Origin of the sequence: Corynebacterium sp. HMSC06C06 (assembly GCF_001807295.1) — a bacterium.
GTDB classification, from domain to species: Bacteria; Actinomycetota; Actinomycetes; order Mycobacteriales; family Mycobacteriaceae; genus Corynebacterium; species Corynebacterium striatum.
Genome location: NZ_KV788521.1, coordinates 1 through 55482 on the forward strand (window position 1 = coordinate 1; position 55482 = coordinate 55482).

Consider the following 55482-nt stretch of genomic DNA (forward strand, 5'->3'; position numbering starts at 1 on the left):
TCAATGCACCCTAAAACCGGAAGAGCCGATAAAATTGGGTGCTTTTAGCAAAATTTGAACGCTGTTCAAGTACGCTGCTCTCCATGAGCATTATCGATATCGCCCGTGATAAAGCCCTAGGCCAGGGTATTGGTCTCAGCCAAGAAGAATTGCTGGAAGTGCTGCAGGTTCCGGATGAGCAGCTGGAGGAAATCGCAGACATCGCCCACCAGACTCGTCTGAAGTGGTGCGGCCCAGACGTTTCGGTGGAGGGCATCATCTCCATCAAGACCGGCGGCTGCCCTGAGGACTGCCACTTCTGTTCGCAGTCAGGCCTCTTCGAGTCCCCAGTGCGCGCTGCCCGTCTCAATATCCCTGAGCTGGTGGAGGCCGCCAAGAAGACCGCCAAGACTGGTGCGACGGAGTTTTGCATCGTTGCCGCCGTAAAGTCGCCGGATGAGAACTTGCTTTCCCAGGTCGCGGAGGCAATCCCCGCCATCCTGGATGAGGTAGACATCGAGATTTCTTGCTCGCTCGGCACGCTCACGCGCGAGCAGGCGCAGCGCCTCAAGGACATGGGCGCCCAGCGCTACAACCACAACCTGGAGACCTCCCGTTCCTTCTTCCCCAACGTGGTGACTACGCATACCTGGGAAGAGCGCAAGGAGACCCTCGACAACGTGCGTGCCGTGGGCATGGAGGTCTGCTCCGGCGGCATCATCGGTATGGGCGAGTCTCTGGCGGATCGCGCGGAGTTCGCGTACCAGCTCGCGCAGATCGAGCCTTGCGAGGTCCCAATGAACTTCCTCGATCCTCGTCCTGGCACCCCGTTCGCGGATTATCCGCTGGTCCCGCTGGGTGAGGCGCTGCGTGCCGTTGCTGCTTTCCGCTTGGCGATGCCGTCTGTGACCCTGCGCTTTGCAGGCGGCCGCGAGCTTTCGCTTGGCGACGACGGCACGGAGAAGGGCCTGCTCGGTGGCATCAACGCCATCATCGCCGGCAACTACCTGACCACGCTTGGCCGCCAGATCGAGAAGGACGTCGACATGCTGGGCCGCATCGACCTGCCGATTAAGGCCCTCTAGTGGACGAGCTAGCGGCTGCCGTTCTGGCTGGCGAGGAGCCTATTTTCCACCCGAACACGGGTGAGCCTTTCCATGAGGCGCACCTGCACCCGGCGGCAGCGGCGGGATTGGATGTGCCGCGCTACTGCCAGATCTGTGGCCGCCGCATGGTGGCGCAGGTCCGCCCGGATGGTTGGAGCACGAAGTGTTCGCGCCACGGGGAGCTGGACTCGGATTGGCTCTACGAGGAGCACCTGCCCGCGTAAGCTGGCGGACATGGCTTTTCAGGATCCGGGCATTGCACTTGCCCACCGCTCCGCGCTGCGGTCTATCCAGCGGGTGGTGAGCGAGACAACTGAGCCGACCCCGCACGCGGCGGAGCGGGTCGCTGAGCAACTGCGTGCCGGCGGGGTCATGGTCCTCACGGGAGCGGGCGTGTCGACGGATTCCGGCGTCCCGGACTACCGCGGCCCTCAAGGGTCGCTATCGAGGCATACGCCGATGACGTATCAGGAATTTCGCTATGATTCCGCCGCGAGCCACCGCTATTGGGCGCGCTCGTTCGTGGGCTGGCGAGTCATGGATGCGGCGAGGCCGAACCGTACCCACTACGCACTCGTGGAGCTGGAGTGCGCCGGGCTGCTCTCCGGCATCGTGACGCAAAACGTGGACGGCCTGCATAAAGAAGCCGGAACTGAAACGCTTATCCCGCTCCACGGCGATATGGAGCATGCTGTTTGCCTGAACTGCGGGTATGCAGAAGACCGTAGGGCCTTTGATGCCCGGCTGGCTGCCGCGAATCCGGGCTATCTGGAGCGCTGGGTCGTGCGCGCGGATGAAGTTAACCCGGACGGCGACGTCGCGCTCTCGCAGCAGGCGGTGGACGAGTTCGTGATGGCTCCATGCATCCGCTGCGGATCGGAGTTGCTCAAGCCGGACGTCGTCTACTTCGGCGAGCCGGTTCCGGCGGAGCGGCGGGACGCAGCGCGGGATTTGCTGGCGCGGTCGAGTTCGCTGATCGTCGTTGGGTCGTCGCTCGCGGTGATGAGCGGATACCGCTTCATGCTCGACGCGCTCAAACAGGGCAAGGAAGTCTCTGTGATTAACGGCGGCCCCGGACGCGGCGACCCGAAGGCGACGACGCTGTGGCGCACGCAGGTCGCGCCAGCTTTTGATGAGCTACTGGATCTGCTTGATGTGTAAGGCTGGGGTGCGGCAAGCCTAAAGCTTCTCGAAGTACATGACTGCGGTGTCGGTGTCTTCCTCTGGTGCCGGGGGATCGGTCTGCTTGCCTCGCCACAGGGGGCTGATGCCTGGCATGAACCAGGCGAGCAGGGCAACGAGAACCGCGATGATGATGGCGGCGGGAGTTGCATATTCGGGCGGCACGAACCAGTATCCGGCCGCGCACAAGGCGATGATGATTCCGACCCACAAAGGGACCAGGACGCCGAGGTTGAACCGCCGCGTGGCGCGGTGTTCGGCCCAGTCTTCGCTGGGGAAGCGAGTGCGCGCTTCGGAGCGAATCCGACGCGCGGTCTTGTGCTGTTGCAGCACCGAGGCTATGAGGGTGAAGGCCATGCCGGCGCCTGCAATGAGCATGTCTGCGGTTACGGCTCCATAGGCTGCAATCGCGAGCGCGAGAGACAGCGCAAGGCGCTCGGAGACGCTGAGAGGTAACCCACGCGTGGGGTCTACGTCGGGATACAGATTTTTGAAGGAGCTGGTAGTCGACGATGTCATGACGGAATAAGAGTGTCCTTTGTTGGGGGTTGCTTACCTAACTTAGGTTAGTGTAGCCTATGCAAAACTGCATAGGTATGTGTAGCCTAACTTCTGATTCTTTTTGTTCGTCTCATCATTACTTCATGAGGACTATATCCGTGATTCTCCGTCGAATATTGGGCACTCTTGCTGCCAGTGCTCTCATCGCACTCCCTTCGGTCGCGCTCAACGCTCCTGTCGCCTCGGCTGCCGGAACCTGCTCCTGGAATTGGGGCATTAAGCAGTCCTACCGAAGCTATATCCAAGGCCAAGTCGCCAAAGGCAAGTGGCAAACGGACGGCATTGGTTTTACCGGTTCCGAAACCGGCGCAGACGGTGCTTTTACCTTCACTCCGGGTAAGGCCTCCGTACACGGCGATACTGTCACCGTCCCCTTTGGCGGCGTCATCCACTTCACTGGCCACAACTACGGCGGCGACAATCTGTTGGATATGACGCTGACGGACTGGAAGATTCAGGCCTCCGGCAACCGGGCGGCGATCGTGGTGGATTACGTCTCTTATGAATCTGACATGGTGAATAAGTCCGCACGCGGCCCGCGGATTACCGGAGATAACGTGGTCATCGCGGGGATTGATCTAGCGCAACCCGTCGACGCGTCCGCACGCACGCTCGACCTTTCCGGCGACGTCAGGCTCACCGACGAAGGGCACAAACTCTTTATCGCCTATGAGGCGGGACAGTCGATGGACCCCTCGTCAGGGACCGTGGCCACGGACGGCAGCTGCGGCGGGGCTTCTGGCGGTTCAGGCAGCGGTTCGAAGTCCTTGGGGACAATCTCGGGCACGTTTACCGGTCGCAATGCAGAAGCTATGGCGATTTTGAAGGAAACGAACGACACCATGAATGGCCTGACCACCTTCATGGGCAACACGGAGTCCTTCCTAGACCAGCTAAAATCCTTCCGTTCTCGCACGGATGCCGCCACGGGTACGACCACTAGCACCACCAGTGGTTCAGGCACGTCGGGCGCCAGCACTTCGGGCACCGCGAGCACTTCGGGCACCGCGAACCCTTCGGGTGCTTCGGGTAGTACTTCGGGTACTTCCGGCACTACTGGAACCACAAGAACCGCGCGGTCGCAAGACCCCGGGTCCGCGGCTAGTGGAGGGCAGTCAGAAACCTGCGTAGCCACGGGCGTGCAGGCTGCGACCGCCGAGTGGGGCGTCAAGAAGTCCTTCCAGTCGTATATCACCGGCTCCATCGCCAAGGGCGCCTGGACGCTCGACGGCGTAGGGTACGACAACTCGCGTTTCCAGTTCACGGGCAACGGCGGAGATGTGGATACAGCGGCGCGGTCAGGTTCCATCCGCTACGGCGGCTCCATGCATTTTACCGGCCACAACGGGGTCCTCGATCTCACTATCGCGAACCTAGAAGTCCGGTTCAACGGGACGAGCGGTCAACTCATCGCTGACGTGCGTTCCTCCAACATGGAGGGCGAGCGCAAGGACTTTGGACGCACGGTGCTCGGAGACATGTCGTTTAGCCAGCTCGACGTGAGTGACTCTGCCGTCGACGGCGAAGCCACCGTCACGCTGACTGCAGCGGGAAATGATGCGTTCGCGAATTTCTATGAGCCGGGCACGACCCTTGATCCGCTCTCGTTGCACGCGCAACTTGGTGGATCCGGGGACTGCGCCGGAGTGAGTGGAACTACGGCAAACACTGGTGCGGTGACGACTGCCGGCGGTCAGAGTGCTGCGGCGGCAAAGCGGGCGGCATCGGAAAGCTCTGCGGGAAACGGCCTGCAGGCCGCGGACGGCACGAGCACGTCTGGTTATGAAGACGGCAGCGGCAACTTCCAGATCAAGAAGGCCGCAGCCTCGGGCTCCTCGCCGGAGGCGACCACGTGGCTCCTGCTGCTTATCGCAGGCCTCGCCATCGCCGGCGGTTCCATGGGCTCCGTCGTCCTGCGCAACCCGGCGTAGCGCACCCCTTTTTACCCAAGACTTGAGAAAGGATTCGTTTCGCATGAAACGACTTTTGGTGGCGTTGGCGTGTGTCCTCGCCCTCACGGGGTGCGGCGTCCAAGGCGCCTATGAATCCCAAGACGCGCAGCTGCGCGAAGCCCTCCCAGACGCGCAGTCGGCCAAAGACCCGCGCTCGTTTACGGGCGTGTCGAATGTGACAGATTTCGAGGATGTCGTCGCGGTGACGGAGTCGCCTACTCCCGCTCTGCCGGTGGAGCTCACGGATGCTGACGGCTACGACGTCTCCGTTACGGATGTGTCCAGAATCGTGGCATTGGATCTCTACGGTACGTATACGAAAACCCTCGAGGGCCTGGGGCTTACGGACAATATCGTGGGTCGCACGGTGTCGTCGACGGAAAACGCTATCGCCGATCGCCCCGTCGTGACCCAGGGCGGACACAACATCAACGTGGAGGCCGTGCTCGAGCTCCGGCCCACGCTGTTCATCGTCGATCATTCGATCGGCCCGCGCGACGCCATCGACCAGATTCGCGCCGCAGGAGTGACCACCGTAGTCATGGAGCCGAAACGCACCATTGACTCGGTGGACGAGGACATCAAAAACCTGGCCGCGGTCGTGGGTCTGCCAGACGACGGCGAAACGCTGGCCAACCGCTCCGTCGAAGAAATCGAAAAAGATAAGGCGGCCATCGCAGACATCGTGCCGGAGAAGCCCATGCGCATGGCGTTCCTTTACGCGCGCGGCAACGGCGGCATCTTCTTCATCATGGGAGAAGGCACGGGCGCCAAGGACCTCATTGAGGGTGTGGGCGGCGTAGACCTCGGCACCGAATACCACCTCTCGTACGCCGAACCTGCCAACGCCGAATCTTTGGCAAAGATTAACCCTGAGGTCATCATCATGATGACGGGCGGCCTGGAGTCGACCGGCGGCGTCGAAGGCCTCCTCGAGCGCCCTGGCATTGCACAAACCACCGCGGGCCAAAAGCAGCGGATCGTGACCATCCCAGACGGGCAATCGCTCGCCTTCGGGCCCTTGACCGGACAGACTCTTCTCAAACTCGCGCAGGCAATCTATGACCCAGACAATGCTTAAACCGGCGGCCTCCACGGAGGTCTTCGCGCGACGCTCTCGCCTGCGGCGTGGTGTATTCGTATTGCTCGCGGCGCTGCTTGGTGTCGCCTTCGTCCTGTCGCTCGCGCTGGGGCAGTACTACGTCGCGCTGGGTGACCTGGTGCAGATTATGGTCGCGGGCCCTGATGGTGGCTTGACGGCCAATGTCGTGTGGCAGATCCGCCTGCCGCGCATTCTGCTCGGTTTCTTGGTCGGCGCGTGCCTGGGCGTGGCGGGCACGCTCATGCAGGCCGTGTTCGCCAACCCGCTGGCTGAGCCCTCCATCGTGGGCGTGACCTCCGGTGCCGGTGTGGGCGCGGCCGTGGTAATCGTCTTTAATATCTCCGTCCTGGGTACCTTCACGGTCCCGCTCGCGGCGTTTGCTACGGCGCTGCTGGTTACCGCGCTGATCTATCAGTTGGCGCGCTCACGAGGGCGTGTGGCGGTGGTCAATCTGATCCTGACCGGCATTGCCATCAACGCGGTGTGCAACGCCATCATCTCCTTCATGATGTACCTGGCGCCCACTTCGAACCGCGAGCAGATCATCTTTTGGCAAATGGGTTCGCTCAACGGCTCCCAGTGGAAACACGTGTGGGTGGTCCTCCCCATCGCCCTCGTCGGGATGGCCATCGCGCTGTGTCTTGGCCGCCAGCTCGATGTGCTCGCGCTGGGCGAGCGCGCCGCGGAACACACTGGCGTTGACGTCAAGCGACTGCGCATTATCGCCATCGCTGCCTCGGCTATTCTTACCGCCGGCGCAGTTGCCTTCGCTGGACTCATTGGGTTCGTCGGCCTTATCGTGCCGCACCTGCTGCGCACGATCATGGGCCCAGAAAACAGGGTCTTGCTGCCAGCCTCTGCGGTGGCGGGCGCCGTACTCATTGGCTTTGCCGACGTCGCTGCGCGCACGCTTATTCCTTTCGCCGACCTTCCCATCGGTATCTTTACCGCGCTCGTGGGTGGCCCCACCTTCTTCGTGCTGTTGCGCCGGATGATGAAGAAAGGAATGCACTGATGATTAACGTTGCGAATCTTTCCGTTTCGATCGGCGAGCGGAACCTGCTTTCGGATGTCTCCCTTGTCGCCCGCCCAGGGGAGGTCACCGGCCTCATCGGCCCGAATGGTGCGGGCAAGTCCACGCTGCTGGCGGCCATCGCCGGCGATATTGATTACACCGGTTCCGTTTCCCTCGTGGGGCAGGATCCGGCGGTGTCCTCCCCAGGGGCGTTGGCCCGTGCGCGTGCGGTGATGCTGCAGGACGTTACTGTGTCCTTCCAGTTTCTCGTGCGAGATGTAGTGGCCATGGGCCGGCGTCCTTGGGAGGGCACCGCCCGGCAGGCCGAGGACGACGCGATCATCGACGCAGCGCTTGCGGCGGTGGATGCGACGCACTTGGCCGGCCGCGATATTGCCACGCTCTCTGGCGGGGAGCGTGCGCGTGTGGCGTTGGCCCGTGTACTGGCACAGCAGACCCCGGTGATTCTCCTCGATGAGCCGACTGCGGCGCTGGATATCCGCCACCAAGAACAAGTTTTGGGATTGGTGCGCTCGATTGCGGCGCAGGCTGGAGTGGCGGTGCTCGTGGTACTCCACGATTTGGGTGCCGCTGCGGCCTATTGCGATCACATCGTGTGCTTAGCAGACGGGGCAGTTGCCGCCGCCGGCCCGGTGCGCGAGGTCTACACCGACGAGATTTTGTCGCAGGTCTATCGCTGGCCCATCCAGGTGAGGGAGGCGGACGGCCACATTTCAGTCCATCCGGCGCGGCGTCAGACCGCCGATCCCGAGCAGTCTTTTGTCTATCTACTAAAGGAGTCTTAACTCATGCGTATTGTCTCTTCTTCTCTCGCGCTGGCGCTGACTGCCTCGGCGCTGACCGTTCCGGCAGCGTTTGCTGCTGATGCCCCCACGTGTGCCGCTGGCCAGACCCTGGAGACCCGCGTTGTCTCCGGCACTGTGAATTGGGGCATCAAGCAATCTTTCCGCAGCTACATCACCGGCCCCATCGCGAAGGGTAAGTGGACCACGTCTGGCGCGGTGACGCAGGACGAGGGCAACAAAGGCGGAGCAGACTTCCAGTTCCACTTCGAGGTGGATCCTTCTGCGTCCTCGGTGAGCCTGGGCGAAGACGGCACCGTCACGAAAGCCGATATTCGAACCAAGGATTCGACGCTGGAGTTTGAGGGCCACCACGGCGCGTTGTACACCAAGATGCTCTCGCCTTATGTCCTCACGGAGGCAGCGCAGGCAAAGGCGGGCACGTCCTACGAGGGCTACTACGTGCCGGGCAAGGGCATGACGGAATACACCCCGCAGGACCGCACGGAAGAAAACAAGAAGTCGGGCAAGGATACCTTCGCTGAGGGTAATGCCGCATGGTCGAAGGACGGCGATACGCTCACGCTGAATGCGACCGACGTGACGTACAAGCCGAAGGCGGGTACCTACTACGATCGCGAGAAGAAGATCCAGCACATCGAGGGCATCGACGTGATCTTCATGGGCTTGTACAACAAGGAATACAAGCCGGAACTTGATGATGTGAAGGTGACCTTGAAGACCGCGTCCGAGTGTAAGGGTCCTGCCGATGAGGGCACCGAGACCACCCCGGGGGGGCAGACCGAGCCGGGCCGCGACGAGAAGGGCAAGGACCAGACAGACGACCAAGGAAAGATTCCTGGGAAGGACCCAGAGAAGAAGCCGGAAAAGGGGACAGACGACCAAGGAAAGATTCCTGGGAAGGACCCAGAAGGCTCTTCTTTTTCCAACGTGTGGAATATCGTGTTGGCGCTGACCGCTCTGGGCGGCATGTTTGCGGTCATCGGTGGTGCCATCGTGCAGTCCGGCGTCCTTGATTCCCTGCTGGCACGCCTGCGTTAGCGAACCTGCACGGGTTTAATCCGAGTCGGTGTGACCCGCGTTGGCAAGAGCGTGGCTTTGGGCGTCGTTAGGATTGTCCTGGGTGGGGGAGAGCTGTTTGAGCACCGTGCGCACGATGGCGCGCACGCGCTTGTCCATGGGCATATCCATGTGTAAGACGACGGCGCGTTTGTCGACGTCTTGCACATAGACATTGCGCACCGTTCCGTTGGGAGTGTCGCCGGGATCCAAGAAACAGGTTTCCGGCGGCACGACGATGGAGTCTTGCTTGGTGGCCACGCATGTGTAGCTCACACCGGGGGCCAGGTCACCGTTGTGGTTGAGCTCGTTCAGCGTCGCGCTGCCCACGATTTGTTCCATACCAGCTGGGCCGAAGTAAGCGTCGATGATGGAGCGCATGACGTGTTCTTGGCGGCGGTTGGAAATCAACGAGCTGACGATTCCGCCTTGGGTGGTGCCGTGGTTGGGCGCCGACAGGCAGATGATGTGGCGCACGCGGTCCACCGCATCGTGGTTATGCATCCAGTAGCGGGCGACGATACCGCCTTGGGAGTGTCCGATGAGCACGACTTGCTCCGCGCCGGTGACGGCTTGGACCGCGTCGATATACGCGCCGACTTGATCGGCGGAGGCGGCGATGGGGCCGGTGGCGCGGGCGCCATAGTCCGGTGCGAACACGGCCCAGCCATCCTCGCGCAGCTCGGAGCCGAGCAGCTGCCATACGCCCTTCGTATCCGTCGTCCCATGGATGAGAATGATGGGCCATGGGTGGTCTTCATCCGGGCGCGCTGCCCAGTCGTCCTCAAAAACGCCGCGTGGCTTCAGGCGTGCGCCGAGCGGTAGCGATGCCAGGCGTGCTGCGGTCTCTGCCTCGTGGTCGTCGCCTGCGGACCCGCGTGGATGGCGAAAGTCGAGGTCGAAGAAGCTGCGGCGCTCGGCACGCAATAGCTCGGCGATTTCGTCGGCCACTTCCTCGCGCAAGGCGTTAGCGGGCGCAGGGGTGGTGATGCCATGGCGCGGAGAGTCTGAAACTTGTTCCGCCGCCGGTGTCTCCGGCAGGCCTTCGGTGGCGTCGTAGCTGACGGAAGGGGGAGTCGGGTCTGAACGCCAAAACCGTCCGAGTCCCTCGGAGATGAGGGCTTCGAGTTCTTTGAGCGGTTCTTTGAACGATTCTGTTGCCATAACTCCCATCCTATTTCGTGCCGCGATACATTAATTTTTCGGAATCATTAGTGGTAGCGATGATTTTTCACGGGATCGCGGGAGAAAGTTCTCGTTCCCCCTTGACCATCCAACTAAAGGTTTATAAACTAAGCCTTGCCTAATCACGGGCGGTTGCTTGCCAGGAAGGTTGCGCTCCACTTCCTTCTCCAGGTGAGTGCCGAAAGATTAGTCATGGGGAGAGGGCCCGTCAGTGCGCAGCTGACGGGCCTTCGTTTATCTCTGGAAGCGGTAGTCGGGGGACGAGCTACCGCGAGGGGTGGGAATTAATTCTCGACGACGGAAACCTTGACGTCGATGTTGCCGCGGGTTGCCTTGGAGTACGGGCAGACCTCGTGTGCCTTGTCGGCCAGCTTCTGTACCTCGTCGTGCGGCAGGTTGGGGATGGTGACCTCGAGCTCAACGGCAAGACCGAAGGAGGTCTCATCCTTTCCGATGGAAACGCGAGCGCCCACGGAGGACTCGCCCAGGTCGGCGCCTTCGCCCTTGGCTACGAGCTGCAGGGCACCGTGGAAGCAAGCGGCGTAGCCGGCGGCGAAAAGCTGCTCCGGGTTAACGCCGTCGCCCGAGCCGCCCATTTCCTTCGGAGCGGCCAGATCGAAGTCCAGATCAGAATCCTTAACGACGGAGCGGCCGTTGCGGCCAGCACCGGTTGCGAGTGCTTCGGTGGTGTAGAGCGGTTCCATGATGGGGTCCTTACGTTGATTTCCTTGTACGCAATTTAATTGTGCGCAACCCTAGTGCGTTGTACTAGAGACATGTCACACGCGTCTTTGGAACTGGACAACCAACGATGCTTCGCCCTCTACCGAGCGAGCCATGCCGTCCAGCGGTCTTACCAGGACGTACTTGCGCCAATGAGGCTGACTTATCCCCAGTACGTCACCATGTTAGCGCTCTGGGGCCATGAGGATCCGGTGACGATGAAGGAGCTCTCGGCCGAGCTGGGGCTAGATTCGGGCACCTTGACCCCTCTGCTGCGCCGCATGGAGAAGCAAGGTTTGCTCACGCGCGCTATTGATCCGCAGGACGAGCGCCGTCGCGTTGTGAAGCTGACAGACCAGGGGCGGGCGCTGCGTGACCATGCCGAGGACGTTCCGCGGCGCCAGATGGAACGTTTCTCCGCCTCTGGACTCGATATCCAGATGCTGAAGTCGGAGCTCGACCGCTTGTCGGGGGCAATTGCCGCGGATGCCGAGGACGCGGATCGCTAATACACTTGGGGGCTATGACCCAGCTTTTGCCTGTTCCTGACGCGGCCGCAGCAGTCGAGCGTCTCATCGACCTCTACGAATCCTCGTGTGAGCGTGCGCGCGTGTGCCTCGAGAAGGGCGAGTACGCGGACTACGCGCACGTCGTCTATCCGCAGATCGTCGTCGACGTCAAGGAATGGCGCCCCATCGACCGCTCCGAGCCTTTCGGATACGTGGATGAGTCCGGCCGGTACGTCGCTGTGCTGTCTAAGCCGCACCTCCTGCGCGGATACCTGGAGGAACAGCTCACTCGGCTCACCGAGAATTACCCGTGCGAGATCTTTGTCGGCCCCTCGGACGTGCGCATCCCACCCGAGTACATCAAGGGCGTCGAGATGGTCCCGCAGCAGCGCCCGGCGGAGGTTCCGCGGCCCACGCTCGACGAGGTCCACGACGCCATCATCGATGGCCACTGGGATGTCTTCCACGGCGGCGACAAGCCGCTGTTCCACTTCGGTCCGCAGCGCTTCGACATCGCCTGTGCGCGCATTGAGCACTACACCGGCATCGAGGTCGACTCGCTCCAGAAGTACATTCTCTTCACGAACTACGGCATGCACATGACGGAGTTCATGCGCTTTGGCCTGCGCGCGCTGGGTTCCCGCTATGACTCCCTCGTTCTACCGGATGGGCGCACGGTGCCTGCCGATGCCGCCGGGGGTGTCGAGGTCGCAGACCTCCAAACCCGAGTGCAGATGCCGCGCTACGATCTCACGACGCCGGACGGCGATGGCATCACGATGATCAATATCGGCGTGGGTCCTTCCAACGCGAAGACCATCACGGATTCCCTCGCGGTGCTGCGTCCGGAGGCGTGGATCATGATTGGCCACTGCGCGGGCCTCGACGGCCGCATGCGCATCGGCGACCTCATCCTCGGCAACGCCTATCAGCGCGATGATCACATTCTGGATCGCGCCATTCCCGTCGACGTTCCCATTCCTGCCATCCCGGAGGTCCAGCGCATGCTCGAGGCCGCCGTCGAGGAGGTCTACGGCGCCGACAACGAACTCATGCGCACGGGCACCGTCCTGTCTACTGCGGACCGCAACTGGGAATGGCGCACCCCGCGCGAGCTGTGGGAGTGGCTGCGTGGCTCGACCGCCGTGGCCATCGACATGGAGTCCTGCATGCTCGCGGCGAATGGGTACAGATATCGCATCCCCTACGGCACGCTGCTGTCCGTGTCGGATCTTCCGTTGCACGCGGTGCCCAAGCTGCCAGCGGGCGCGCAAGCTTTCTATTCAAACTCAAAGGAGGCGCACGTCATGTGTGCCGTGCGCGCGATGGAGACCCTCGCAGAGAATCCCGAGCGACTCCGCACTCGCAAGCTGCGTCGCACCATTGGGGAGATTCCATTTCGTTGAGCGGGGCATGCGACTAAGCTGGATCGAAAATCGTCGTTTCCCAAGGAATAGATTCCATGACCCAGCCCGAGTGGTACCACCCTGATCGCGAAAACCTGACGTGGGAGGTCTTCGGTGAAGCATCCCGGCACCTGTCTCAGGAGATTGTGGATTCCGGCTGGTTCCCTGAGCTCATCGTGGGTGTCGCCCGCGGCGGCCTCATCCCAGCAGGCGCCATCGGCTATGCAATCGGCGTCAAAGAAATGGGCGCAATCAACGTGGAGTTCTACACCGACATCGGGGAGACCCTGCCCGAGCCAGTTCTGCTTAACCCGCAGCTGGATACCGATTCCTTGCAGGGCAAGAAGGTTCTGGTGGTCGATGACGTGGCTGATTCTGGAAAGACTCTCGATCTCGTGGTCAACCTGCTGGCGGAAACGGCCGCCGAGGTGAAGTCAGCCGTTATCTACACCAAGCCCACGACCATCTTTGAGCCGGATTTCTCGTGGAAAAAGACAGATGCCTGGATCAATTTTGCGTGGTCGGTTCTGCCTGTTATCACTGCTGACGGTTCCTTTAGGGAAGGGGCCTAGGGGCCGCTAGAGTATGTGCGGTGTCTCAACAACCAGCACCTGCATCTACGCAACCCGCACCTACTTCTGTTCTCGGCAGTTTTAAATACGCATTTTCTTCGCCAGCGCGCTTTCGTATGGAGGTCTTCGGCGGCCTCGCGGTAGCGCTGGCGCTGATTCCTGAGGTTCTCAGCTTTTCCATCTTGGCAGGGCTCGATCCGCGCGTGGGTTTGTTTGCCTCGGTGATCATGGCAATCTCCATCGCGTTCACCGGCGGACGCCCCGCGATGGTTTCTGCGGCGGCGGGCGCGGTGGCCTTGGTTATTGCGCCGTTGTCGTACAGTCACGGCCTTGACTATGTGGTGGCCACCATCATGTTGGCCGGCATCTTGCAGATCATCTTGGCGATGCTGGGCGTCGCCAAGCTCATGCGTTTCATCCCGCGCTCGGTGATGACCGGATTCGTCAACGCTTTGGGCATCATGATGTTTACCGCGCAGCTGCCGCACCTGCGCGACGTCCCGTGGATGGCATACGTGCTGGTGGGCGTGGGTCTGGTGATCATGCTGGTGCTGCCGCGTCTAACCACGGTGATCCCTGCGCCTTTGGTGACCATCCTGGTGGTCACGGTGTTGGCTATTGCATTCGGGTGGGAGGTCCCGGACGTGGCCGACCAAGGTGAGCTGCCTACGAGCCTGCCGGGATTGTTTATCCCGAACGTGCCGCTGAATCTGGAGACGCTCGAGCTCATCGCTCCTTACGCGATTGGCGTGGCTCTGGTGGGGCTGATGGAATCGCTGCTGACGGCGAAGCTTGTCGACGACTTTACGGACACGCACTCCGATAAGACGCGCGAGTCCTTAGGCCAAGGCGTGGGAAACATCTTGTCCGCTCTGGTTGGTGGAATGGGTGTGTGCGCGATGATTGGCCAGACCATGATCAATGTGAAGGGCGCGCAGGCACGCACGCGCTTGTCGACGTTCCTCGCCGGCGTCTTCCTGCTCATCCTCGTCGTGGTCTTGGGGGAGACCGTCGGCCGCATTCCTATGGCGGCGTTGGTAGCGGTGATGATTATTGTCGCTGGTACGACCGTGGATTGGCACTCGATTAACCCGCGCACGCTGCGGCTTATGCCGCTTTCGGAAACAGTGGTCATGTTGGTAACCGTGGTGGGCACCTTGCTCACCCACAACCTGGCAGTGGGCGTGGTCGCTGGCGTGCTGACGGCGTCGGTGGCTTTTGCTCGCCGCGTGGCGCATTTCGTGTCGGTGGACTTGGAAGGAAACACCTACTTCGTGCGCGGGCAGCTTTTCTTCGCGTCCTCGAACGATCTGGTTTATGCCTTCGACTACACGTTGCCGGAAGAGCGCGTGGTTATTGACCTAAGTGGCGCCGAAATTTGGGATGCCTCCACGGTGGCGACGCTGGATTCGGTGCAGGAAAAGCATGCCGACCGCGGGGTCGAGGTGGAATTCCGGGGCTTGGACGGTGCGAGCTTGCAGCGCTTGGAGCGTTTGAGCGGAAAAATAGACTGGTAGTTCTTTTGGTTGATTTTCTCCTCAAATATTGATTTTTAGGCGACCCTAACTTTAAATTGGTTTCAGTAAGTTAGGTAAGCGTTACTTTTCTAAGGAGAATTTATGACCACTGCACTGGATCAACCGTTATCGCTGGCTTTGCGCGAGGCGACTGCGCGTGCCCACGAGGGGGCGGAGGGATCGAGTTTTATGCAGCGACTCATGGCGGGCGAGCTAGATGCCAAAGCTGTCGCCGATCTGACCGGTCAGCTGTGGTTTGTGTATGAGGCGTTGGAGCGAGCCGTGCGTGCCGTGGCAGAAACGGCAACCGCGAGTGCTGTGGCCGATCCGCGTTTGGAGCGCCGTGATGCTCTCGAAGTCGATCTGACTCGGCAGCTGGGAGGGGATTGGCGTGATAAGGTTCGCATCTTGCCGGCTACCGCGGCTTATGTGGCCCGCCTTGAGCAGTTGGCTGCACCTGAGCACGCGGTTGAGGTTGTGGCGCATCACTACGTGCGCTACCTCGGTGACATTTCCGGCGGCCAGGTTATTGCGGCGCGGTTAGGTGCACTGTATGGGATTGATCCGGATGCGCTTAACTTCTACGACTTCACCGCGATCGGGAAGATTCCGCCTTACCGTAATGGTTACCGGCAGCGTATTGATGAGATGCGATTGGTAGAAGCGGAGCGGGCGGCGCTTATTTCTGAGGCCCAGGCGGCTTTTGCGTTTAACTCGGGCATCTTTGCTGAGTTAGATCGGCTCCACTAAAACAGGTCTTGACTTTAAATTTAGCCTTGCCTAACCTATCTTTGGCATGGCAAGGCTAAGCTTGCATACTTTCATCTACACTCTTTCTGATTCGGAGAACTAAATGAAGCCAATCTCTGTGCTCACCGCCACCGCTCTCGTGGCCGGTGCTCTCGCAGTACCTACTGCTACCGCTGCCCAAATTCCTGCCCTCGCTTCCGGTGAGCTCAACTGGCCCATCAAGGAGTCCTTCATTTCCTACGTACAAAAGCCTTTTGCGAAAGGGAAGATTGAGGCCACTGATGGTGCCGTCCTCGCTGGCAAAACTTTCAAGCTTCCAGTGAATGCTTCCGCATCCAAGGTTGACGCAAAGGGTAACGGAACCATCGACACTGATGGCTCGCTGCACTTCCAAGCACACCCGGGCCTGGGTCCAGATGGCAGCTTTGGTCTCGATATGACGTTCAGCGACATCAAGGTAGTGGTTTCCGGCACTGATGCCACCATCACGGCGGACGTGAAGGCCACCGGCACCAAGGGGCCAAGCAGCAAGGAGGCACTTGAGACCAACCTGGATGACGCAAAAATCTCCACCTTTAAGCTGAGCGAAGCAATTGTTCCGGCAGCAGAGAAGACCTACACCACCAAAGGTGCACAGACGTCCCTCACCCAGGTTGGCAGCGACGTGATGCTGGGCATCTACAAGCCGGGACCGCTAGAGGACGGAAACGCTGACCTCACTGTCACCTATGCCAAGGCGGCTGCTGAGCCAGATCCAAAGCCTGAAGCGGGTTCTTCCGCGGGTGCAATCGGCGGCATTATAGCCGCGATTATTGCGATTCTGGCTGCAGTCGGTGCTGCCTTCTCTGGTGCGATTCCGGGTCTGAAACTGCCGAAGCTGTTCTAGGCAAGGGCGGCGTCGTCAAGCGTGGCTTGGTTGTGTCGCGGTTGTCCTAAGGTGGGAATGTAGTGGTGGATATCCTGAGTAAAGTTAGGATATCCAACCCAAAAAGTAGCCTTGACCGGCATGTTTGCTAAAGCAACCCTTCCTAGCGCGACGGAAATAAATCTGTATTGTTGGTGTTGCACTTAATGAAACGCCCCGGTTTGATAGGAAATTGCACTTACCGGGGGTCTTAGAGAAAGGTTCCTGACATGGACGAGAAGCTGCAAACCCTCCTGAACAACCAGGTAATCAACGAGCACGGCGCTGCTCTGATTTACACCCAGCTGGCATACGAGTTGGACAACCTCTCCTTCCCGGGTATGCGCGACTGGTTCTACGCACAGGCTGCAGAAGAGCGCGAGCATGCGCAGAAGATTGCTCAGCACCTGCTGGACCGCGGCTACCGAGTAGAGCTTTCTGACATCCCAGTTCCTTCCATCAAGGCAGCAACTCCGTTGGATGCTTTCGAGGCTGCCTTTGCTCACGAGCAGAAGGTATCCGAGCAGATCCGTGAGATCGCTCGCGCCGCTGACGCTGCTGGTGACTTGGATTCCCGCTCCCTCATTAACTGGTTCTTGGATGAGCAGATTGGGGAAGAGGCTACTGTTAGCGAGATTATTGACCAGATTAAGCTGGTTGGCAACGATGGCTCTGGCCTGCTGCGCATCGACGCTGGCCTGGCATCCCGCAACTCGTAATATCTATAACGAAGCCGTCAAGATTTAATAAAGTCTCCCATCGAGTAAACGCTCGGTGGGAGACTTTATTTATGACTACCAAGAACAAGATCCTCATCAGTTTTGCACTAGCACTACTGGCGGTGGCTCTAGTCGGTGGTATGGCTATGAACTCGACGTACCTTGCGTTGGGCACATTTCTTTTCACCTTTGCGCTGATGCTCGGTCCAGTAGCAGGGTTCGGTATGCTAGCGGGTGCGCTTGGCGTGTGCCGTCCGGTGACTCGCTCGCTGTATAGCTTGGCTGGGCTTTTATTGCTCGGATCCGTTGCCTCTATCGGTATGCTGCCGTGGAGTCATGCTGAAGTTCCGCTGCCGATGTTCGTTGCCGGTGCCGCGGTGGGAATCCTGGCTGTGCTGACTCAGGCGCGCCGCGTCTAGACTGGGGCGCATGGCTAAGCTTCTTTTCGACATGTACGGCGTGCTCATGCGCATTGCTAGCGCGGAGCAACAAGCCGAGCTCGAGAGGCTGGTAAATCCCGCGGACCCCGCGAGGTTCTGGGAAGCTTATCAGGAGTTTCGCCCGGCATATGACGCCGGAATCATGTCCGATTCAATGTATTGGAACCGCATTTCTGCCAGCGTGGAGCTCGGGGAGTTTGACATTGCGGAAGCTGTGGAACTCGACAATCGCTATTACATGGACTCCGAACCGGAGATGGTTGCTTTAGTGCAGCGGCTCATTGGCGAGGGGCACACGGTGGGCTTGCTCTCTAACATCCCCACTACCTTGGCGGATGCCGTACGCAGTGAACACGATTGGATTGAAGACTGCGCTGCAGTGGTATTTAGCTGCGATATTGGCGTGGCCAAACCGGATGCAGAGGCATACAGAGTTGCCGTCGATGCTCTTGCCGCGACAGCTGAGAAGGTGCACTTCTTTGATGATCGGCAAGACTTTGTCGATGGAGCGGGCGCAGCAGGATTGCAGGCGCACTTGTTCACGAACGCCGACGACGTGCGCGCAATCGTGGACGAGTCTTAAATGGCCGAGGCTTAAAACAGTTCCAGCGGCACGCGCAGAAGCGGGTCCAGCGCAATTGCACGGGTGATGGCGCGAACGATCTCTTTGAGGGAGGGGATGACGCGCAGCTGGGTACTGCGACCGGCCTTTTCGCGCACCGCGGCAGCAAAGAGCTTCGGGGCTGCAGGATCGTCGAGGAAGGCGCTACCCGCTACAACGACAGTGGCTGGTTTATATTCGTTTACCAGCAATGCGGCGATTTCGCCCAGTTGGCGGGCGCGGTCATCCAGGATTTTGCGTTCAGCCGGGTTGTTTGCGGCAGCTGCGACAGCCTCCGTCAAGGTGCCGGTGCGGCCGAGCTTGCGCAGGACGGCCGCTGTGGTGAGTGATTCCTCTGGGTCGGCGAGCTGGGATGTCGCCGGAAGGGGAATGATTTGGGAAACTTCATCATTGGCAGACAGTGCCGCACCGATAGAGTCATCCGCGAAGAGAACGAGAACTGGATCGGTGTTACCGAGCTCGGCGGCCTGTGTTTCGGAGCCCAAGATAGCGGGGATTGCGGAGGAGACAACCACGGGAACGCCAAACTGAAAGCGCAGGCGCTCGGCGATGTCGACGTTTTCCCAGCCCAAGTTGCTCGCAGTAATGCGGCCCTCGTTGTCCACGGTGCCAGAGGTGGTGACGCCGACGGAAACCAGCTTGCGATCGAGGCCGGTCATCAGGCGGTTGACGCCCGCCATGATGTGCTCAATGAAGTCTTCTTCGCTCAACTGCGCCACTGGGGTAGGGACGTCGTCTTCGCGGATCGTGCGGCCCATCGTGTCATAAAAGCCGATGTGGGTTTGGGAGGTGCCCACCGCAATGCCGGCGAGAATCCAGTTATTCTCGGCGACCTCAAGGGGAACGGTGGGGCGGCCCCGGCCGCGTGAACGAGTCAGGTCATTGCGTTCCTGGACGAGGCCTTTTTGGAGAAGAGCCGCGGTGGCACGGGTGATCGTGGGTTGGGATAGACCAGTCGCTTCGACGAGCTCACTGCGCGTGATGATCGGATTAAGACGCACGAGGTGGAGGCACTTCGCCGCCGGGGTGCGTGGGCGCGTGAACACTGGTCCAGGTTTGAGCATGCATAAAGTATAGATAGGCTAGACCGCCTTGTCTAATGGGACACTTGATGCCTAGACAACATGGTCTAAAGCTTGGCCAACTTGGGAAGTGCATCCGCGGCCGTTGAATTAATAAAAACCGTAGATAAGCTGGTTAAATCTGTGCTTTGCGGAGAAACTTCGATGATCGGTGTTCCTAACCGGTGTGCTATCCGGGGCAGTCCAGCGGCGGGGTATACCACGCCCGAAGTGCCCACGATTATCACCAGATCGGCAGCGGCCATCCTCTTCTCTGCTTCCTCCCATTCCCGTTGGGGAAGGGCCTCGCCGAACCACACGACGCCCGGCCGCACCAAGTTCCCGCAGAGCGGGCACTTTGGCGGAGTATCCGTATCGACTCCGCCGCGCCAGGGGCGCCCACACATGCAGCATCTGAAGGCAAAGAGGGAACCGTGGAGATGCACGACGTCGTCAGTGCCTGCTCTCTCATGCAGGTCATCAATGTTCTGGGTGGTGACAGTGACCTCTTTATCCCACTGCGCCAACGCAATATGACCTGCGTTGGGCTGCGCCTTTTCCGCCTGATGGCGGCGGTGGGCGTACCAGCGCCACATGCGGATTGGGTCCTTGGCCCATGCATCAATGGATGCCATGTCCTGTGGGTCTACGTTCTCCCAGATTCCAGAATCGGGATCGCGGTACGTGGCCAGACCTGAATCGGCAGACATGCCAGCGCCCGTGAATATCTCAATGCGGTGTGCGTTCTTTATTAAATCGCGCGCGCGATCCAGAGCATGGCGAAGTGGGGCGCTGGGACTGTCATTCATGAAAGCCACGATAGCTATAGGATGAAATCCATGAAGTCAGTTGCGGTGTATTGCGGATCGGCCACAGGTAACTCTGAAGCTTATGGTGAGGCAGCCCGGCAGCTGGGGGAGGAGCTGGCAGACCGCGGTCTGAACCTGGTTTATGGCGGCGGCAACGTGGGGCTGATGGGTATCGTGGCAGACGCCTGCCTCGCCCACGGCGGAAGCGTAACCGGCGTGATCCCGGAGCAGCTGGTGGATCTGGAGCTCGCGCATCCGGGCCTGACCAGCCTTGAAGTGGTGGAAACCATGGCGGAGCGCAAGACTCGAATGGAGAACCTTGCGGATGCCTACATCTGCCTGCCAGGCGGCGTGGGAACGTTGGAGGAGCTTGCTGAGGTTCTCACCATGCAACAGCTCGGCCACGTGACGGGACCTGTGGGACTGGTGGATACTGAGGGGTTCTGGCGCCCGTTCGTCGATATGTTTGCCGCAATGTCTAAGGCAGGCTTCGTGCAGCGCCGCTTTGTCGACGCCCTGGTTCTAGCACCCACTCCCGTGGCTGTGCTGGAGGGATTCGAAGGTTGGGTAAATCCAGGGATTAAGTGGAATAACAAGTAGTTAACAAGGCCGCAACGTTTGGCTTTTAAATTGGCCCTAACTTGCAGATCGAGGATAGACTTCACCCTCATGAGTTCAGAGTCAACCCACAAGCGTCAGCCCTCTCTGTTGGACGCCGCCTGCGATAACTTTGTTCATGACCTCGCACAGCTTAGCCCTACCGAGGCAACCGCCTGGGGAATCCCGGGTTATGAGGGTGAACTGCAGGATTTCTCACCTGAGTACTACGCTGCCATCGCGGATCGCACGCGAGACATGGTCGCTGACGTCGATGCGTTGGATGACACCACCGACGAGTCTGATGACGAGGATGACTTCGACGAGGTTGACTACGTAACCGCCGCGGTCCTGCGTGACCGCCTCTGCCTGGACCTTGACCTGCATCACCATGGTGAGGACATCCGTAGCCTCAACAACATCGCTTCACCAGTGCAGACTATCCGTGACACCTTGCTGCTCATGCCGCAGGACACTCCGGAACAGCTGGACGCCATTCGCTCCCGCCTGTCCAAGGTGGGCGGTGCATTGACCGGATATAAAGACTCCCTTAAGGAGGCTGCTTCGCACGGCATGGTTCCGCCGCACCGCCAAATTAACGAGGTCTTTGTGCAGTGTGAACGCCTTGCCGACTCCGATTCGATGCTAGAGAACCTGGGAGTTGAAGGCCCTGAGGTGGAAGCAGCAAAGCATGCGTTTGGTCAGTTCGCTGACTGGCTCTCCAACGACTTGCAGCCGCAGGCTCCTACAGAGGATGCCGTGGGGCGTGACCGCTACGAGCGCTTCTCCAAGCTGTTCGTTGGTGACACCGTCGATCTTGACGAGGCTTATGAATGGGGTCTTGAACGCGTTGCCGAAATCAGCGCTGAGCAAGAGAAGATCGCCCGCGAGCTGTACGGTTCTGACTGCAACGTGAAGACCGCGATGCGCAAGCTTAACCAGGAAGAGCGCTACGTTCTTGAGGGCACCGACGCGCTGGTGGAGTGGATGCAGGCCACCGCGGACAAGGTGATCAAGGAACTGGACGGCACTGAGTTCGACATTCCGGAGCAGATCAAGAACATCGAGTGCCGCATCGATCCTGCGGGTACTGGTGGAATCTTCTACACCGCACCGTCGGATGACTTCTCCCGCCCGGGCCGCATGTGGTGGTCCGTTCCGGCCGGTCAGGAGCGTTTCCACACCTGGCAGGAGCTGACCACGGTGCACCATGAGGGCGCGCCGGGCCACCACCTGCAGTTGGGTTCTGCGCTGGTGCAGGAGGATCTCAACCTGTGGCGGCGAGCGGTGACCTGGAACTCCGGACACGGCGAGGGCTGGGCGCTCTATGCTGAGGCGCTCATGGCCGAGCTGGGTTACATGGATGATCCTGGTTTCCGCATGGGGCTTCTCGACGCCCAGCGCTTCCGCGCCGCCCGCGTGGTGGTCGACATCGGATTGCACTTGGGCAAGAAGCTGCCGGATTGCACGAATCCGGGCAAGTGGGACAAGGCGCATGTGAAGACGTTTATGCGTGAGAACACCGCGATGGATGACGCGAACCTGAACTTCGAGGTCAACCGTTACCTGGGCTGGCCAGGCCAAGCGCCTTCCTATGCTCTGGGCGAGCGCCTGTGGCAGCAGACCCGCGAGGAAGCCGTGGCGCAGGGTATGTCCGTGCGTGACTTCCACTCCGAGGCCCTCGCACTGGGCTCGGTTCCGATGTCTATCCTGCGCCACGCAGTCCTTAATTAAAGGACCCCAATTCTCATGCCGCCAGAGCAGGAACAGTGCCTGCTCTAGCTTTCGAAACCCTACTACCGCAGGCGTTTGAGCAGGCGCAAGATCTGTGGGAGATATCCCGCGATGACCAAGACGATGATGAGGCGGATGATCTGCACCGCCACGACGGCTGGGCCCGCGCCACCTTCAGCGGAGAGCGCCAGAACGGTTTCGAGTGCGCCTGGCGAGGTGGCGAGGTAGGCCTCGAAGTAGCTAATTCCGAGCCACGCCGTCAGCGGCCACGCGGTCAGCGCGCATACGCCCATGACCACAATGATGAAAAGGATCGTGGCCGGAAGCTGCTTGGCAAAGGACTTCAGTGCGGGGACGGACAAACCGCCGCCGCAGACCCAGCCAATGGACATGAATGCCATGATCTTGAACGCGTACAGCGGTTCCAGCGTGTGGCCCGCCGGCAGGAACTGCGCCACGATGACGGTGATGATGAGCGGGCCAAGCACCGATGAAGCTGGCAGGTGAGCGAGCTTGCCCAATCGCTCGCCCAGAACGGCAATAGCCACCGTGAGCAGCACGATCCACCAGGTGGCTTCACCTTGGACGCTCATGTCGACGTCTTGCCCGGCCGGGCTGGTCAGCAGCGACACTATGAAAGGCAGGGAGATGGATACCGCCAGAAGGCGCAGGTATTGCGTCAGTGCGACGTAGCGATAGTCAGCACCGAGCTCACTGGCCAGCGCGGGCATGAGGGCCGCGCCACCGGGGAGCATCGACAAGATGCCGGTCTCCCAGGAAATATCCTTGGGCTGCGAGCGGTGCAGCAGCATGCCTCCTGCCATTCCGACTAGGGCCGTGATGAGAGACATCGTGATAGCGGCAGGGACTAAACCGATGATGGTGGAGGCCGCCACCAGGGTGAGGGGCATCGCCGCCATTATGCCGATGAACCCGCGGGCCACGGCGTAGAAGTGCTTGTTCACGACGAGCTCTTCGCCCGTGCTGAGCGCCATGGCACCCGAGACAAGAAGGGCTGCCAAGATCCAGGCGGCGGGGACGTGCAGATAGGTGAAAAGGGCTCCCACTGCGAGGGAGCCCGGAACGACTATGGCCCAACGTGCACGAACAGACATGGCATCGAGTTTAATAAATGCATGGATCTCGCAGACTTGGGGATTAGTGGCTGGGCAATTTTGACGTCAGGAGCAGCAGTCGCGGGGTGGATTGACGCCGTCATCGGCGGCGGCGGACTCGTGCTGATTCCGCTCATAATGGCCGTAGCGCCGCAGCTCGCGCCGGCCACCGCACTGGCTACTAACAAGGTGGCCGCAGTGTCCGGAACGGCGTCGGCTGCCTTTACTCTCGTTCGCAAGGTGCGCCCGCCGGCGGCCGAACTCATTCGCCTGGGCCTAGCGGCACTGGTGTGTTCGGGCCTAGGCGCGGGCGCTGCAGCGATGATCGACAAAGACGTGATGCGTCCGCTCATCATCGTGCTGATGGTCTGCGTTGGTGTCTTCGTGGCTTTCCGCCCCAGCTTCGGTACGAACGAGAGCGAAGGAATCCGCGGCGGCTGGCGCACGTGGGCGGCTCTGGGCGCGGTGGCGTGCATTGCCTTTTACGACGGTATCTTTGGCCCCGGCACCGGCATGTTCCTCATCATGGCGTTCACCGCAATTTTTTCGCAGAACTTCTTGCGCTCTGCCGCCATGTCCAAGGTGGTGAACACCTGCACTAACGTCGGCGCGCTCATCGTGTTCATCCTGGGCGGGCACATCCTGTGGGGTCTCGCCCTAGTTCTAGCTGCAGCCAACGTGCTTGGCGCCCAGCTCGGTGCGTGCACTGTCTTAGGCGGCGGCACCAAGCTGATTCGCTACGCCTTGCTCACCCTCGTCGTGGTGATGAGCATTTACCTCTCCGTGCAGCAGTGGGGCTAAATCACATGCGGTTTTTCGTCCGTGCGGTAGCTGGTGCTGTCCACGGGTCTTCAGGCCAGGGATGCTTGGGATAGCGCCCTCGCATGTCGGCGCGAACGCCCTGGTAAGGCCCTGCCCAGAAGCTCGCCAAGTCATCAGTTACGGCCAGTGGGCGGCCCGCTGGGGAAAGCAGGTGGAACTGCACACGCTGCCCGCAATAGACCGGGGACTCCGCCAGCCCAAAGCATTCCTGCAACTTGATGCTCACCGTGGGGCGATCCCCGGACCAGTCGATTTTCGCGTCGCGCCCCGAGGGCACGGGCAGGCGTTCAGGTGCCAGCTCATCCAGGCGCGTGGCTTCCGGCCAGGGGAGAAGGCGCTGGAATGCTGGATACATGTCGACCTTGGTGGCAGGTTTGCCCGCCGCGACGTCGTGTAGCTCGGGGCCCAGCCACTCGGCGGGCTCTGCATTGTCGACGTCCGGCCAAGGGGCGCCGTAGTGCGCGTGCAGATGCGCCAAGCGTTCGCGCAGGTTCTGCGCTTTCTCGCTGAAGGAGAACATGGCAAGACCGTGCTCGCGGATACCGGCAGCAAGAGCTTCCTCGGCCGCAGCACCCGTGACTTTGACCGGGGTGGAGCTGAGCTCGATTGCCCCGGCGCGCAGGACCTTGCGCCCGCGCACCTTGCCGTCCTCGAGCGTCGCCGTGATCTCCTCGGTAGTACCGATGGCATAGAGCGCAGCTTGCTCATCGATTTGAGCGGCAGCGCGGATGATGGCGGTGCCGGTATTGGACAAGGACACGTCCGCCACGGCCAGCCACGCAGCGCCGTTGTCCTCGAGCATGCGCGCACGAGTACCGCTGGCCAGGAGGTACTCTGCTTCCTTCGCGGAGGTGGCGCGGCGCGCGACGCGCTCCGGGAAGGCCGCGGCCACGACCGCGCCAGGATCGGCTGGACCTTTGTCGGGCACGAGGCGCGCTAGGCACTCGACCTCGCGTTTGGGAGGAGTGATGCGCGTGATGTCCCCACGCGGGGAATCGCTGAGCGCGGCGACGGTATGCGCAGCGCCGGCGCCGTACTTGAGCAACGCGGCGCCAAGGCGCGGGTCGGTGGGCAGAAGAGCGAGCTGCTTGGCGACGTCCCCGGTGGCACCGATCGAGCGCAGCGTTCGGTGGGCGTCGGCAAGCGCGCGGGCTGGTGGCTGATCAAGGAGCGGAAAGTCCTCACCCGCGCCCCAGCACTCCAGGAACAGTGCCGCCTGAGTGAGATCGGCGCTGAGGATCTCCGGAGTGATGTGCGGGGAGAAGTGCTGGTAATCGTCCTGTGAGTAGCAGCGAATCACGGTGCCAGGGGCCTCACGCCCGGCGCGACCGGCGCGCTGATCGGCGCTCGACTTCGAGGTAGAAACCGTGATCAAGCCAGACATGCCGCGCTGGGCATCGCGGCGCGGGGTACGCGAGAGCCCGGCATCGACCACGGTGCGCACGCCCGGGACCGTCAGCGAGGACTCCGCGATGGAGGTGGCCACCACGATGCGGTCGGCGTCGGTGTACAGGGCGGCGTCCTGCTCAGCCGTGGTCTGCTGTCCGTGCAGCGGATACGCGCCGGGCAGTTGCTCGCACACGAGGTTAACCTCGCGTACGCCGGGCACGAAGACCAGCACGGAACCGGAATGGCCCGTGGCTTGGCGGGCAACGTGGGCGTAGAAATCTCGCTCGCCGGCAGCGCGGCCCGTGGCCGGGGAGTAGCGGATGTCGAGCGGGTACGTCACTGCCTCAGTGACGTGAACCGGGGCGTCCATGAGTTCGGAGAAGCGCTGGGCGTCGACGGTGGCGGACATCGCGATGACGCGGAAGTCGTCGCGTAGCTGCGCCAGTTCCAGGCACATGCCAAGGACGAGGTCGGTGTCGCACTGACGTTCATGGACCTCGTCGATGGCTACGGCGGAAACACCGCTGAGCTCGGGGTCGCGCAGCAGTCGGCGCAGCAGCACGCCTGGGGTGACGAACTCGACGTCGCGGCCGTGGCGGGAATCGCCGCGCACGGCGTAACCAATTTGTTGGCCGGACAGGTGCTGCAGCCGGTTCGCGGCAGCGCGCACGGCCACGCGGCGAGGTGCGGTGACCAGGATCTTCCCGCTCGTGTCTTGTTCCGCAGCTTGGTTCGCGAGCGCCGGCGGTACGAGCGTGGTCTTACCGGTGCCTGGCGGCGCCTGGACCACGACGTTGCCGGAAGAAGGCAGCGTGCCGATGGTCTCGGCGACGGGCAGGCCAGCGCCGATGCGTGCGAGATCAAACATTTAGAGCAGCCCGAAGCCCTCTACTGGGCCTTCCAGGTCCTGGCGCTCCAGATTCTCGCCGTCAAGCTTGCACACCACGCGGCCCGGGGAGCCGAGTACGAGCGACTTATCCGGAATGTCACGGGTGACCAAGGTGTTTGCGCCGATGACGCAGTCCTCGCCAATGGTCACGCCGGGCATGACCGTGACGTTGGCGCCGAACCAGGTGTTGCGACCCACGGTGATGGGCTTGGCGATCTCCCAGCCGCCCCCGCGCATCTCGTGATCGTTGACCGGATGGCCCACAGTGATAAGGGAGCAGTTCGGCCCAATCATCACGTGATCGGCGAGCGTGACCTTGGCCTGCGCCAAGATGGTGGCATTGAAGTTAATAAAAACGTGTTCGCCCACGATGAGGTTAGAACCGAATTCCACGTGCGCCGGACCGAACCAGCCGGGAACGTGTGATTCATCGGGCAGCAGTTCGCGCAGGATCTCCTGCGCCTTGTCTGGGTCGGTATTGCCCAAGTCGTTGAACTGCTTGATCAAACGGAACGTCCGCGCGTGCTGAGTGCGCACTTGCTCCGTCTGACCTGGCAGGTGCCACTGCCCACCAGACATCTTCTCCCAGGTGCCGTATTGCTCTAAGTTCTTGGGGCTGTTCATGGGGCTCAAGTCTAGTCACGAGAATGCATGCGACATGTAGCCTTGGGCCCATGCTTTTCGATGTCTCTCGGCCCGCCACCCGCATTGCCCCGGGGGTAGCGCACGTGCCTGGATGGGTGGACGTCGCTAAGCAACGTGCCCTCGTCGAGGAAACCCGTGAGGTGGCACGGCGCTACGCTGGCACTCCCATGGCGATGTATCAGCCACAACTGAAGTCCGGAAAGATGAGCGTGCACCAGCTGCATCTGGGCAGGTACTGGCATTACGAAACCTACCGTTACGTGGACAACATTGAGGGGACTCGGGTGCCGCCGATGCTCGTTTCCCTCCAGGAGATAGCGCGCCCAGCACTGCGCGCGGCGGCAGAGGTCTCCCCGGAGCTGGAACCGTGGGTGGAGACCTTCTATCCGGAGATGGCCTTGGTGAACTATTATCCGCCGGGCTCAGGGATGGGCATGCATGTCGATGACTTTGAGGAGTCCCTTGCGCCGGTCATCTCCTTATCCATCGGGGATGAGGCGCTGTTTCGCATAGGCAATACGGAAAATCGCAATAAGCTGTGGGATGACGTGACGCTCAGCTCCGGGGATTTAATTGTATTTGGCGGCCCGAAGCGACTTGCCTATCACGGAATTGTGCGGGTCAACGACGCAACGCTGCCGGAAGGATGTGGGTTGAAGGAGGGGCGAATCAACATCACCATCCGCCAAGTTGGCGCCCGTGCTACACTCTAATGTTGACTAATCAACAACTTTTGAGAAGGGGATTCTCCACATGGCAAAGATTGGCATCGTTCTTGGTTCCACCCGCGACGATCGCGCAGGCGAAGCAATCGCTAACTGGGTTGCTGACCTGGCAAAGGGCCGCAATACCGGCGTTGAGTACGAGGTAGTTGACCTCAAGGCTTTCAACGTTCCAATCCTGACCACCTCCGTGGTTCCGATGGCCGCGAACAAGAACTACGACGACGCTAACGTCCAGGCTTGGTCCGACGCCATCGACGCATGCGACGGCTTCATCTTCGTCACCCCGGAGTACAACCACTCCGTACCGGGCCCGTTTAAGAACGCTTTCGACTCCCTCGGCTCCGAGTGGGTTGGCAAGGCAATCGCGTTCGTGGGCTACGGCTTCTCCGGCGGCGTCCGTGCTGTTGAGGCATGGCGCCTGGCAGTGGCTAACTTCTCCATGGAGCAGCTGCGCACCCAGATTGAGGTCTCCCTCATCACCGACATGAACGATGGCGCATTCGCACCGGCTGACTTCAAGAACGGCCTCGTTGACAACCTCTTGGGCGAGATCGAGGATGCCGTCAAGGCTTAAGTTTCCTTGAGGCCTCCACTGTTTTGTGGCTAACCCTGCTGGGCGTGTGCAATTGGGTGGTTTAGCATCGGGGGATATGACGGAACAAAAGATTGCTGTTGTAACTGGTGCTTCTTCGGGAATTGGCGCGGCGTCGGCAAGAGCACTCGCTGCCGATGGCTGGCATGTAGTCATCGGCGCGCGCCGCGTGGAACGCCTCGAAGAGCTTGCTTCAGAAATCGGGGCTGAAGCTTATCCGCTGGACGTAACCAATGATGAGTCCGTCACGGAGTTTGTCTCCCACTTGGACCGCGTGGACCTGTTGGTCAACAACGCGGGCGGCGCCAAGGGCTTGGAGCCACTGGTAGAGACAAAGATCGAAGACTGGCAGTGGATGTATGACGTTAACGTGCTTGGCACGGTGCGCATGATTCAGGCGGTGATGCCCAAGCTGGAGGCCTCCGACTCCGGGCTCATCATCAACATGGGCTCCATTGCTGGCTGGGCACCATACGAGGGCGGCTCCGGCTATAACTCCGCCAAGCATGGCGTGCGCGTTATCTCCCGCGTGCTGCGCATTGAGAACCACAATGTCTGCGTCACCGAGCTTGATCCTGGCCGCGTGGCCACTGAGGAGTTCTCGCTCAATCGTTTCAGCGGCGACGCTGAGCGCGCCGCCGCGGTCTACGCCGGCGAGCTTAACCTCGTGGCCGAGGATATCGCGGAGGCCGTGCGCTGGGTGGCATCGCTGCCAGCGCACGTCAACATTGACACGATGACCATTAAGCCGCGCACGCAGAGTTAGTTACTGCAGACCAAACTGGTCCCACGCCGCCGGTGCCAGGTTCTGGTACACGTGCTTGTGCTCCTGATATTCGGCAAGGCCGGTTGGGCCAAGCTCGCGGCCGTTGCCGGACTGCTTGTATCCGCCCCACTCTGCCTGCGGAAGGTAGGGGTGGAAGTCGTTGATCCAGATGGTGCCGTGGCGCATTGCGCGGGCCATGCGCTCAGCCTTGCCGGCATCGCTAGTAAATACGGCGCCTGCCAGGCCGTACTCGGTGTCGTTCGCGGTAGCGATGGCTTCTTCCTCAGTGGTGAAGGTCTCCACCGTTACCACTGGGCCGAAGGCCTCGTCGTGGACGCAGTCCATCTCCTTGGTGGCGCCATCGATGATCGTGGGCAGGTAGTAGACGCCCTTGCCCAGGTCGGTCTCACCAGTGCCGTGCTGGCCAGTGGTGTCCTCGCTGGTAGCAGCGCGGCCGCCAGTCAGAATCTTGGCACCTTGCTCGCGTGCTTTATCCACGTAAGCAGCGACCTTCTCACGGTGCTCCTCAGAGATCAGCGGGCCGGTTTCTGCCTTGGAGTCGGTCGGGCCACCAATCTTGATGTTGTTGGTGCGCTTGACCAGGGCCTCGATGAACTTGTCGTGCAGGGACTCTTCCACGATGATGCGCGAGCCCGCAGAGCAGACCTGCCCCGAGTGGAAGAATGCGCCGTTGAGGGCGTTGTCCACGGCGACGTCGAAGTCGGCATCGGCGAAGATGACGTTCGGGTTCTTGCCGCCGAGCTCCAGTGCGGTGCGCTTGACGGTCTCCGCAGCGTTCTTGGCGATGATCTTGCCGGTGGCCAGGCCGCCGGTGAAGGAGACCATGTCTACCTCAGGGTGCTGGGACAGTGGGTTTCCGCAGTTAGCGCCAGCGCCGGTGATCAGGTTGCCTACGCCGTCGGGAAGCCCTGCCTGCTTCAGGCCAACCATCAGCAGCATTGCGGTGTGCGGGGTGAGCTCAGCCTGCTTGAGCACGAAGGAGTTGCCTGCCGCAAGAGCCGGGGCAACCTTCCAAGAGACCTGTAGGAGTGGGTAGTTCCACGGAGTGATGAGGCCACACACGCCGACTGGTTCCGCATCGATACGGGAACGCAGGTTCTGGTCGCCCGGATCCACCACGCGGCCGGCCTCGTGCGAGGCCAGGGTGCCGAAGTAATCGAAGGCGTTGGAAATATCGTCCATGTCGCCGAGGGACTCCTCGTAACGCTTGCCTGTATCGGCGGACTCAGCGGAAGCAAAAAGCTCCTTGTTCTCACGGATGAAGTCGGCGACCCTCATCAGCAGCTTGCCGCGCTCAATAGCTGGGGTATTACTCCACACACCCGACTCAAAGGCGGCGCGTGCGGCCTCAATGGCGCGGATGGTGTCTGCATCTGAAGCCTCGGAGACCACACCGACCGTGCTGCCGTCGGCTGGGCAGATGATGGTGCGTGTGGCAGCGTCGGCGGCCGCCTCCCACTGGCCATTGATAAACAGAGACTTCGGGCCATCGCCCGTATGGACGCCTTTGAGGTACTCGGTAGTGGTTGGGTCGAACAAAGTGTTCTGAGTGCTCAAGAAAAGCAACCTTTCTAAAAATGAATTTGAGTTCTATAAATGAACGGGGTCCGCCAGCTTAGCTGTCTTCCTGCCATGTGGGCTCGGGTTCAGCACCATCGGAGACGTCAGAGTCGCCCGGCTGGGTCTGCTGCATGTACAGGAACGCTAGGTGGCGTTCATAGAGATCCAGCACGTTGTTGATGAGCTGGTTCTCCGAGTAGCCGTAGACGTCGTAGCCCAGGGAACCGGTGAGGTCGTAGACCTCAAGGCGGTAGTACTCGTCGTCATCGCCTGGGGTGAAGTCAGGGCTTTCAGCGGTGATTGGGAAGAGCTGGTAGCGGAACTTTCGTTCGTGCTCAAGGGTGACCTGCAAGTCCAGCTGCGGCAGCTCGACGTCGGGAAGCTCACTGGTGAGGAGGACTGCGTCGTACCCGCGTGCACGCATCTGCACGGCAACCTTCTCGAGGGCGAAGGTAGCGGTCTCACGCAGGTAGGAATCCATTTCCTGCTTGGTGGGGTAGGAGTTGACGCGGTCTAGACGGCTCTTCCAGCGGTCACCGTTTTCTGGTGCCAGTTCGGTGCGGCCCGAGATTGCGCCATGCAGCGCGGTCTGGCGAGCCTCACGCTGGACGCTTTCCAGGCGCAAGGACTTCCACAGGGAGAACATCACGAGGTAGATGACTACTGCGAAGGGCAGGCCCATGACCACGGTGGCGGATTGGACGGTGGCAATGCCGTCAATCTGCAGCAGGGCCAGTGTCAGGGCACCCACGGTGACGGACCAGAAGATGCGCATCCAGCGCGGGCCATCCTGGCGGCTATCCGTAATCTTCGAGGTGAAGTTCGACATCACCAGCGCACCGGAGTCAGCTGAGGTGATGTAGAGCAGAAGACCGATGAAGGTGGTCAGGAAGATTACGACTCCGGATGCTGGGAACTCCGCAAGCATGTCGTAGAAGCCCTGCTCAGGGGTATTAACGGCGGCTTCCGCAAAGTCGGGGTATTCGCCAGAACGCACCATGTCGAGCGCGGTGTTGCCGAAGAAAGACATCCACATGAGGATGAACAGGAACGGGAAAGTGAGCACGCCGAAGATGAACTGGCGCAGGGTGCGGCCGCGGGAGATGCGGGCCAGGAACAGGCCCACGAAGGTGGCCCAGGCAATCCACCATGCCCAGAAGAACAAGGTCCATGCCTGCATCCATTCGCCGGTGGAGGCTTGGTCGTCAGCAAAAGCGAAAGTCTCCATGGTCCACGAAGGGAACTTCGAGATGTAGTCGCCCACGTTGGTGGTAATCGCGTCGAAGAGGTACGCGGTCTTGCCGAAGACCACGATGTAAATCATGAGCGCGATGGCCAGGTAAACGTTGAGCTCCGAGAGGAAGCGAATGCCCTTGTCCACGCCGGAAACAGCAGACAGCGTGGCGATGACAACGGCGATAATGATGAGTGCTGACTGCAGGCCCAGACCTTGCTCGAATCCGAAGATGAGGTGGAAACCATAGGACAGCTGTACGACGCCGATGCCAAGCGACGCCGTGACACCAAAGACGGTGCCCAGCATCGCGGCGATATCGACGGCGTCACCAACCGGGCCGTGCACACGTTTGCCGATGAGCGGGTAGAGCGCTGAGCGAATAGCCAGCGGCATGTTGAGGCGATAGGCAAAGTAGCCAAAGGCCATGCCCATCAGGGCATATAGTGCCCAGCCGGTAATGCCGTAGTGGAACATCGCCCACACCACGGCCTCTTTGGCGGCTTCCATGTTTTCGCCTTCGCCGACGGGTGGGGCCACGTACATGGTCACCGGCTCAGCCACGGCGAAGAACATGAGGTCCACGCCGATACCTGCGGCGAAGAGCATCGATGCCCACGAGAAGGTGTTGAACTTCGGGCGCGAATGGTCAGGTCCCAAGCGGATATCGCCCACGTTGGAGAACGCAATATAGAGGACAAAGACCACGGCGATGGTGGCCGTCAGGACGTAGAACCAGCCCAAGTTGGTACCGATCCATGCGGTGACGTTGGCCAAGGTGTTTGCTGCGGACTCGCGGCCAAGCCCTGCGTAGAGAGCCATGGCGATGATGAGCGCACTGGAAATGATGAACACTGGCCAGTTGGGCTTTGGCACCGGAACTTCACCAGAGCCGACTTCCGGGCCGGTTTCTGCCTTGAAGCTGCCGACGAGTGCGCGGACCTGATAGTTCGACTTCTTCAGGGGGCGGCGAGGTCTCTTGGTTTCTGTTGTTTTTAACGGTGACGCGGCGGCCTCCGACCCACCTGTCTGGGGGGACCGGCGGGGCGTCGGGGACGCCTCCGGGTCGTGGGGGTCAAAGTTTGCCATTTACTACTCCTCGTTGCAGTCGTTTATGGATGAAAATTCCGACATTAAGACGTGAATAAAATTCAGTCTCACTGGGGCGAAGAGGGGTGTGTGATGTGAATTACTCCCTCGTTTTCTATGCGCGATTTGATTGCATTGTTTCGCCCGTGACTTGAGGGCGGAACAACCCAAATATACCCCATACTGCGCAAACATTCACAAAGACGTGTACAGTGGTTTGGGTGGCCATTTTGGCCCGACGCATAACATTTCGTTCGTATGCATAAAATTCAAAAAGCTTTACTCCGTAGGAGAGTGTGACCGTATGAATTCGGTCACCAAGTGTCAAGCAAGATCGCTGAAAGACCAAGAAAGCCAGAAAGCACGGAAAAGGAGCGTTGCATGGGAAAGAAGAATCTCAAGAAGGTATCGAAGAAGGTCACCGATGAGGTCTCGGACGTTGTCGTCGTAGGCGGCGGTTCCGCAGGCTCTGTCATCGCCGCTCGCCTAAGTGAGGACCCCGGCACCCGTGTGCTGGTTCTCGAAGCAGGCCGAAACGATTCGTTGTGGGACCTATTCGTCCACATGCCTTCCGCATTCTCATTCCCCATTGGCGCAAAGAACTACGACTGGCAGTACGAGTCCGAGCCGGAGCCAGAGATGAATAACCGCCGCATCTACCACGCGCGCGGCAAGCTGCTCGGCGGCTCCTCTTCCGTCAACGGCATGATCTACCAGCGCGGCAACCCGATGGATTATGAGAAGTGGGCCAAGAACCCCGGCATGGAGAACTGGGACTTTGCCCACTGCCTGCCTTACTTCAACCGCATGGAGAACGCCGCCGCAGCCGAGGACAACGATCCGCGCCGCGGCCATGACGGCCCGCTGTACCTCTCCCGCGGCCCCGCCACCAGCCCGCTGTTCCAGGCTTTGTTTAAGTCCGTCCAGGAAGCCGGCTACAACCTGACCAACGACGTCAACGGTTACCGCCAGGAAGGCTTCGCGCCTTTCGACCGCAACATCAAGCACGGCAAGCGCTGGTCTGCAGCGCGCGCTTACCTGCACCCGAACCTGGACCGCGAGAACCTCGAGGTGCGTACCCGCGCGTTTACCACCAAGGTCCTCTTCGAAGGCCAGAAGGCCGTCGGCGTGGAATACGAGTGGAAGGGCGGCGTCCACCGCGTATTCGCTGACAAGATCGTTCTTTCCGCTGGTGCCATCAACACCCCGCAGCTGCTGCAGGTCTCTGGTGTCGGTGACGAGGAGTTGCTGCGCAAGCATGGAATCGACGTCGTCAAGCACCTGCCAGGCGTCGGCGAGAACCTGCAGGATCACCTCGAGGTCTACATCCAGTATGAGACCACCAAGTCCACCGATTCCTCCCAGCCTTACCTGGACAAGTGGCGCTGGCCATTCATGGGCCTGCAGTGGATTTTCACCAAGAAGGGCCCGGTTGCGACCTCCCACTTCGAGGGCGGCGGATTCGTTCGTTCCAACGAGAACGAGGAATACCCGAACCTGATGTTCCACTTCCTGCCGATGGCAGTGCGCTACGACGGCCAGAAGGCCGACGTCAAGCACGGTTTCCAGTGGCACGTTGGCCCGATGTTTTCCGATACCAAGGGCCACGTCCGCATCAAGAGCGCAGACATCCACGAAAAGCCGGAGATCCTCTTCAACTACCTGAAGACCGACCAGGATCGCCGCGAGTGGGTCGAGGCAGTGCGCGTTGCGCGTTCTCTGCTGGACACCGAAGCCATGGCTGAGGTGGGCGCCCGCGAGTTCAGCCCGGGCCCTGACGTGCAGACCGACGAGGAGATCCTCGAATGGGTACGCAACGACGGTGAGACCGCATTGCACCCGTCGTGCACCACCAAGATGGGCTCCAAGGATGACCCAATGGCGGTTGTGGACCCAGAAACCATGCAGGTCTGGGGCATTGAGGGCCTCTACATCGCCGATGCCGGCGTCTTCCCGTCCGTGACCAACGGCAACATCTACTCGCCGACAATGATGGTGGGCGAGAAGGCGGCCGATCTGATTGCCGGAAAGAAGCCTTTGGCACCGCTGAACGACGTAACGTGGTACAAGGCCGGTGAGGATATGCCGCTGTACGCTGAGGGCGAGGCAGTGCGCGATCACAAGCAGGCCATTAAGGGTGCCTACTAGAAGAGCCAAGAGAAGGGCCGGATGACTTTAGCCGCGTTGCCCCGCGGTCCACGCGTGCCGGAATCATGTGTGCGCTGGGCATCTGCACCGGCATCGTCGTCTGGCTCACCGCCTCCCTGGCAGGGCTATCTGCTCTTATCGCCGCTCGCCCTAGTCTGCTCGGCTTGCTGCAGCTGGTGGGCGGCGGCTTCCTTCTCTGGATGGCCTATGGCTCCATTCGCTCGGGCCTGACGCAACGGCGCTCTGCCCTTAACTCTGCCCGCAGTACTTCACGAGATTCGGCAGAAAACGCCGCAGAAACCGTGACACAAAGCGCGGGAAGCTTCGACGAGGAACACATCAAGCAGGCGGTGAGCACTGGCGACGTCGAGGACATCACCGCTGGCCGCGCCTACAAGCTGGGCCTGCTCACTAACCTTTCCAACCCGAAGGCGCTCGTCTTCTTCGGTGCCGTCTTTGCCCAGTTCATTCGCCCTGACATGGGGCTTGAATGGACCGTGGTCATCGCCATCCTCCTGACTGTGGTCTCCGTGGCGTGGTTTTCTACCTTCGCGCTCATCGTCCGCGCGGCGGCGCGTTTCCTCACGAAGTATTCGGCTCATCTCGATATCGGCTCGGGCCTCATCTTCGGTGCCTTGGGCTGCGTGATGATTTATGAGGGAATACTCGCACTGGTTAGGTAAACCTAAAACGCGTACAGTGTCCGGCATGAGCAATTCCACCGCACGCGTTTCAACCGATCGCCCGGCACGCTACGGCAAGCAGCTGGCATCGCACTTCTCTGCCAAGATTGACGCCCACTGGGACCCAGAAACCGAAACCGGCCGCTGCGTCTTCGAGCGCGAAAACACCCGCGGCACCCTCGACCTTTCTGTTGAGCCCAACATTCTCCTCCTCAACGTCGAGGCAGACCCAGAAAGCATCGAGTCCGTCGAACACGTTGTGGCCCGCCACCTCGTGGCCTTTGGTAAGAAGGACGACTTGCAGGTCGAGTTCACCCGCGCCGACGGCACACCGGGCTTGCACTTCAGCGTCGCTGATCTTCCCCCAGAACGCAGGTAGTCTAGGGCTCATGGTTTTCACCACCACCAACAACGTCGATGGTCACGAAATCACCGAGTACATTCGCGTCATTGCGGGTGAGACGGTGACCGGTATTAACTTCCTCAAGGACTTGGGTGCCTCCTTCCGCAGCTTCACTGGCGGCCGCTCCGCCGGCTATGAGGAAGAGGCAGTCAAGGCCCGCGAGGCAGCGCTTAACGAGCTGTGGAACCGCGGCCAGGAGCTGGGCGCCGACGCCGTCGTGGGCATCAGCTTTGACTACTCGCCTATGGGCCAGGCCAACGACATGCTTATGGTCACCGCCACCGGCACCGCAGTCAAGATTCGCCCGATCTCATAGTGCGCCACCCATTAAAGGCAGCCCTGTGCATTCTTGCCGGGGCTGCCATTGTATGTTTTGCCACCGGGTGCTCCACCACGGATGAGCCGGGCAGCGGCCCGCATAGTGTGCCGGCGCATATGGTCACGGCGTCGGAAAGCGCGCCCCTGCCTGCCAGCGGATCCACCGAAACCGGCCACTACCGCACCATCGAGCTGCCTACGGGGCGCTCCTTCATGGCGCACGTGCCGGACAACTACGACCCGACCAAACCTGCGCCGGTGGTGATGGTCTTCCACGGCTACAACAGCGATCCGTCCACCATCTTCCAGGACACTGAGCTCTACGAAGCCAACGCCATCACGCTGTTCCCGGCAGGCAAGGCACAGGCTTGGGCGCCCGCTCCTTATGCGCAGACGTCCTTGGACGAGGACCTTGCGTTTGTCGACGCCGCGCTCGCCTGGGCAAACCAGAACTACAACACCGACGGCCGCGTCTTTGCCGCGGGCTTTTCCAACGGCGGCGGTTTCGTGCGCGCCTTGGCCTGCAACCGCTCCCTCGACGGCGCCGCCACGGTCTCCGCGGCGAACTACGAGGGCGTGGACGAGGATTGCCAGGGCGATCCCACTGCCTACCTGGCGGTACACGGCACCGCGGACGTGGTGATCAACTACCGCGGCGGCGAGGCGCACGGCGGCCACTACAAGGGCGCCGAGGATTCCAACGCCAAGGTAGCCGAACACAACCACTGCGATCCCTTCCCTGCGGAGGATAAGCAGGACGACGTCACCCGCTTTACGTGGGGTTCCTGCGCGATGCCCACCGTGAATTACAAAATTAAGGGCGGCACGCACACCTGGAACGGCGGCGTCACCGACCGCAGCGGACTCGTGCCGCACGACTGGGCAACCAACTCCATCCTGGACTTTTTCAAGGTCGAGTATCCCGGCAGGGTGCCTTCTCGGTAAGCTATGCCGCATGCTAGAAGTCTCAATCAAGGGCGATTCCATTAAGCTCGGCCAGTTCATCAAGCTGGCCTCCCTCGTGGCTACCGGCGGTGAAGCCAAAGAGCTCATCGCGCAAGGCGAGGTCCAGGTCAATGGGGAAGTGGTGACCCAGCGCGGCGCCACCCTGCACCCCGGCGACGAGGTGAGCATCGCTGGCACTTCTGCCCGCGTGGCCGCCGCAGATGACGATGATGATGACTACTTTGACGAAGCCACCGCAGACGACGACTTCGATCCCGAGAAGTGGAGGAACATGTAATGCCCGCTTTCGAAGCTGAAGTAGGCATGCCCTACTGGATCGACCTGACCACCTCCGAGCCACGCAAGTCCGTGAACTTCTACGAGCAGGTGCTGGGCTGGGAGATCGAGTCCGCGACCGAATACCGCATCGGCCGTATCCAGGGCCTGCCGATTGCTGGTTTCATTCCGCAGCCTGAGCAGGCCACCATGCCGGATACGTGGGTGACCTACTTCCTCAGCAAGGACATTGACGGCGACTGCGCCCGTGCCGAGCAGCTTGGCGGCCGCGTGTTGGTGCCGGCAACGCAGGTGCAGCTGGGCCACATGGCGCTGCTTGTCGACGTCGCCGGTGGCATGTTCGGCCTCATCCAACCGGCTGGCGCAGACCAATTCATCGCGGGCGGCGAGCCCGGAACCCCGGTGTGGCATGAGCTGACCGCCACTACGAGCTTCGCTGAGGTCCGCGACTTCTACGGCGACCTGTTCAACTGGGAAGTGCGCGGCAACGACTCCTACGCCACCGCGGAAGAAGACGGCGCTCCTTTCGCCGGCTTCTGGAACGCCGAAGGCCAGTTCCCGCCGCAGGTGCCGAGCTTCTGGCAGACCTACCTGGGCGTGCGCGACCTAGAGGCCGCTGCGGCCAAGGCCGTGGAGCTAGGCGGCGAGGTCATCCGCGAGCCGTGGGATTCTCCCTTTGGCCGCCTGTGCCTGTTGGCCGATTCCACCGGCGCCACCGTCACCTTGGCCGAAGTCGAGGACGCTCCCGAGGAGGAGCCGCGCGAGTCAGATGACGTTCTCAACCTCGACTTTTAGATGAAAGACGAGGTAGATGAAGTAGCGGAGGTCGTTCGGTGCATTCCGGCCGGCAACGTCTCTACCTACGGAGAAGTGGGCAAGGTAGTGGGCGTGGGTGCTCGCTACGTCGGCTGGGTCATGAAGAAGGCCGAGTCCGTGCCGTGGTGGCGCGTGGTGCGCGCCGACGGCACCTCGCACGCGCCTGAGCGCTCAATCCCACGCTGGGAAGCCGAAGGAATTACTCATAAAGGCGGCCGCGTAAACATGCGCCGCCACGGGCTAGACGCCGCGGACCTCAAGCAGCTGGCGTGACGTAGTAGGAATCATCCTGCTTGGTCAGCTTGTTTCCGCGCAGGATGAGGAAGATGCTGAACGGGTAGAGCACCAAAGCCACGACGATGTATTGGATGATCATGAGAATCTCGTCGTCGTGCATGTAGTTCCAACAGAAGTGGAAACCAAAAGCGCATGCCATAAAACCGTAGAGCACTCCCAGGCGCCACATCCGCGACTTATTCGCCGCAAAGATAGCCCAGCCGATGCCCCAGCCGGCCATGGCGGTGAACAAAACGTGCAGGCCAGGGCCTGCCACCAGGCGCAGGCCCCACATTTGCAGCATGCCGATCCAATCATTGAGTGGATGAATGATGCCGCCCATGATGCTGTACATGACGTTTTCTACCATCTCGAATCCAAGGCCCACGCAGGCGCCGACTATCCAGCCATGCCAAGGCCGGTTGAGCTCTCGGTAGGAAAGCAGAATAAAAAGCACACCTGTGGCCTTGCAGATCTCTTCCGGATAGGCGCCGGCCCACGAGAATGCGGCGGCCTTCCACCCAAAGGAAAGCGCAAGGTCAGTCAGCGGGGGAGCGCTAAGCAGCGCAAGCCCCAGCGCGGTACCGCCGCCCCAGAGCAATGCGGGCGGAACCCAGCTGCGCGCAGAGCGCGGCCACATGGGGCTAAGCCGCAACAAAAAGAGAAAAAGCGCGGCAACCACAGCACCGATTGCGATGCTGGGCAGCAACAAAGCCGGCGCGATGAGTCCAAAGCTTAAGAGATTAAAAAGCAGGGCAAGGCAGCCAAGGGCAATCAACACCCACATGGTATTGCGGAAAAGCTTACTCATGAACCCACCACCATCTGCTCGTATCCGGGTAGGTTCTCGTGGCCGAATGCGTGCCAAATGTGCTCACCCGTGGCAAAGGTTTGTGCCGGTGAGCTGCTGGACAAGATAACCATGTAATCCACCTTCGCGTCCTCGCCCTCCCCGTTGCGGGAGAGGACAAGGGTGCCGGAGGGGTCGTCGTAAAGCGCGAGTGCATCGCCTTCATGGAAGATTTCCGCCTCAGAAGTATTGCCCATGCTGTAACCGCGCACGGCGCGCCGGGCGGCGGTTTCCTCCTCGGCGTCACTGAGATCCTCGAGTGCCGTGAGCTGGACCAGCACCTGGCCGCAGTCCCAGGCTTGCATCGCCATCGCGTCTGCATTCGGGGTGCAGTACAAATCCGGCACGGGGATTTCCCAGTCAAAGCCCGGTGGATTGAGCACCACCTGCTCAGCCTCCGGCTCGGGAGTCGGAATAATCGCGGCCAAGATGGCAGGCAAACCTAGTGCCAAAAGCACGCCACCTGCGGCGAGAAAGAAATGCCCGCGCAGCTGCGCAGGAGGAAAGCGATAAGTTGGCATAACCCACACCTTATAGACCGCGATTGACATAGAGTGGCTGGCATGAAAGATCTCTACCAATTTGTCAATGGACCTTGGCTACAATCCCACGTCATCCCCGACGACCGCGGCGTTGACGGCACCTTCCACAACCTGCGTGACGAGGCGGAAGAACTCGTCCACGAGATTGTTAAAAATGACACGGGGCGCCCAGGCGCACTCTACGCATCGCATCTTGATACCGAGGGCGTAAATGGTGCAGGCATGGCGCCTATCGACGCCGACCTCGACCGCCTCACCGCAGCCGACCCGCGAGAGCTGGCACAGCACCTGGGTGAGCTGGAGCGCGAAGGTGTCGGTGCGCCCGTGACCTTCTGGGTGGAAAAGGACTCCGGTTCCGAGGAAGCGGTGGCCTACATTATCCAGTCTGGCCTGGGCCTGCCCGACGAGGCTTATTACCGCGAGGAGGCACACGCGGAGACGCTGGCTGCCTACGAGCAGCACGTGGCGCAGATGTTGGGTTTCCTCGACCCGGCCCGCCTCTTTGGTCTAGGCGCGGAGGTGGCTGCAAAGCGCATTGTGGCGCTAGAGACCGAGCTGGCCGCGGGCCATTGGGACGTCGTGTCCACCCGCGATGCCGTGAAGACCTACAACCCAATGGAACTTAGCGAGCTGCCTGCGCTCGTGCGCGCCATCCTCACAGGCAGCGGCCTGTCCGAGAGCCGCGTGGTCAACATGATGCCTTCCTACCTTGAGCACTTCGAGGAGCTCTTCACCGCAGACCGCATGGCGGACTGGCAGCTGTGGGGCACCTGGCACATCCTGCTGTCCCGCGCGCCTTACCTGCCGGAAGAAGTGGGCAAGAAGAACTTCGAGTTCTACGGCACCCGCCTTTCCGGTGCTACCACTCAGCGTGACCGCTGGAAGCGCGCCGTGGGCCTGGCGGAGTCCCTGGTGGGCCAGGAGATTGGCAAGGTCTTTGTGGACCAGCACTTCCCGCCAGCCTCCAAGGCGGAGATGGACACCTTGGTGGACTACCTCACGGCCGCTTACCGCGAGCGCATCTCGCAGCTGGAGTGGATGACTCCCGCTACCCGCGAGCGTGCCTTGGAGAAGCTCTCCCAGTTCAAGGCCAAGATTGGCTACCCAGACAAGTGGCGTGACTACTCCGATCTGAGCTTCAGCTCTGAGGGCAAGGACCTCGTGGCCAACGTCCGCGCGGGCAACGCGTGGGCGCACGACTTCGAGCTGCGCAAGATTGGCAAGCCAGCGGACCGCGACGAGTGGTTCTCCACCCCGCAGACGGTCAACGCTTTCTATAACCCGGTGGTCAACGACATCACCTTCCCGGCCGCCATCCTGCGCCCGCCTTTCTTTGTCCCTTCCGCTGAGGGCGGCGACGTATCCGAGAACTTCGGCGCAATCGGCGCAGTCATCGGCCACGAGATTGGCCACGGCTTCGATGACCAGGGCTCGCAGTACGACGGCCAGGGCAACCTCAACTCCTGGTGGACCGACGAGGACCGCGCCGCATTTGAGCAGCTCACCGCCAAGCTGGTGGGTCAGTTCGACGGCCGTATCCCGTCCGTGTTGGAAGGCGTTGAGGGCGTGGCAGGCGTCAACGGCAACTTCACTCTGGGTGAGAACATCGGTGACCTGGGTGGACTGGGCATCGCCGTGGTGGCTTACAAGAATTACTGCGCGGACCACGGCCTCGACATCAACGGTCAGGTTGCGTCCTTCGAGGTGGAGGACGCGGAGCCTGCGCTTTACGACGCCGAGTACTCCGGGCTCCAGCGCCTCTTCCTGGCCTGGGCCCGCGTGTGGCGCACGGCCATCCGCCCGGAGATGGCCACGCAGTATTTGGCCATCGACCCACACTCCCCAGCAGAGTTCCGCTGCAACCTCATTGCAGCGAACATTGCGGAGTTCTACGAGGCTTTTGACGTAGACACGGATTCGCCGTTTTACCTGGTCCCGGAAGACCGCGTCACAATCTGGTGATGGGTGCCCATTCTTGGATGACTACCTTCGTCATGGCCGCCATGGTAGCGGTAACCTCGGTCTCATGACTGACAAGCAGGAGAACCCGGAAACCCAAGCCGACCAAGCAGGTCAATCGGACCAAGTTTGGGAGATTGGCGGCCAAGACCGTCAGCTGAGCGAGGAAGAGCAGCTCGACCAGCTCTATTCCTACCTGCAGGTCCACTACCCGTTGCCGGACTTCCGTCCGCCGTGGGCTGGTGGCGGTTCGCCGGATGCGGATCGCTACTGCGCACTGCTGCCGGACCGCATTACCCAGGCGGCCATGATGGTCTTAGGCACCGCAGTGGACCACTCGCTGCCTGGCACCAAGTTCACCGACGGCATCACTCAGCGTGACACTGAGGTCGGCGCCATCTTCGAGCCCACTGCGCCGAATGGCAAGTGGGCAGTCTCCCTCCACTCCGGCGGCTGGTGGCGCGGTGACGGCAACGCGCTGGAGATGCAGTGGCGCCCCGAAGTCGCCGCCGCAGCGCAGTTGTCCGGCACCACCATCATCGACGTGGACTACCCGCTCGCGCCTGAACACACCGTGGCTGACATGGTGGAATCCGTCAACAAGGCCATCGCTTATGCCCGCGAACAAGGTGCGGCTTCCGTGACCGTGTGGGGCTACTCCTCGGGCGGCGCCTTGGCTGCACTCGCGCCCGCCGATGCACTGCTGCTCACGTTCCCCGACTTCGCGGCACTTGGAAACTTGCCCGATGAGATCCGCGCCGGCTACGAGCTGCCCACCGAGTATCCGCGCACACTCGTCCAGACTGCGGTGCAAGACGAAATCGCCGAGCGAGTCACCATCCCTGGCGCTGAGACCGCCGACTACGTCTCGACCCACCGCATCTCCACCCCAGCAGTGGCCCGCCAGCGAATCATGGACACCGCGGACTTCCTGCGCTCCGTCTAAGCTGCCTGGTTTTAGCGTTTAGCGGTTTGGTCCCATTGGTTGGATCCCCTTGGGGGTAAAGCTACCCAATGGGGCATCCCGCATGGCTTCGTTACTCGTAAAGGGACCATTAGAGGGGGACCCAACCAGGGAAACCAAACTGAATTGAGGTCAACCTGACCACTGCCGGCAAAAGTTCCCGCGATTCGAAAGGATCACAAGAAAACTCTATCGGGAACCATTGCTAATAATGTCGCGACTATTCACCCATGAGTATTTCCAATCATGGCGCAATGTCGCGCTTACACAAGACAGCCGGTGTCCTCATAGCGCCGTTCCTCATCGTTGCGGCGCTGAGCGGGTTCTTCTACGCCTTGGCCCCCAGCATCGAGTCGGTGGTGTACAAGAAGGAGATCGTGGCGTCAGGAAGCGGTGAAGCACACAGCCTCGACGAGCAGATCGCAGCAGCCCAGAAGGTGTATCCAGACCTACAAGTCAGCAAGGTCCAAGCTTTTGAAGAGGGTAAAACCACCCGCGTGCTCTTCGCGGATGACGCACTGAAATCCTCCAGCTACGCCCACGCAGTGTTCGTGGACCCCGCCACGCTCGAAATCAAGGGGGACCTCGTGCAGTATGGCTCCTCCCGCGCGTTGCCGTTGCGCAGCTGGCTCTCCGAGGGGCACCGCCGCCTCTGGCTTGGCGACGTCGGCCGCATCTACTCCGAGCTCGCCGCCTCATGGCTGGGCGCACTGGCGATCATGGGCATCTACCTGTGGTTCAAGCGGCGTCGGAAAGCGGGCAAGATGCTCACCCTGCACTCCAAGATCGGCGCGTGGCTGCTGCCCGGCTTCGTGTTCCTCACCATCACTGGCCTGACCTGGTCCTTGGTTGCTGGTGAAAGCATCTTTACCCTGCGCGAGAAGATGGATTGGATGCAGCCCAAGCCCGCAGCAACCGCCGCCGCGGACCCGCATGCCGAGCATCATCACCATATGGACATGACGGGGGACATGAACGTGATGGGCGCTGCAGATGCGTTGGCGGCCGCGCGTTCGGCAGGGTTGACCGGCATCCTCGACATGACGCCGCCTTCCGCGGAGAAGCCAGCGTGGACCATCACTGAGGCACGCCAAGATTACAAGCTGAGCTACGATGCCATCGCTGTCGACCCGCACACTGGTGAAGTGGTGGACCGCGTGGACTTTAAGGACTGGCCGCTCATGGCCAAGGTGGTCCCATGGCTCATCCAGCTGCACATGGGCACCTTGTTCGGAATCTACAATCAGGTTGCGCTCGCGCTTCTCGCGCTAGACCTGTTGGCGGTCAGTGTCATGGGCCTGTGGATGTGGTTTAGTCGCCCGAAGCGCGCGCTCCAGCACCTGAAGCTCTCTCCAGCGTTGGTCGTGGGCGCGGTGCTGTATTCCATCATTGCTCCGCTCTTCGGCGCATCCCTGGTGCTGTTCTTCCTCGTGGATTGGGCAGTGCAGCGCGCTAAGAAGGCGAAACAGACCGGGCCACGCGAAACCCAAGAAGGGGAAAGCATCAAGCAACCTGTCTAGAACGATTGCCATAAAGAAAGGAGAGGGAGGACCACCTGGTCCTCCCTCTCTCGTATTCGCTGGGTGCTATTTCTCGCTGGGTGCTTTGCACCCAGCCTTATTTCTTCTCAGAGCCCTCCGGGCGAATCTTCATCTCGGATTGCTTCCACAGGCCGGAGCGAGAAATCACCTCATGGTCGATCTGCGCCTCGGCAGGTGCCTCGCCCTTGGAGTTGGTGCGCAGCTCGTACTTTTCGATTGCGCCCCAGTCTCGAGCCCAATCATTGTTGAGGTAGCTCGGAATCTCGTAGGAGTAGTTGACTGCCTCAGCCGTGGCCATCGCGCCCCCGCCCGAGAAGGACTGGAAGTCAGTCAAGGACGTTTGCGCCGCAGCATCCGGCAGGATGCGGTATTCCGGAATCTCCGTCACGCCCGCATAGTGGTCGAACGTGCGCTGGCACGGGAACTGCAGGGCAACAGACCAGTCCAGCAACGCTGGCGTCTCAGAAGAGAATTGCGAGTTGATGGTGGCCAGCTCCGGCACACGCGGTGGCGTGAATGCCAACCAGTCGTCCTCATCAGTGGAGTCGTCCTTAGCCACCAAGCGAACGACGTTAGCGTCTTCCGGCAGGTCAGCCAGCGGGATGCGCAAGTTGCGCCACTTCGGGGTTGCACCGACGTCGGAAAGCTCAGCCTCGCCCGTGTTGGAGACCTTGCCATCCTTGTAAGTGGCGTACTCGAGCTTGAGCTCCATGCCGTCCTGCTCGATGCCGTTGACGTCGTGGTGGTAGATGTTGCCCGCCGCGGACACCGCGAGGATCGGGGTGTTCTCCGTGGCCTTCGGCAGGTTGTACCACTGGGTGGTTACCGTTGCCGTGGAGCGCTGGCTCTCGTCATACGAGCCCAGCACCGGTACCTTGTTGTAGTCCAGGTTGAACGGCAGGTGGCGGGTCGAGCCGTTGACGCCCTTGGTCTCACGGACGCCGCCGGACTGCTCGTTCGCGGACTTCTCGCTGTTTTGCTCCTCCGTCGCGGCGTCGGCAGAGTCAGCATTTTCCGCCTGGTTCGTGGCGGTGTTCGCGATTGCGCCAACCGACGCCGAGTTCAGGTTCTCCGGCTCGATGGACTCAGGGATGTTGTTCGGGGCGAAGCCGATGGAATCCTCGTCTGGGTCCTCCAGCGAATCCTTGAACTCGCCCTTGACCGGGGTGAGGAAGGCGTCGTTGGTGTTGGTCTCGACCAAGGTGGCGTCGGCAAGAGAGCACACGTTGCCCTTCAAGGACGCGAGGTTGCCCTTGCCCACTGAGTAAGCATCTCCCTGTGAGGCATAAGCCTTGGCGAAGGATGCGCACGAAAAGGCCACAATGAGCGCGCAGGCCAGCGCCAGTGGTGCAGACATGATGCCGGCCCAGCGCGATACCTTCGCTGCGGCCTGTGCCTGGAACTCCTCGACGCGGCCTTCTTCCTCGGCCTTGCTCTTGCGGTAGCTGTGGATCATGGCTTGGACCACGCCGACGGCAAGGACCACCAAGCCAATAAACAGCAGCACAGTGTTGGCCTCAATGGCCTTGTACTGCACAGTACGGTCCCACCACGGGATGCCGAAGGAGGAGACGTACCACCATGCATTCCAGCCAGCCATGGAGATGGCGAGCAAGAAGATGACGGAGGCCAGCGCAAAGGTACGCGCACGCGGGGAGCGCATCGCGATCTGCGAGAGAACCACCGAGCCCAGCGCAGCGATGACGCCTGCAACGCCCGCGTAGATGCCGAAGTGGTGCGTCCACTTGGTCGGCGTGAACATCAGGAAGAAAGTGCTCAAAGCCACGATGAGCAGCAGGCGCTGGGTAGGGCCTACCTCGGCGCCGACCACGCGGCGGTTCTTGATGAAGGCGTAGATGATGAGCGCTAAGCAGAAGATCATGGTGAACATCGCGAAGCGGCGGGTCATCGAGCCGTCCACTGACTGCTGGAAGAGCGTGGTGTAGCGGACGTACTCCGAGTACCACGGCAGCGATGGGCCCACCTCAGAGCGCACGCGCGTGGACTCCATGACCGAAGCCAGCGTCTGATCACCAAAGGCTGCGACCATGATGGCCGTGCCGGAAGCGAGGAAAGGCGCAATCATGGCGAGCCAGCCCACGTGCGGGGCGCGCTCGGCCATGAAGGCGAAGAGCTTCGGCAAGGAGATCAAGAAGACACCGACGGCGAACAGGCCCGTGGGGCCCGCACCCAGGGTCAAGGTCGCGGCGATGGTGCCCACGGCTGCTGGCAGTAGGCGGCGGGTGGCAATAGAGCGCTCGAAGGAAGCCCAGGTCACCATCACGCCCAGTGCCACGATGGGCTCCGGGCGGGTGCCGTTGTTGTATGGCAGCCAGAAGGCCAGGAACATAAACGCCGCGGTCCAGTGCGCCACGCGGCGGCCGTTGACTAGGTCGCCGAAGCGCGGCAGAATCTCGCGCGAGAGAATGAACCAGACGATGAATGCGGAGATGAGCGCAGGCAGACGCACGAACATTGACGTGCTGGAAATCTCCGACAAGAAGGCCACGAGGTCGTAATAAGGGGAGCCGAAAGGGGCCTCAGGTACGCCGTACCAGCGGTAGTAGTTAGCCATGTAAGAGGCGTGGCCCGAGACACGACCCATGGTCAGGATGAAGCCGTCGTCAGAGGTGTTTGAGCCAAAGATGTGCCAGAAGGCGAGGATGGCGGCGACGACGCCGTCGAGCGGACGGATCTGCTTCCAGGTTTCCGGCATGAAGGAGAGCTTGCGGCCATCCAGGCGGTCAATTCGCCACAAACAGAACAGGCTCACGATGGTCATCGCGATGCCCAGCCACATGGCGATCTGCTTGATTAGCGAAGGCGAGGAAGTAAAGCGCGAGTTGATGTCCACGTGGATGTTGAGGCCATCGGCCACCAACGCGGAAGCATCGCTCTCTTCGAGCTCGGTATAGACGCCGGTGACCTGCGGGCGAACATCGTCCTCAGTAGTCTTTTTGTGCTTACCCACGGAGACGGTGGTGCCGTCACCAGAGGCGTCGATCTTGAGGACGGCGTCGTCAGGCAGCGCCGCAACTTCCTTCGGGCTCAGGGCAAGTAGGACCTCGTCGAGGGAAACCACGGAAAGACCCTGATCACCCACGCGCACGAACATGCCGCGGTTCGAGGCCTTGGTGGACTCAGGCGGCACAGTTCCGTAGAGCAGATCCTGGCCCTCGCGCAGCTTGTCGACGGCGCTGAGCGGGATGTCCGCTTTAATATCCTCCGGAGCCACGGAGATGAGTGGCGCGTTGATTGACTGCAGCGAGTTGTTCTGCGGCCAGTCGAAGGAAGACTGGGTCTGATTGACCGGCAGCAGCGGAGTAGCCACAAAACAGATAAAGCCAATCAGGCCGGCGATGATAGCGGTTAGCCGGAGCGAACGCGGGGCGTCCGCAAAGGCTAAGCGGGATTTTTCGATATTGGTGAGGCTAACTGACACGGCGATCAGTTTACGGCACGCCTCCTATTTAATGAGAACGCACCGCCACCACAAACGGGCCAACCTGCTCGGTGTCCCAGCCCTTTTTGAATACGTCAGGGTTAAAGAAGACCGCGCGGTAACGCACATTCGGCTGGTTCGGATAGATGTCTTCAGCCAGGTGGATCTTGTAGCCGTCGCCTGGTTCCTCGATGCTGCCGCGGAAGATGACAACATCTGGCCCACGCCAGCGCGCGGAGTCGAGAGACTTGATGAATTGCTGCGGGGTCTGGTTCCAAGAGTCGCGGCCCCAGGCTTCAATCTGCTCATTACGCGAGCTGAATTCACCAAGCGGGTTGGCGTAGTTGCTGGTGAAGGCATTAAAACCGAGGTAAGGATTGTAGGCCATGAAGAGCTTCTCATCGGTCATCACCACGGTCTGGTTCGGTACGTAGCCATGAGAGTCGATGTATTCGCGGATCTTGATGTAGTTCATCGAAGAGTCGCTTGCGAAGCGGTCGGCGCGCTCGCCGTTACCGTCGGTGTCGGTGTAGGCATGATCCAGCGCCGACTCGTTTTTCTCTGGGATCTGCTGGGCGTAGTAGATGCCGCCCAGCGCAACGATGATGGCGAAGGCCCCGGGGATGCGCTTGTGCGTGCTATCGCTGAAGCGCGCCGGGTAAATGTTGGGGATTCCCATGCGGCGGATTTCGGCCAAGCCAAGAATACCTGCGGTGGCAAAGAGGATGACGATGATGCTCTCTAGGCGGAAGCCCAGCAGGGTAGTACCGACAAGCGTAACGACCATGGACAAGACGACCCAGAGGTATGCGCCTATGGTGGCGATGCCCAGCGCGCGAATGGCGGAGTCTTCCAGGCGCATCGTCATGTACACCAAGCCAATCAGGCACAGCAGGCCAATGATGCTCAAGGAGAGGAATGGCACCGGGATCTGGGTGCCTTCTTCCGGCAGGTAATGCTGGGCGGTGGATTCCAGAGGTGCCTTAGAGGTCATCGCGGCTATGAGGTATGGGCCCCATGCAATGGCTGCGATGGCCATAGAGCCCACACCGATGACCACCAGATGCAGGATAGGGCGCAGCTGGCGGTCATAAATGGCGGTGACCACGGCGATGAGGGAAACAATGGTCAGTGCGACCGCACCAGTGAACAACGTGTAGAAACATGCGGAGACGCCCAGGTAAAGCATGATCCCCACCGTGGAGAACCAAGAACCCTTGAACGCGTGGGAAGAAAGAACCGCGACGGCTGGAACGCCCATGGCGATGACGGCGGAATAAGGCTCTTCAGCGTTGACCGTGAGAGTGATCGCTGTGGTGGCCAAAGCGATTGCGGTTGCCACTGGCAAGGAACCAACAAGACGCTGCCAGATCGGAACTAGGATGCAGCCGCATACCGCGAGGGAGACTAGCGCCCACGGTTGGAAGACCTCCCAACCAGGCATGTTGAGCAGGTTGGCCAGGCGGCCACCCAGCCAGAACCAGCCCATTGGGTAAAAGGTGGGAAGCCCCTCGTAGTTCATGTCGGCGTAGCCCATTTGGTCCGTAGAACGCGTGAGGAATTGGGTACGGAAGACCTGGTCTACTTGGACGCCGTCGAGCCACAGCTTGGAGGCAGAAAGCGGCAGGCCGATTGCAGAAAGAACAAGCAGAGCAGGGGAGATATAGCAGGCTGCGTGGGTTAGCCATACGCGCCAGGTGGGGCGGGAGACCTTTTCCTGGTAGGTGTCATAAATCCACCACACGCAGAGGAAGCCCACGACGCCGAGGGTGAGCACGGTACCCACTGTGCTGAGCGCGCGGGTGACCATGGAGGTGCTGAATGCTGGCAAGGAGATGGTCTTGAAAGCATAAAAACCAATAAGTGCGACGACTGCCCCTCCAAGGGCAGACGCCGCTGTGCCCAGCAGCGTCGACTTTCTAGAAAGTTCGTCGACGTTGTAGTCCGTAGTACGGGCAATGTCGGTGCGCACGGGTTGCATTGTTGCTGGGCTAGTCATGCACACTAGTTTCCCACACTCGAGGGAATTGCAGGAATTTAGAAAGGCAGCTTTCGGAAGATGGCCTGCGGGATGAACTTGAACGCCAAAGAAACGTACTCGAACAGCGGGTGGACGTAGATCGACTGGGTGCCGTTGAGGATCGCCTTGACGGTGGCCTTAGCTACATCCGGGACGTCGACAGTCAGCGGAGCCTCGCCGGCTGCAGCGGACATCTTGGTGCGAACCTGGCCCGGACGGACCACGAGCACCTTGGCGCCGGAGCCGCGCAGGGCCTCACCGAGGTTGATGAAGAAGCCGTCCACGCCAGCCTTCGAGGCACCGTAGACAAAGTTGGAGCGGCGTACGCGCATACCGGCCACGGAGGACAGTGCCACGATGGTGCCGTGGCCCTGCTCCTTGAACTTCTGGCCCAGAAGGACGCCCAAGGACACTGGTGCGGTGAAGTTGGTCTGTGCGGAAGCCACGGCCTTGGCCTGGTTCTGCCAGAGTTCTTCCTGGTCACCGAGGGTACCGAAGGCGATGATGGCGACGTCGACGTCGCCGCGCTCCCATGCCTGCTTGACGACGTCCGGGTGGGAATCGAAGTCAGTCGCGTCAAAGTTGATGACCTCAACGTCAGCGCCGCGGGAGGGCAACGTGGCCTTTGCGTCGTCGATGCGCGGGGAATCAGCGCGTGCCGCGAGGGTGACCTTGGCTGGGCCACGGTCGAGGAATTCCTCGACGATGCCGAGGCCGATCTCGGAAGTGCCGCCAAGAAGAAGGATATGTTGTGCTTGGCCTACTGCATTAAGCATGTGGGTTGTTCCTTAATTTTTCTGCTGGTCTTGAACGAAGGTTGGGAAACTCTTAGTGAAGCTCAAGACGGCGGGACATATCGGATGCAAAGACGCCGGTTGGGTCAATCTTGTTGCGGGTGGCAAGCCAGCCCTCCATGCCTGGGTACATCTTGTGGAAGTTCTCCGCAGAGGTGCGAGACTCCTTGGCCAGGTAGAGGCGGCCGCCGAATTCCATGACGCGCTTGTCCAGATCATCGAGGAAAGCACCGAGCCCCGGCTTGATTGGGAAGTCCACGCAGACGTTCCAACCCGGCATTGGGTAGGACAGCGGAGCCTTGTTGCCCGGGCCGAAGAGCTTGAACACGTTTAGCGCGGAGTAGTGACCGGAGCGCTGCATGTCGCGGATGATTTCCTTGAAAGGCTCAACTGCCTCGGTCGGAACCACGAACTGGTACTGCAGGAAGCCGTTGGAGCCGTAGCCACGGTTCCACTCGCCGATGAGATCCAGCGGCTGGTAGAACTGCGTCAGGTTCTTGATCTTGTTACGAGCCGGAGCGCCCATAAGGTAGTAGGCTTCGCCGATCGCCATCAGGGAGAGCTTGTTCATGGTGAAGTTCGGGAAGATGTCCGGAACGGTCATCAGCTGCGGCGCGTTGAACTTCAGCGGATCCTTGGCCAGCTTCGGTGCGAGCTCCTCGAGCTGTGCCAGGGTAGCCAGGGAACCACGGGAGATGGTGGAACGGCCCAGCTTTGGCTCAGGGGAGATGACGTCGAACCAAGCAGAGGAGTAGGTGTAGTTGTGCTCCGATCCATCGGAGTGGAACGCAACTGTTTCCTCAAGGTTCTCAGTGCGGTCAGTGTCCGCGATGAAGTAGGCAGTCTCCGTCTTGGTCATGCGGATCTTGGCACGCAGGATGATGCCGGTCAGGCCCATGCCGCCCACGGTGGCCCAGAAGAGGTCTCCGTCTGGATCATCCTTGGAACCGCTAGGTTCCAAGTGGAGGACGCGGCCGTCAGCCACGAGCAGCTCCATGGAAACTACGTGGTTGCCAAAGGAACCAGCGGAGTGGTGGTTCTTGCCGTGGATGTCAGGGCCGATTGCGCCGCCGATGGTGACCTGGCGGGTGCCCGGCAGGACCGGAACCCACAAGCCATACGGCAGGGCCGCCTTCATCAACTGGTCAAGGGTGACGCCGCCGTCGACGTCAACGATTGCGGACTCCGGGTCGATGGAGTGGATCTTGTTGAGCGGCTGCATGTCGATGACCAGACCGCCACTGTTTTGGGCGGGGTCACCGTAGGAACGGCCCATGCCGCGGGCGATGACGCCACGGCGGAGGTGCGATGGCTTGTCGGAGTTGTCTTCAGCAACCTGCGCGACGGCCTTCTTGATGACCTCGACGTCCTCGGTTGACAGTACGTGGGCAGTCGTCGGTGCGGTGCGGCCCCAGCCGTGCAGGGACTTTTCGGTGGTATGTAGTTCCATCTCTTACTCTTTACTCGACGTGATATGTCGTACCCAGCCTACCCACCTATCTAGACACGTGACGTTTGTGGCGTTAGTGATATTTGGAACATACTCAGACACAAAACATGTCCGAATATGTGGGTTTTGGCCGTTTAACGTCGCTATTCGGTGTGGAGTTGGCTGCAATGGCGCGGCGTCATGAAAATCCCACAGCTGCCAATGCCATTGGCCACTAGCGTTCGTTAATACAGATCCATGATGTCGCGGATTTCTTCAGGTAACTGCTCTTGTGAGGTGATTTCTGGTCCCTCGTATCCGCGCAGAATTTCATAAACCCGGCGGCGTGAGGTGGAGTCCAAGATGGGGAGCTCTTCCGCCATCAGGCGAGTCATGAATCCATCGAGCGGAAGATTCGTGTGTTCCGTGGCGAGGAAGTGTCCGTTGCGCTTGTCATCTTCTTGGCGTTCATCCTGCGCCGCGCGCTGGGCGGGAGTCAGATGCTCTTTCTTCGATGAGTACATGCGTTTTAGCATAGTTCCGCATAAAGTTATGCCCATGAATCAGCCACATTCGCAGCATGAATCTAACGTCCAAGCTGACACCCGCGTTGACAACTACGCACTTGATGACACTCTCGCCGGCCGCATCACGCAGTCCGCAGCAGCAGGTCTGATGCTCTCTTTCCCGGATTGGATTAAGAACAAAACGGCCCTTAGCATCACCTACGTCTTCTCCTTCATCGGCTTCGGAGCCCTCGTCGCCATCACGAATGCCCAGCGCGAGGATGAAGAACCACAAGCCGAGCAGCCACCAGTCGAGCAGTCACAAGCCGAGCAAAACGATTCTGACCTCAAGCGGTGGGCTGTCTTCGCTGCGGTCATCCTTCTTTTTGTGCTGGGCGGTTTTATTAACGTCAAGGTTTCCCAGGCAGTGGTCAAGCACCTGCGCAAGCGAGGTCTTTCCAAACCATGGACTGCATGGGGCGCAATTGCTGCTGCTTTCGTATTCCTCGTGAGTGAGCTCGAAGCTCGCGATATCGAAAAGCTCGCTGCGTAGCCTCGCAAGTTTTGCGTATGGTGGGGCCCATGAGCCTCAAGGTCACAGATTTGAGTCAAGCACGCGCCAAGCGTGAAGACTCTCTAGTGACCCTCAAGCGTGAGCCTCTCACCGTCATCTGCCAAGTCTCTAACGTACGGGCAGAAGCAGAAGCACACCGACAGATCGGTTTCTCAGACGCTTTTACCTTCGCGGAGCTCCACCGTGTCCTAGAAGTCAGCTTCGGGCTTCCCGATGAGGATTCACCGTGGCACTTTTATGAGCATCGCGACGCCCGTGGCCGTCGCATTGACCCTGAGCATCAGGTCTCTGAATTCCTCTGGAAAGAGGGAGATCAGGTTGACTACGTGTGGGGCCTGTGGGACTTTAGCCTGGTGGTCGCGGAGATCTACCCACGTGATACTGGCACCCCGGAGGCCCTATGCGTGGGCGGTTCTGGCTCCTTCCTGGTGCCTTTTGATCTCACCGCAATTAATGCTGAGCTGACAGGGCAGGAAACCATCGATGAGGTCCTCAATATCGTGGTTCCGCCAGTGCGCGCGATCATTGAGAGAACTAAACTCTTCGACTTCGTACCCCTGCTCCAAGCCCTTGATCTAGAGCGCCCCGAAAGTACTGACAATGCCGATACTTCCCGCGCCGGTTTGGACTCCTTGCCCCGCGAGGTCACCTCAGAAGGACAGGATGCTTTCTGGTCGATGACGCTTGGTCTTTCCTGCATGGGCGGGCGCGAGCTCACCAATTCTGTGGCTGAGGCAACCATGGAAGCTCTTGGATGGGTAGCGGATGATGGGGCGAGCCTAAGCGGTGAAGAAATCCGCGAATTATGTGCTGCTTCTTTGGAGGAACTGGCTGCCATGGGCGCTTACGGTGCCGACGCTTTGGCGCCTGTGGATCGGCTCGACATTTACCGTGCATTGCTGCGCAGGTAGGCTATTTAGCCGTGATTGATAAAAATCCTAATGCCCATAGTCGGGGCAACATTTACGGCAACATTGACGGCAACGTTGAGGGAAACGTCGGGGGAGACGTTGACACTAACGTCGCCGATGTTGAGGTCCGACGCTCCTCGTTACAGACGCAGCTTTTTCGCTTTGTCTCCGTGGGCGTGTTCACCGCGGCTATTGATTATGGCCTGACTTTGTTGCTGACCTCGCTGGGTCTGCACAGGTCCGCGGCTAAGGCTATAGGTTGGGTCTTTGGTACCATCGCGGCCTACATCGCGAATGCCCGCTGGACGTTCGGCGCACAGGTCTCCGGCCGCACCGCCGGCGCTGTCGCGGCGCTGTACGCCTCCACCTTCGCTGTGCAGAACTTCCTCTATTGGGCACTCAATGCACCGCTTATCTCCATGGGATTTGAGGGCGCCGTTAAGGACACCATTGCGTTCGTCATCGCGCAGGGCGTGGCCACCGTGACCAACTTTGCCATCCAGCGCATCTTCATTTTTAAGGGTGATTGATGAGTAACGCGGCGCAGCGGCTCTCGCACTCAAATTCCCTGCAAGCCCAAGGCTTCAAGTTCGCAATCACGGGCGTGACTGCAGCGGTCATTGATGCTGGTCTGACATGGATTTTCCAGATCGGCTTGGACTTGCTTGGCGACGTCGCCGCTCGCACCGTCGGCTTCATCTTCGGCACCTTGACGGCGTATTTGTTAAATCGCCGTTGGACTTTTAATGCGAAGGCCTCGAAGCGGCGCTTGGCTGCAGTGGTGGCCACTTATGCACTGACCTATGCGGTCAACATCATTCTCTACCGCTGGGCGTTCCCCTTCTTTGACCACGACCTTGAGTGGCCCTCCTCCTGGGCCCTGGTCGTG

54 protein-coding genes and 1 pseudogene (1 of these 55 only partly in view) are annotated in these 55482 nt (G+C 60.7%); 38 read left to right on the forward strand and 17 right to left on the reverse strand.

Annotated elements, in window-relative coordinates:
- Positions 1-83 precede the first annotated feature (83 nt).
- Genes bioB through HMPREF3153_RS11270 form a run of 3 tightly spaced genes read left to right on the forward strand, consistent with a single transcriptional unit; the run spans position 84 to position 2246 of the window.
- The gene (gene bioB, locus HMPREF3153_RS11260) at positions 84-1064 is read left to right on the forward strand and encodes a biotin synthase BioB (protein ID WP_005530561.1); all 981 of its coding nucleotides are present in this window, start codon (positions 84-86) and stop codon (positions 1062-1064) included.
- Positions 1064-1309: a biotin synthase auxiliary protein BsaP gene (locus tag HMPREF3153_RS11265; protein WP_005530559.1), complete on the forward strand. Its 246-nt coding sequence runs from the start codon at positions 1064-1066 to the stop codon at positions 1307-1309. Before bioB ends, HMPREF3153_RS11265 begins: the two co-directional genes overlap by 1 nt.
- A gap of 10 nt (positions 1310-1319) precedes the next feature.
- Complete coding sequence (locus HMPREF3153_RS11270) at positions 1320-2246, forward strand: Sir2 family NAD-dependent protein deacetylase (protein ID WP_070420910.1); 927 nt, start codon at positions 1320-1322, stop codon at positions 2244-2246.
- 18 nt (positions 2247-2264) lie between these two features.
- Here the strand turns inward: HMPREF3153_RS11270 and HMPREF3153_RS11275 are convergent, their stop codons facing one another.
- Positions 2265-2786, reverse strand: a complete 522-nt coding sequence (locus HMPREF3153_RS11275; protein ID WP_070420911.1) for a hypothetical protein — start codon at positions 2784-2786, stop codon at positions 2265-2267.
- A 125-nt stretch (positions 2787-2911) separates the two neighbouring features.
- Between HMPREF3153_RS11275 and HMPREF3153_RS11280 the strand changes: the two genes are divergently transcribed.
- From HMPREF3153_RS11280 to HMPREF3153_RS11300, 5 genes are read left to right on the forward strand one after another with little or no spacing between them, the layout of a single operon-like run.
- A complete protein-coding gene (locus tag HMPREF3153_RS11280; protein ID WP_070420912.1) occupies positions 2912-4759 on the forward strand; it encodes an HtaA domain-containing protein in 1848 nt (615 codons plus the stop codon).
- Between the two features lie 43 nt (positions 4760-4802).
- Entirely contained in the window at positions 4803-5861 is a 1059-nt protein-coding gene (locus tag HMPREF3153_RS11285; protein WP_005530549.1) for a heme/hemin ABC transporter substrate-binding protein, read from the forward strand.
- Entirely contained in the window at positions 5842-6897 is a 1056-nt protein-coding gene (locus HMPREF3153_RS11290) for a FecCD family ABC transporter permease (RefSeq protein ID WP_034657278.1), read from the forward strand. The genes HMPREF3153_RS11285 and HMPREF3153_RS11290 overlap by 20 nt, the downstream gene beginning before the upstream one ends.
- The gene (locus tag HMPREF3153_RS11295; RefSeq protein WP_046645788.1) at positions 6897-7703 is read left to right on the forward strand and encodes a heme ABC transporter ATP-binding protein; all 807 of its coding nucleotides are present in this window, start codon (positions 6897-6899) and stop codon (positions 7701-7703) included. The genes HMPREF3153_RS11290 and HMPREF3153_RS11295 overlap by 1 nt, the downstream gene beginning before the upstream one ends.
- Positions 7704-7706: 3 nt before the next feature.
- On the forward strand, positions 7707-8762 hold the full coding sequence (locus HMPREF3153_RS11300) for an HtaA domain-containing protein (protein WP_070420913.1): 1056 nt from the start codon (positions 7707-7709) through the stop codon (positions 8760-8762).
- Positions 8763-8777: 15 nt separating this feature from the next.
- Here HMPREF3153_RS11300 and HMPREF3153_RS11305 read toward each other — a convergent pair whose 3' ends face one another.
- Both HMPREF3153_RS11305 and HMPREF3153_RS11310 read right to left on the reverse strand, forming a co-directional pair.
- Positions 8778-9953 (reverse strand): esterase/lipase family protein, encoded by a 1176-nt coding sequence (locus HMPREF3153_RS11305; protein WP_052953157.1) that lies wholly within the window; start codon positions 9951-9953, stop codon positions 8778-8780.
- A 296-nt stretch (positions 9954-10249) separates the two neighbouring features.
- Positions 10250-10669, reverse strand: coding sequence for an organic hydroperoxide resistance protein (locus HMPREF3153_RS11310; protein WP_070420914.1), 420 nt, complete (start codon positions 10667-10669; stop codon positions 10250-10252).
- Positions 10670-10741: 72 nt separating this feature from the next.
- On the opposite strand from HMPREF3153_RS11310, the gene HMPREF3153_RS11315 reads away from it, so the two are divergent.
- From HMPREF3153_RS11315 to HMPREF3153_RS11355, 9 genes are all read left to right on the forward strand, one after another.
- On the forward strand, positions 10742-11197 hold the full coding sequence (locus tag HMPREF3153_RS11315; RefSeq protein ID WP_070420915.1) for a MarR family winged helix-turn-helix transcriptional regulator: 456 nt from the start codon (positions 10742-10744) through the stop codon (positions 11195-11197).
- A gap of 14 nt (positions 11198-11211) precedes the next feature.
- Complete coding sequence (gene amn / locus HMPREF3153_RS11320; protein ID WP_070420916.1) at positions 11212-12603, forward strand: AMP nucleosidase; 1392 nt, start codon at positions 11212-11214, stop codon at positions 12601-12603.
- 56 nt (positions 12604-12659) lie between these two features.
- The gene (locus HMPREF3153_RS11325; RefSeq protein WP_046645785.1) at positions 12660-13175 is read left to right on the forward strand and encodes a phosphoribosyltransferase; all 516 of its coding nucleotides are present in this window, start codon (positions 12660-12662) and stop codon (positions 13173-13175) included.
- A gap of 20 nt (positions 13176-13195) precedes the next feature.
- Positions 13196-14692, forward strand: coding sequence for a SulP family inorganic anion transporter (locus HMPREF3153_RS11330; protein WP_070420917.1), 1497 nt, complete (start codon positions 13196-13198; stop codon positions 14690-14692).
- A gap of 102 nt (positions 14693-14794) precedes the next feature.
- Positions 14795-15442: a biliverdin-producing heme oxygenase gene (locus tag HMPREF3153_RS11335; RefSeq protein ID WP_049062316.1), complete on the forward strand. Its 648-nt coding sequence runs from the start codon at positions 14795-14797 to the stop codon at positions 15440-15442.
- 103 nt (positions 15443-15545) lie between these two features.
- Positions 15546-16328 (forward strand): HtaA domain-containing protein, encoded by a 783-nt coding sequence (locus HMPREF3153_RS11340; RefSeq protein WP_070420918.1) that lies wholly within the window; start codon positions 15546-15548, stop codon positions 16326-16328.
- 248 nt (positions 16329-16576) lie between these two features.
- Complete coding sequence (locus HMPREF3153_RS11345) at positions 16577-17065, forward strand: ferritin (protein ID WP_005530522.1); 489 nt, start codon at positions 16577-16579, stop codon at positions 17063-17065.
- A 71-nt stretch (positions 17066-17136) separates the two neighbouring features.
- Positions 17137-17484 carry a hypothetical protein gene (locus HMPREF3153_RS11350; RefSeq protein ID WP_005530521.1) on the forward strand — a complete coding sequence of 116 codons (348 nt, stop codon included), beginning with the start codon at positions 17137-17139 and terminating at the stop codon, positions 17482-17484.
- 10 nt (positions 17485-17494) lie between these two features.
- Positions 17495-18088 (forward strand): HAD family hydrolase, encoded by a 594-nt coding sequence (locus HMPREF3153_RS11355; RefSeq protein ID WP_070420919.1) that lies wholly within the window; start codon positions 17495-17497, stop codon positions 18086-18088.
- A gap of 11 nt (positions 18089-18099) precedes the next feature.
- On the opposite strand, the gene HMPREF3153_RS11360 is transcribed toward HMPREF3153_RS11355, so the two are convergent.
- Positions 18100-19191, reverse strand: a complete 1092-nt coding sequence (locus tag HMPREF3153_RS11360; RefSeq protein WP_049062319.1) for an ROK family transcriptional regulator — start codon at positions 19189-19191, stop codon at positions 18100-18102.
- A gap of 65 nt (positions 19192-19256) precedes the next feature.
- Positions 19257-19997, reverse strand: coding sequence for an SIR2 family NAD-dependent protein deacylase (locus HMPREF3153_RS11365; protein WP_049151486.1), 741 nt, complete (start codon positions 19995-19997; stop codon positions 19257-19259).
- 30 nt (positions 19998-20027) lie between these two features.
- On the opposite strand from HMPREF3153_RS11365, the gene HMPREF3153_RS11370 reads away from it, so the two are divergent.
- Both HMPREF3153_RS11370 and HMPREF3153_RS11375 read left to right on the forward strand, forming a co-directional pair.
- Complete coding sequence (locus tag HMPREF3153_RS11370) at positions 20028-20597, forward strand: LOG family protein (protein WP_049151487.1); 570 nt, start codon at positions 20028-20030, stop codon at positions 20595-20597.
- Between the two features lie 69 nt (positions 20598-20666).
- Positions 20667-22328 carry a DUF885 domain-containing protein gene (locus HMPREF3153_RS11375; RefSeq protein ID WP_046645776.1) on the forward strand — a complete coding sequence of 554 codons (1662 nt, stop codon included), beginning with the start codon at positions 20667-20669 and terminating at the stop codon, positions 22326-22328.
- Between the two features lie 62 nt (positions 22329-22390).
- Here the strand turns inward: HMPREF3153_RS11375 and HMPREF3153_RS11380 are convergent, their stop codons facing one another.
- Positions 22391-23443 (reverse strand): AbrB family transcriptional regulator, encoded by a 1053-nt coding sequence (locus HMPREF3153_RS11380; RefSeq protein WP_070420920.1) that lies wholly within the window; start codon positions 23441-23443, stop codon positions 22391-22393.
- Between the two features lie 21 nt (positions 23444-23464).
- Between HMPREF3153_RS11380 and HMPREF3153_RS11385 the strand changes: the two genes are divergently transcribed.
- Complete coding sequence (locus HMPREF3153_RS11385; RefSeq protein WP_070420921.1) at positions 23465-24244, forward strand: TSUP family transporter; 780 nt, start codon at positions 23465-23467, stop codon at positions 24242-24244.
- A 1-nt stretch (position 24245) separates the two neighbouring features.
- Here the strand turns inward: HMPREF3153_RS11385 and HMPREF3153_RS11390 are convergent, their stop codons facing one another.
- Both HMPREF3153_RS11390 and HMPREF3153_RS11395 read right to left on the reverse strand, forming a co-directional pair.
- Positions 24246-26522, reverse strand: a complete 2277-nt coding sequence (locus HMPREF3153_RS11390) for an ATP-dependent RNA helicase (RefSeq protein WP_070420922.1) — start codon at positions 26520-26522, stop codon at positions 24246-24248.
- Positions 26523-27167: a sugar O-acetyltransferase gene (locus tag HMPREF3153_RS11395; RefSeq protein ID WP_070420923.1), complete on the reverse strand. Its 645-nt coding sequence runs from the start codon at positions 27165-27167 to the stop codon at positions 26523-26525.
- 50 nt (positions 27168-27217) lie between these two features.
- Here HMPREF3153_RS11395 and HMPREF3153_RS11400 point away from each other — a divergent pair, with 50 nt between their 5' ends.
- The 3 genes from HMPREF3153_RS11400 (at position 27218) to HMPREF3153_RS11410 (ending at position 29271) form a co-directional block, all read left to right on the forward strand.
- Positions 27218-27901 carry an alpha-ketoglutarate-dependent dioxygenase AlkB family protein gene (locus tag HMPREF3153_RS11400; protein ID WP_070420924.1) on the forward strand — a complete coding sequence of 228 codons (684 nt, stop codon included), beginning with the start codon at positions 27218-27220 and terminating at the stop codon, positions 27899-27901.
- A gap of 40 nt (positions 27902-27941) precedes the next feature.
- Positions 27942-28487 (forward strand): NADPH-dependent FMN reductase, encoded by a 546-nt coding sequence (locus HMPREF3153_RS11405; protein WP_005530502.1) that lies wholly within the window; start codon positions 27942-27944, stop codon positions 28485-28487.
- A gap of 76 nt (positions 28488-28563) precedes the next feature.
- A complete protein-coding gene (locus tag HMPREF3153_RS11410) occupies positions 28564-29271 on the forward strand; it encodes an SDR family oxidoreductase (RefSeq protein ID WP_070420925.1) in 708 nt (235 codons plus the stop codon).
- Here HMPREF3153_RS11410 and HMPREF3153_RS11415 read toward each other — a convergent pair whose 3' ends face one another.
- Both HMPREF3153_RS11415 and betT read right to left on the reverse strand, forming a co-directional pair.
- A complete protein-coding gene (locus HMPREF3153_RS11415) occupies positions 29272-30849 on the reverse strand; it encodes an aldehyde dehydrogenase family protein (protein ID WP_034657276.1) in 1578 nt (525 codons plus the stop codon).
- A gap of 58 nt (positions 30850-30907) precedes the next feature.
- Entirely contained in the window at positions 30908-33175 is a 2268-nt protein-coding gene (gene betT / locus HMPREF3153_RS11420; RefSeq protein ID WP_070420926.1) for a choline BCCT transporter BetT, read from the reverse strand.
- A 381-nt stretch (positions 33176-33556) separates the two neighbouring features.
- Here betT and betA point away from each other — a divergent pair, with 381 nt between their 5' ends.
- From betA to HMPREF3153_RS11460, 8 genes and pseudogenes are all read left to right on the forward strand, one after another.
- Positions 33557-35323 carry a choline dehydrogenase gene (gene betA / locus HMPREF3153_RS11425; protein WP_070420927.1) on the forward strand — a complete coding sequence of 589 codons (1767 nt, stop codon included), beginning with the start codon at positions 33557-33559 and terminating at the stop codon, positions 35321-35323.
- A 53-nt stretch (positions 35324-35376) separates the two neighbouring features.
- Positions 35377-36006, forward strand: a pseudogene (locus HMPREF3153_RS11430) (LysE family translocator); the annotation flags it as partial.
- 25 nt (positions 36007-36031) lie between these two features.
- Positions 36032-36385 (forward strand): DUF2218 domain-containing protein, encoded by a 354-nt coding sequence (locus HMPREF3153_RS11435; protein ID WP_049062330.1) that lies wholly within the window; start codon positions 36032-36034, stop codon positions 36383-36385.
- A gap of 10 nt (positions 36386-36395) precedes the next feature.
- Complete coding sequence (locus HMPREF3153_RS11440) at positions 36396-36725, forward strand: YbjQ family protein (RefSeq protein WP_070420929.1); 330 nt, start codon at positions 36396-36398, stop codon at positions 36723-36725.
- A gap of 119 nt (positions 36726-36844) precedes the next feature.
- On the forward strand, positions 36845-37672 hold the full coding sequence (locus HMPREF3153_RS11445) for a CE1 family esterase (RefSeq protein ID WP_005530493.1): 828 nt from the start codon (positions 36845-36847) through the stop codon (positions 37670-37672).
- A 10-nt stretch (positions 37673-37682) separates the two neighbouring features.
- Positions 37683-37970, forward strand: a complete 288-nt coding sequence (locus tag HMPREF3153_RS11450) for an RNA-binding S4 domain-containing protein (protein WP_005530492.1) — start codon at positions 37683-37685, stop codon at positions 37968-37970.
- Complete coding sequence (locus HMPREF3153_RS11455; protein WP_049192668.1) at positions 37970-38764, forward strand: VOC family protein; 795 nt, start codon at positions 37970-37972, stop codon at positions 38762-38764. Before HMPREF3153_RS11450 ends, HMPREF3153_RS11455 begins: the two co-directional genes overlap by 1 nt.
- Positions 38765-39058, forward strand: coding sequence for an MGMT family protein (locus HMPREF3153_RS11460; protein WP_070420930.1), 294 nt, complete (start codon positions 38765-38767; stop codon positions 39056-39058). It abuts the gene before it with no gap.
- On the opposite strand, the gene HMPREF3153_RS11465 is transcribed toward HMPREF3153_RS11460, so the two are convergent.
- Together HMPREF3153_RS11465 and HMPREF3153_RS11470 are read right to left on the reverse strand one after the other, a co-directional pair.
- Positions 39042-39872, reverse strand: a complete 831-nt coding sequence (locus HMPREF3153_RS11465) for a PrsW family intramembrane metalloprotease (protein WP_070420931.1) — start codon at positions 39870-39872, stop codon at positions 39042-39044. The genes HMPREF3153_RS11460 and HMPREF3153_RS11465 overlap by 17 nt on opposite strands.
- Complete coding sequence (locus HMPREF3153_RS11470; RefSeq protein WP_070420932.1) at positions 39869-40432, reverse strand: hypothetical protein; 564 nt, start codon at positions 40430-40432, stop codon at positions 39869-39871. Before HMPREF3153_RS11470 ends, HMPREF3153_RS11465 begins: the two co-directional genes overlap by 4 nt.
- Positions 40433-40474: 42 nt before the next feature.
- On the opposite strand from HMPREF3153_RS11470, the gene HMPREF3153_RS11475 reads away from it, so the two are divergent.
- From HMPREF3153_RS11475 to HMPREF3153_RS11485, 3 genes are all read left to right on the forward strand, one after another.
- Positions 40475-42415 carry a M13 family metallopeptidase gene (locus HMPREF3153_RS11475; RefSeq protein ID WP_070420933.1) on the forward strand — a complete coding sequence of 647 codons (1941 nt, stop codon included), beginning with the start codon at positions 40475-40477 and terminating at the stop codon, positions 42413-42415.
- A 64-nt stretch (positions 42416-42479) separates the two neighbouring features.
- The gene (locus HMPREF3153_RS11480) at positions 42480-43358 is read left to right on the forward strand and encodes an alpha/beta hydrolase (RefSeq protein WP_070420934.1); all 879 of its coding nucleotides are present in this window, start codon (positions 42480-42482) and stop codon (positions 43356-43358) included.
- Between the two features lie 248 nt (positions 43359-43606).
- Positions 43607-44896: a PepSY-associated TM helix domain-containing protein gene (locus tag HMPREF3153_RS11485; protein WP_246817203.1), complete on the forward strand. Its 1290-nt coding sequence runs from the start codon at positions 43607-43609 to the stop codon at positions 44894-44896.
- A 97-nt stretch (positions 44897-44993) separates the two neighbouring features.
- Here HMPREF3153_RS11485 and HMPREF3153_RS11490 read toward each other — a convergent pair whose 3' ends face one another.
- The 5 genes from HMPREF3153_RS11490 to HMPREF3153_RS11510 form a co-directional block, all read right to left on the reverse strand.
- The gene (locus HMPREF3153_RS11490; protein ID WP_193387748.1) at positions 44994-48359 is read right to left on the reverse strand and encodes an arabinosyltransferase domain-containing protein; all 3366 of its coding nucleotides are present in this window, start codon (positions 48357-48359) and stop codon (positions 44994-44996) included.
- A gap of 28 nt (positions 48360-48387) precedes the next feature.
- Positions 48388-50358 (reverse strand): galactan 5-O-arabinofuranosyltransferase, encoded by a 1971-nt coding sequence (locus HMPREF3153_RS11495; RefSeq protein ID WP_070420936.1) that lies wholly within the window; start codon positions 50356-50358, stop codon positions 48388-48390.
- A gap of 38 nt (positions 50359-50396) precedes the next feature.
- A complete protein-coding gene (locus HMPREF3153_RS11500) occupies positions 50397-51155 on the reverse strand; it encodes a decaprenylphospho-beta-D-erythro-pentofuranosid-2-ulose 2-reductase (RefSeq protein WP_070420937.1) in 759 nt (252 codons plus the stop codon).
- 52 nt (positions 51156-51207) lie between these two features.
- On the reverse strand, positions 51208-52623 hold the full coding sequence (locus tag HMPREF3153_RS11505) for a decaprenylphosphoryl-beta-D-ribose oxidase (protein ID WP_046645762.1): 1416 nt from the start codon (positions 52621-52623) through the stop codon (positions 51208-51210).
- Positions 52624-52847: 224 nt separating this feature from the next.
- Positions 52848-53126: a hypothetical protein gene (locus HMPREF3153_RS11510; protein ID WP_005530468.1), complete on the reverse strand. Its 279-nt coding sequence runs from the start codon at positions 53124-53126 to the stop codon at positions 52848-52850.
- A 34-nt stretch (positions 53127-53160) separates the two neighbouring features.
- Here HMPREF3153_RS11510 and HMPREF3153_RS11515 point away from each other — a divergent pair, with 34 nt between their 5' ends.
- The 4 genes from HMPREF3153_RS11515 to HMPREF3153_RS11530 all read left to right on the forward strand — a co-directional run.
- Positions 53161-53661, forward strand: a complete 501-nt coding sequence (locus HMPREF3153_RS11515) for a hypothetical protein (RefSeq protein WP_070420938.1) — start codon at positions 53161-53163, stop codon at positions 53659-53661.
- Positions 53662-53690: 29 nt separating this feature from the next.
- Positions 53691-54593, forward strand: a complete 903-nt coding sequence (locus tag HMPREF3153_RS11520; RefSeq protein WP_070420939.1) for a plasmid pRiA4b ORF-3 family protein — start codon at positions 53691-53693, stop codon at positions 54591-54593.
- Between the two features lie 62 nt (positions 54594-54655).
- A complete protein-coding gene (locus HMPREF3153_RS11525) occupies positions 54656-55123 on the forward strand; it encodes a GtrA family protein (protein WP_188311429.1) in 468 nt (155 codons plus the stop codon).
- Positions 55123-55482 carry the 5' portion of a GtrA family protein gene (locus tag HMPREF3153_RS11530; protein WP_046645759.1) on the forward strand. The gene runs 102 nt beyond the window's last position, so the window shows 360 of its 462 coding nt (coding positions 1-360); it begins with the start codon at positions 55123-55125; its stop codon lies off the right edge, out of view. Before HMPREF3153_RS11525 ends, HMPREF3153_RS11530 begins: the two co-directional genes overlap by 1 nt.

Bases quoted from the DNA above. Each gene is read 5' to 3' on its own strand.
- bioB (WP_005530561.1), top strand. From the start codon at position 84: ATGAGCATTATCGATATCGCCCGTGATAAAGCCCTAGGCCAGGGTATT.
- HMPREF3153_RS11270 (WP_070420910.1), top strand. From the start codon at position 1,320: ATGGCTTTTCAGGATCCGGGCATTGCACTTGCCCACCGCTCCGCGCTG.
- HMPREF3153_RS11275 (WP_070420911.1), bottom strand. From the start codon at position 2,786: ATGACATCGTCGACTACCAGCTCCTTCAAAAATCTGTATCCCGACGTA.
- HMPREF3153_RS11280 (WP_070420912.1), top strand. From the start codon at position 2,912: ATGAGGACTATATCCGTGATTCTCCGTCGAATATTGGGCACTCTTGCT.
- HMPREF3153_RS11285 (WP_005530549.1), top strand. From the start codon at position 4,803: ATGAAACGACTTTTGGTGGCGTTGGCGTGTGTCCTCGCCCTCACGGGG.
- HMPREF3153_RS11290 (WP_034657278.1), top strand. From the start codon at position 5,842: ATGACCCAGACAATGCTTAAACCGGCGGCCTCCACGGAGGTCTTCGCG.
- HMPREF3153_RS11295 (WP_046645788.1), top strand. From the start codon at position 6,897: ATGATTAACGTTGCGAATCTTTCCGTTTCGATCGGCGAGCGGAACCTG.
- HMPREF3153_RS11300 (WP_070420913.1), top strand. From the start codon at position 7,707: ATGCGTATTGTCTCTTCTTCTCTCGCGCTGGCGCTGACTGCCTCGGCG.
- HMPREF3153_RS11305 (WP_052953157.1), bottom strand. From the start codon at position 9,953: ATGGGAGTTATGGCAACAGAATCGTTCAAAGAACCGCTCAAAGAACTC.
- HMPREF3153_RS11310 (WP_070420914.1), bottom strand. From the start codon at position 10,669: ATGGAACCGCTCTACACCACCGAAGCACTCGCAACCGGTGCTGGCCGC.
- HMPREF3153_RS11315 (WP_070420915.1), top strand. From the start codon at position 10,742: ATGTCACACGCGTCTTTGGAACTGGACAACCAACGATGCTTCGCCCTC.
- amn (WP_070420916.1), top strand. From the start codon at position 11,212: ATGACCCAGCTTTTGCCTGTTCCTGACGCGGCCGCAGCAGTCGAGCGT.
- HMPREF3153_RS11325 (WP_046645785.1), top strand. From the start codon at position 12,660: ATGACCCAGCCCGAGTGGTACCACCCTGATCGCGAAAACCTGACGTGG.
- HMPREF3153_RS11335 (WP_049062316.1), top strand. From the start codon at position 14,795: ATGACCACTGCACTGGATCAACCGTTATCGCTGGCTTTGCGCGAGGCG.
- HMPREF3153_RS11340 (WP_070420918.1), top strand. From the start codon at position 15,546: ATGAAGCCAATCTCTGTGCTCACCGCCACCGCTCTCGTGGCCGGTGCT.
- HMPREF3153_RS11345 (WP_005530522.1), top strand. From the start codon at position 16,577: ATGGACGAGAAGCTGCAAACCCTCCTGAACAACCAGGTAATCAACGAG.
- HMPREF3153_RS11350 (WP_005530521.1), top strand. From the start codon at position 17,137: ATGACTACCAAGAACAAGATCCTCATCAGTTTTGCACTAGCACTACTG.
- HMPREF3153_RS11355 (WP_070420919.1), top strand. From the start codon at position 17,495: ATGGCTAAGCTTCTTTTCGACATGTACGGCGTGCTCATGCGCATTGCT.
- HMPREF3153_RS11360 (WP_049062319.1), bottom strand. From the start codon at position 19,191: ATGCTCAAACCTGGACCAGTGTTCACGCGCCCACGCACCCCGGCGGCG.
- HMPREF3153_RS11365 (WP_049151486.1), bottom strand. From the start codon at position 19,997: ATGAATGACAGTCCCAGCGCCCCACTTCGCCATGCTCTGGATCGCGCG.
- HMPREF3153_RS11370 (WP_049151487.1), top strand. From the start codon at position 20,028: ATGAAGTCAGTTGCGGTGTATTGCGGATCGGCCACAGGTAACTCTGAA.
- HMPREF3153_RS11375 (WP_046645776.1), top strand. From the start codon at position 20,667: ATGAGTTCAGAGTCAACCCACAAGCGTCAGCCCTCTCTGTTGGACGCC.
- HMPREF3153_RS11380 (WP_070420920.1), bottom strand. From the start codon at position 23,443: ATGTCTGTTCGTGCACGTTGGGCCATAGTCGTTCCGGGCTCCCTCGCA.
- HMPREF3153_RS11385 (WP_070420921.1), top strand. From the start codon at position 23,465: ATGGATCTCGCAGACTTGGGGATTAGTGGCTGGGCAATTTTGACGTCA.
- HMPREF3153_RS11390 (WP_070420922.1), bottom strand. From the start codon at position 26,522: ATGTTTGATCTCGCACGCATCGGCGCTGGCCTGCCCGTCGCCGAGACC.
- HMPREF3153_RS11395 (WP_070420923.1), bottom strand. From the start codon at position 27,167: ATGAACAGCCCCAAGAACTTAGAGCAATACGGCACCTGGGAGAAGATG.
- HMPREF3153_RS11400 (WP_070420924.1), top strand. From the start codon at position 27,218: ATGCTTTTCGATGTCTCTCGGCCCGCCACCCGCATTGCCCCGGGGGTA.
- HMPREF3153_RS11405 (WP_005530502.1), top strand. From the start codon at position 27,942: ATGGCAAAGATTGGCATCGTTCTTGGTTCCACCCGCGACGATCGCGCA.
- HMPREF3153_RS11410 (WP_070420925.1), top strand. From the start codon at position 28,564: ATGACGGAACAAAAGATTGCTGTTGTAACTGGTGCTTCTTCGGGAATT.
- betT (WP_070420926.1), bottom strand. From the start codon at position 33,175: ATGGCAAACTTTGACCCCCACGACCCGGAGGCGTCCCCGACGCCCCGC.
- betA (WP_070420927.1), top strand. From the start codon at position 33,557: ATGGGAAAGAAGAATCTCAAGAAGGTATCGAAGAAGGTCACCGATGAG.
- HMPREF3153_RS11435 (WP_049062330.1), top strand. From the start codon at position 36,032: ATGAGCAATTCCACCGCACGCGTTTCAACCGATCGCCCGGCACGCTAC.
- HMPREF3153_RS11440 (WP_070420929.1), top strand. From the start codon at position 36,396: ATGGTTTTCACCACCACCAACAACGTCGATGGTCACGAAATCACCGAG.
- HMPREF3153_RS11445 (WP_005530493.1), top strand. From the start codon at position 36,845: ATGGTCACGGCGTCGGAAAGCGCGCCCCTGCCTGCCAGCGGATCCACC.
- HMPREF3153_RS11450 (WP_005530492.1), top strand. From the start codon at position 37,683: ATGCTAGAAGTCTCAATCAAGGGCGATTCCATTAAGCTCGGCCAGTTC.
- HMPREF3153_RS11455 (WP_049192668.1), top strand. From the start codon at position 37,970: ATGCCCGCTTTCGAAGCTGAAGTAGGCATGCCCTACTGGATCGACCTG.
- HMPREF3153_RS11460 (WP_070420930.1), top strand. From the start codon at position 38,765: ATGAAAGACGAGGTAGATGAAGTAGCGGAGGTCGTTCGGTGCATTCCG.
- HMPREF3153_RS11465 (WP_070420931.1), bottom strand. From the start codon at position 39,872: ATGAGTAAGCTTTTCCGCAATACCATGTGGGTGTTGATTGCCCTTGGC.
- HMPREF3153_RS11470 (WP_070420932.1), bottom strand. From the start codon at position 40,432: ATGCCAACTTATCGCTTTCCTCCTGCGCAGCTGCGCGGGCATTTCTTT.
- HMPREF3153_RS11475 (WP_070420933.1), top strand. From the start codon at position 40,475: ATGAAAGATCTCTACCAATTTGTCAATGGACCTTGGCTACAATCCCAC.
- HMPREF3153_RS11480 (WP_070420934.1), top strand. From the start codon at position 42,480: ATGACTGACAAGCAGGAGAACCCGGAAACCCAAGCCGACCAAGCAGGT.
- HMPREF3153_RS11485 (WP_246817203.1), top strand. From the start codon at position 43,607: ATGAGTATTTCCAATCATGGCGCAATGTCGCGCTTACACAAGACAGCC.
- HMPREF3153_RS11495 (WP_070420936.1), bottom strand. From the start codon at position 50,358: ATGACTAGCCCAGCAACAATGCAACCCGTGCGCACCGACATTGCCCGT.
- HMPREF3153_RS11500 (WP_070420937.1), bottom strand. From the start codon at position 51,155: ATGCTTAATGCAGTAGGCCAAGCACAACATATCCTTCTTCTTGGCGGC.
- HMPREF3153_RS11505 (WP_046645762.1), bottom strand. From the start codon at position 52,623: ATGGAACTACATACCACCGAAAAGTCCCTGCACGGCTGGGGCCGCACC.
- HMPREF3153_RS11510 (WP_005530468.1), bottom strand. From the start codon at position 53,126: ATGTACTCATCGAAGAAAGAGCATCTGACTCCCGCCCAGCGCGCGGCG.
- HMPREF3153_RS11515 (WP_070420938.1), top strand. From the start codon at position 53,161: ATGAATCAGCCACATTCGCAGCATGAATCTAACGTCCAAGCTGACACC.
- HMPREF3153_RS11520 (WP_070420939.1), top strand. From the start codon at position 53,691: ATGAGCCTCAAGGTCACAGATTTGAGTCAAGCACGCGCCAAGCGTGAA.